Source organism: Streptomyces sp. NPDC055966 (genome assembly GCF_042269865.1).
Classification (GTDB): Bacteria; Actinomycetota; Actinomycetes; order Streptomycetales; family Streptomycetaceae; genus Streptomyces.
Window position 1 is genome coordinate 1 of record NZ_JBHJYK010000031.1, and the last position, 53127, is coordinate 53127.

At 69.0% G+C, this 53127-nt stretch carries 79 protein-coding genes (1 of these 79 only partly in view); 60 read left to right on the forward strand and 19 right to left on the reverse strand.

Annotation, left to right across the window (positions count from 1 at the left end):
- The 21 genes from ACFC8N_RS42500 to ACFC8N_RS42600 form a co-directional block, all read left to right on the forward strand.
- The coding region (locus tag ACFC8N_RS42500; RefSeq protein ID WP_376294988.1) for a hypothetical protein at positions 1-311 on the forward strand (311 nt) is incomplete at its 5' end.
- A gap of 236 nt (positions 312-547) precedes the next feature.
- Complete coding sequence (locus ACFC8N_RS42505; protein ID WP_376294990.1) at positions 548-1096, forward strand: hypothetical protein; 549 nt, start codon at positions 548-550, stop codon at positions 1094-1096.
- Positions 1097-1228: 132 nt separating this feature from the next.
- The gene (locus tag ACFC8N_RS42510) at positions 1229-1447 is read left to right on the forward strand and encodes a hypothetical protein (protein WP_376294991.1); all 219 of its coding nucleotides are present in this window, start codon (positions 1229-1231) and stop codon (positions 1445-1447) included.
- Between the two features lie 176 nt (positions 1448-1623).
- On the forward strand, positions 1624-1956 hold the full coding sequence (locus ACFC8N_RS42515) for a hypothetical protein (protein WP_376294992.1): 333 nt from the start codon (positions 1624-1626) through the stop codon (positions 1954-1956).
- A gap of 76 nt (positions 1957-2032) precedes the next feature.
- Positions 2033-2443: a hypothetical protein gene (locus tag ACFC8N_RS42520; protein WP_376294994.1), complete on the forward strand. Its 411-nt coding sequence runs from the start codon at positions 2033-2035 to the stop codon at positions 2441-2443.
- 12 nt (positions 2444-2455) lie between these two features.
- The gene (locus tag ACFC8N_RS42525; protein WP_376294995.1) at positions 2456-2974 is read left to right on the forward strand and encodes a hypothetical protein; all 519 of its coding nucleotides are present in this window, start codon (positions 2456-2458) and stop codon (positions 2972-2974) included.
- A gap of 114 nt (positions 2975-3088) precedes the next feature.
- Positions 3089-3739, forward strand: a complete 651-nt coding sequence (locus ACFC8N_RS42530) for a hypothetical protein (RefSeq protein WP_376294997.1) — start codon at positions 3089-3091, stop codon at positions 3737-3739.
- Positions 3736-4164: a hypothetical protein gene (locus tag ACFC8N_RS42535; RefSeq protein ID WP_376294998.1), complete on the forward strand. Its 429-nt coding sequence runs from the start codon at positions 3736-3738 to the stop codon at positions 4162-4164. The genes ACFC8N_RS42530 and ACFC8N_RS42535 overlap by 4 nt, the downstream gene beginning before the upstream one ends.
- Complete coding sequence (locus ACFC8N_RS42540) at positions 4157-4381, forward strand: hypothetical protein (protein WP_376295000.1); 225 nt, start codon at positions 4157-4159, stop codon at positions 4379-4381. Before ACFC8N_RS42535 ends, ACFC8N_RS42540 begins: the two co-directional genes overlap by 8 nt.
- Positions 4382-4595: 214 nt before the next feature.
- Positions 4596-5111, forward strand: a complete 516-nt coding sequence (locus ACFC8N_RS42545) for a RusA family crossover junction endodeoxyribonuclease (RefSeq protein WP_376295001.1) — start codon at positions 4596-4598, stop codon at positions 5109-5111.
- Positions 5108-5554, forward strand: a complete 447-nt coding sequence (locus tag ACFC8N_RS42550; RefSeq protein ID WP_376295002.1) for a WhiB family transcriptional regulator — start codon at positions 5108-5110, stop codon at positions 5552-5554. Before ACFC8N_RS42545 ends, ACFC8N_RS42550 begins: the two co-directional genes overlap by 4 nt.
- A complete protein-coding gene (locus tag ACFC8N_RS42555) occupies positions 5551-6363 on the forward strand; it encodes a hypothetical protein (protein WP_376295003.1) in 813 nt (270 codons plus the stop codon). Before ACFC8N_RS42550 ends, ACFC8N_RS42555 begins: the two co-directional genes overlap by 4 nt.
- Positions 6360-6854, forward strand: coding sequence for a single-stranded DNA-binding protein (gene ssb / locus ACFC8N_RS42560; RefSeq protein ID WP_376295005.1), 495 nt, complete (start codon positions 6360-6362; stop codon positions 6852-6854). Before ACFC8N_RS42555 ends, ssb begins: the two co-directional genes overlap by 4 nt.
- A 144-nt stretch (positions 6855-6998) precedes the next feature.
- Positions 6999-7568: a hypothetical protein gene (locus tag ACFC8N_RS42565; RefSeq protein ID WP_376295006.1), complete on the forward strand. Its 570-nt coding sequence runs from the start codon at positions 6999-7001 to the stop codon at positions 7566-7568.
- Between the two features lie 108 nt (positions 7569-7676).
- The gene (locus ACFC8N_RS42570; RefSeq protein ID WP_376295007.1) at positions 7677-8153 is read left to right on the forward strand and encodes a hypothetical protein; all 477 of its coding nucleotides are present in this window, start codon (positions 7677-7679) and stop codon (positions 8151-8153) included.
- Positions 8150-8689: a hypothetical protein gene (locus ACFC8N_RS42575; protein ID WP_376295008.1), complete on the forward strand. Its 540-nt coding sequence runs from the start codon at positions 8150-8152 to the stop codon at positions 8687-8689. Before ACFC8N_RS42570 ends, ACFC8N_RS42575 begins: the two co-directional genes overlap by 4 nt.
- Positions 8686-9039: a LuxR C-terminal-related transcriptional regulator gene (locus ACFC8N_RS42580; protein WP_376295010.1), complete on the forward strand. Its 354-nt coding sequence runs from the start codon at positions 8686-8688 to the stop codon at positions 9037-9039. The genes ACFC8N_RS42575 and ACFC8N_RS42580 overlap by 4 nt, the downstream gene beginning before the upstream one ends.
- A gap of 105 nt (positions 9040-9144) precedes the next feature.
- Positions 9145-9387, forward strand: a complete 243-nt coding sequence (locus ACFC8N_RS42585; protein ID WP_376295012.1) for a hypothetical protein — start codon at positions 9145-9147, stop codon at positions 9385-9387.
- A 199-nt stretch (positions 9388-9586) separates the two neighbouring features.
- On the forward strand, positions 9587-10030 hold the full coding sequence (locus ACFC8N_RS42590) for a hypothetical protein (protein ID WP_376295013.1): 444 nt from the start codon (positions 9587-9589) through the stop codon (positions 10028-10030).
- Positions 10027-10644: a nuclease-related domain-containing protein gene (locus tag ACFC8N_RS42595; protein ID WP_376295014.1), complete on the forward strand. Its 618-nt coding sequence runs from the start codon at positions 10027-10029 to the stop codon at positions 10642-10644. The genes ACFC8N_RS42590 and ACFC8N_RS42595 overlap by 4 nt, the downstream gene beginning before the upstream one ends.
- A 78-nt stretch (positions 10645-10722) precedes the next feature.
- Complete coding sequence (locus ACFC8N_RS42600; RefSeq protein WP_376295015.1) at positions 10723-11067, forward strand: DUF6233 domain-containing protein; 345 nt, start codon at positions 10723-10725, stop codon at positions 11065-11067.
- A gap of 149 nt (positions 11068-11216) precedes the next feature.
- Here the strand turns inward: ACFC8N_RS42600 and ACFC8N_RS42605 are convergent, their stop codons facing one another.
- Positions 11217-11432 carry a hypothetical protein gene (locus ACFC8N_RS42605; RefSeq protein WP_376295016.1) on the reverse strand — a complete coding sequence of 72 codons (216 nt, stop codon included), beginning with the start codon at positions 11430-11432 and terminating at the stop codon, positions 11217-11219.
- 421 nt (positions 11433-11853) lie between these two features.
- Here ACFC8N_RS42605 and ACFC8N_RS42610 point away from each other — a divergent pair, with 421 nt between their 5' ends.
- Positions 11854-12798 (forward strand): hypothetical protein, encoded by a 945-nt coding sequence (locus ACFC8N_RS42610; protein ID WP_376295017.1) that lies wholly within the window; start codon positions 11854-11856, stop codon positions 12796-12798.
- A gap of 158 nt (positions 12799-12956) precedes the next feature.
- Here the strand turns inward: ACFC8N_RS42610 and ACFC8N_RS42615 are convergent, their stop codons facing one another.
- The 12 genes from ACFC8N_RS42615 to ACFC8N_RS42670 all read right to left on the reverse strand — a co-directional run bounded on the left by ACFC8N_RS42615 (position 12957) and on the right by ACFC8N_RS42670 (position 18837).
- Positions 12957-14345: a hypothetical protein gene (locus tag ACFC8N_RS42615; RefSeq protein ID WP_376295018.1), complete on the reverse strand. Its 1389-nt coding sequence runs from the start codon at positions 14343-14345 to the stop codon at positions 12957-12959.
- Positions 14346-14425: 80 nt separating this feature from the next.
- On the reverse strand, positions 14426-14662 hold the full coding sequence (locus tag ACFC8N_RS42620) for a hypothetical protein (protein WP_376295020.1): 237 nt from the start codon (positions 14660-14662) through the stop codon (positions 14426-14428).
- Positions 14663-14734: 72 nt separating this feature from the next.
- On the reverse strand, positions 14735-15106 hold the full coding sequence (locus ACFC8N_RS42625) for a hypothetical protein (RefSeq protein ID WP_376295021.1): 372 nt from the start codon (positions 15104-15106) through the stop codon (positions 14735-14737).
- A 10-nt stretch (positions 15107-15116) separates the two neighbouring features.
- Complete coding sequence (locus ACFC8N_RS42630; protein WP_376295023.1) at positions 15117-15575, reverse strand: hypothetical protein; 459 nt, start codon at positions 15573-15575, stop codon at positions 15117-15119.
- Between the two features lie 37 nt (positions 15576-15612).
- A complete protein-coding gene (locus ACFC8N_RS42635) occupies positions 15613-15936 on the reverse strand; it encodes a hypothetical protein (RefSeq protein ID WP_376295025.1) in 324 nt (107 codons plus the stop codon).
- Positions 15937-15982: 46 nt separating this feature from the next.
- On the reverse strand, positions 15983-16204 hold the full coding sequence (locus tag ACFC8N_RS42640; RefSeq protein WP_376295026.1) for a hypothetical protein: 222 nt from the start codon (positions 16202-16204) through the stop codon (positions 15983-15985).
- Positions 16205-16220: 16 nt separating this feature from the next.
- A complete protein-coding gene (locus ACFC8N_RS42645) occupies positions 16221-16457 on the reverse strand; it encodes a hypothetical protein (RefSeq protein WP_376295028.1) in 237 nt (78 codons plus the stop codon).
- Positions 16458-16471: 14 nt separating this feature from the next.
- Positions 16472-16705, reverse strand: a complete 234-nt coding sequence (locus ACFC8N_RS42650) for a hypothetical protein (RefSeq protein ID WP_376295030.1) — start codon at positions 16703-16705, stop codon at positions 16472-16474.
- A 37-nt stretch (positions 16706-16742) separates the two neighbouring features.
- Positions 16743-17057 (reverse strand): MazG-like family protein, encoded by a 315-nt coding sequence (locus ACFC8N_RS42655; protein ID WP_376295031.1) that lies wholly within the window; start codon positions 17055-17057, stop codon positions 16743-16745.
- A gap of 2 nt (positions 17058-17059) precedes the next feature.
- A complete protein-coding gene (locus ACFC8N_RS42660) occupies positions 17060-17617 on the reverse strand; it encodes a hypothetical protein (RefSeq protein ID WP_376295033.1) in 558 nt (185 codons plus the stop codon).
- A gap of 220 nt (positions 17618-17837) precedes the next feature.
- Positions 17838-18224 (reverse strand): hypothetical protein, encoded by a 387-nt coding sequence (locus ACFC8N_RS42665; protein ID WP_376295034.1) that lies wholly within the window; start codon positions 18222-18224, stop codon positions 17838-17840.
- 61 nt (positions 18225-18285) lie between these two features.
- Positions 18286-18837: a hypothetical protein gene (locus ACFC8N_RS42670; protein ID WP_376295035.1), complete on the reverse strand. Its 552-nt coding sequence runs from the start codon at positions 18835-18837 to the stop codon at positions 18286-18288.
- A 172-nt stretch (positions 18838-19009) separates the two neighbouring features.
- On the opposite strand from ACFC8N_RS42670, the gene ACFC8N_RS42675 reads away from it, so the two are divergent.
- Complete coding sequence (locus ACFC8N_RS42675) at positions 19010-19237, forward strand: hypothetical protein (protein WP_376295036.1); 228 nt, start codon at positions 19010-19012, stop codon at positions 19235-19237.
- Positions 19238-19239: 2 nt separating this feature from the next.
- Here ACFC8N_RS42675 and ACFC8N_RS42680 read toward each other — a convergent pair whose 3' ends face one another.
- On the reverse strand, positions 19240-19533 hold the full coding sequence (locus ACFC8N_RS42680; protein ID WP_376295038.1) for a hypothetical protein: 294 nt from the start codon (positions 19531-19533) through the stop codon (positions 19240-19242).
- A gap of 141 nt (positions 19534-19674) precedes the next feature.
- Between ACFC8N_RS42680 and ACFC8N_RS42685 the strand changes: the two genes are divergently transcribed.
- Positions 19675-19845, forward strand: coding sequence for a hypothetical protein (locus tag ACFC8N_RS42685; protein ID WP_376295039.1), 171 nt, complete (start codon positions 19675-19677; stop codon positions 19843-19845).
- Between the two features lie 42 nt (positions 19846-19887).
- Here ACFC8N_RS42685 and ACFC8N_RS42690 read toward each other — a convergent pair whose 3' ends face one another.
- The 5 genes from ACFC8N_RS42690 to ACFC8N_RS42710 form a co-directional block, all read right to left on the reverse strand.
- On the reverse strand, positions 19888-20796 hold the full coding sequence (locus ACFC8N_RS42690) for a replicative DNA helicase (RefSeq protein WP_376295041.1): 909 nt from the start codon (positions 20794-20796) through the stop codon (positions 19888-19890).
- Positions 20797-20804: 8 nt separating this feature from the next.
- Entirely contained in the window at positions 20805-21941 is a 1137-nt protein-coding gene (locus tag ACFC8N_RS42695; protein WP_376295042.1) for a hypothetical protein, read from the reverse strand.
- Positions 21942-22220: 279 nt separating this feature from the next.
- On the reverse strand, positions 22221-22523 hold the full coding sequence (locus tag ACFC8N_RS42700) for a hypothetical protein (protein WP_376295044.1): 303 nt from the start codon (positions 22521-22523) through the stop codon (positions 22221-22223).
- 219 nt (positions 22524-22742) lie between these two features.
- Positions 22743-23948 (reverse strand): helix-turn-helix domain-containing protein, encoded by a 1206-nt coding sequence (locus ACFC8N_RS42705; protein ID WP_376295045.1) that lies wholly within the window; start codon positions 23946-23948, stop codon positions 22743-22745.
- A 187-nt stretch (positions 23949-24135) separates the two neighbouring features.
- Positions 24136-24405 carry a hypothetical protein gene (locus ACFC8N_RS42710; protein WP_376295046.1) on the reverse strand — a complete coding sequence of 90 codons (270 nt, stop codon included), beginning with the start codon at positions 24403-24405 and terminating at the stop codon, positions 24136-24138.
- A 184-nt stretch (positions 24406-24589) separates the two neighbouring features.
- Between ACFC8N_RS42710 and ACFC8N_RS42715 the strand changes: the two genes are divergently transcribed.
- The 36 genes from ACFC8N_RS42715 to ACFC8N_RS42890 form a co-directional block, all read left to right on the forward strand.
- On the forward strand, positions 24590-24763 hold the full coding sequence (locus ACFC8N_RS42715; protein WP_376295047.1) for a hypothetical protein: 174 nt from the start codon (positions 24590-24592) through the stop codon (positions 24761-24763).
- On the forward strand, positions 24763-25071 hold the full coding sequence (locus ACFC8N_RS42720) for a hypothetical protein (protein WP_376295048.1): 309 nt from the start codon (positions 24763-24765) through the stop codon (positions 25069-25071). Before ACFC8N_RS42715 ends, ACFC8N_RS42720 begins: the two co-directional genes overlap by 1 nt.
- Positions 25071-25469 carry a hypothetical protein gene (locus tag ACFC8N_RS42725; RefSeq protein ID WP_376295050.1) on the forward strand — a complete coding sequence of 133 codons (399 nt, stop codon included), beginning with the start codon at positions 25071-25073 and terminating at the stop codon, positions 25467-25469. The genes ACFC8N_RS42720 and ACFC8N_RS42725 overlap by 1 nt, the downstream gene beginning before the upstream one ends.
- Before the next feature lie 13 nt (positions 25470-25482).
- Complete coding sequence (locus ACFC8N_RS42730; protein WP_376295052.1) at positions 25483-25755, forward strand: hypothetical protein; 273 nt, start codon at positions 25483-25485, stop codon at positions 25753-25755.
- 78 nt (positions 25756-25833) lie between these two features.
- Positions 25834-26127 (forward strand): hypothetical protein, encoded by a 294-nt coding sequence (locus ACFC8N_RS42735; protein WP_376295053.1) that lies wholly within the window; start codon positions 25834-25836, stop codon positions 26125-26127.
- A gap of 79 nt (positions 26128-26206) precedes the next feature.
- A complete protein-coding gene (locus tag ACFC8N_RS42740) occupies positions 26207-26458 on the forward strand; it encodes a hypothetical protein (RefSeq protein WP_376295055.1) in 252 nt (83 codons plus the stop codon).
- On the forward strand, positions 26455-26733 hold the full coding sequence (locus ACFC8N_RS42745; RefSeq protein ID WP_376295057.1) for a hypothetical protein: 279 nt from the start codon (positions 26455-26457) through the stop codon (positions 26731-26733). The genes ACFC8N_RS42740 and ACFC8N_RS42745 overlap by 4 nt, the downstream gene beginning before the upstream one ends.
- A gap of 21 nt (positions 26734-26754) precedes the next feature.
- Positions 26755-27156: a hypothetical protein gene (locus ACFC8N_RS42750; protein ID WP_376295059.1), complete on the forward strand. Its 402-nt coding sequence runs from the start codon at positions 26755-26757 to the stop codon at positions 27154-27156.
- Between the two features lie 35 nt (positions 27157-27191).
- A complete protein-coding gene (locus ACFC8N_RS42755) occupies positions 27192-27557 on the forward strand; it encodes a hypothetical protein (RefSeq protein ID WP_376295060.1) in 366 nt (121 codons plus the stop codon).
- 42 nt (positions 27558-27599) lie between these two features.
- Positions 27600-29114: a DUF2637 domain-containing protein gene (locus tag ACFC8N_RS42760; protein WP_376295062.1), complete on the forward strand. Its 1515-nt coding sequence runs from the start codon at positions 27600-27602 to the stop codon at positions 29112-29114.
- Positions 29115-29369: 255 nt separating this feature from the next.
- Entirely contained in the window at positions 29370-31217 is a 1848-nt protein-coding gene (locus ACFC8N_RS42765) for a hypothetical protein (RefSeq protein ID WP_376295063.1), read from the forward strand.
- A 27-nt stretch (positions 31218-31244) separates the two neighbouring features.
- Positions 31245-33422, forward strand: coding sequence for a hypothetical protein (locus ACFC8N_RS42770; protein ID WP_376295065.1), 2178 nt, complete (start codon positions 31245-31247; stop codon positions 33420-33422).
- 196 nt (positions 33423-33618) lie between these two features.
- Positions 33619-34176 carry a hypothetical protein gene (locus ACFC8N_RS42775; RefSeq protein WP_376295067.1) on the forward strand — a complete coding sequence of 186 codons (558 nt, stop codon included), beginning with the start codon at positions 33619-33621 and terminating at the stop codon, positions 34174-34176.
- Positions 34176-34928, forward strand: coding sequence for a GIY-YIG nuclease family protein (locus ACFC8N_RS42780; protein WP_376295068.1), 753 nt, complete (start codon positions 34176-34178; stop codon positions 34926-34928). The genes ACFC8N_RS42775 and ACFC8N_RS42780 overlap by 1 nt, the downstream gene beginning before the upstream one ends.
- A 358-nt stretch (positions 34929-35286) precedes the next feature.
- The gene (locus ACFC8N_RS42785; protein WP_376295070.1) at positions 35287-35418 is read left to right on the forward strand and encodes a hypothetical protein; all 132 of its coding nucleotides are present in this window, start codon (positions 35287-35289) and stop codon (positions 35416-35418) included.
- Between the two features lie 19 nt (positions 35419-35437).
- The gene (locus tag ACFC8N_RS42790; RefSeq protein WP_376295071.1) at positions 35438-35698 is read left to right on the forward strand and encodes a hypothetical protein; all 261 of its coding nucleotides are present in this window, start codon (positions 35438-35440) and stop codon (positions 35696-35698) included.
- Entirely contained in the window at positions 35695-35982 is a 288-nt protein-coding gene (locus ACFC8N_RS42795) for a hypothetical protein (RefSeq protein ID WP_376295073.1), read from the forward strand. Before ACFC8N_RS42790 ends, ACFC8N_RS42795 begins: the two co-directional genes overlap by 4 nt.
- 27 nt (positions 35983-36009) lie before the next feature.
- Complete coding sequence (locus ACFC8N_RS42800; protein WP_376295075.1) at positions 36010-36531, forward strand: hypothetical protein; 522 nt, start codon at positions 36010-36012, stop codon at positions 36529-36531.
- The gene (locus ACFC8N_RS42805) at positions 36524-36682 is read left to right on the forward strand and encodes a hypothetical protein (protein WP_376295076.1); all 159 of its coding nucleotides are present in this window, start codon (positions 36524-36526) and stop codon (positions 36680-36682) included. The genes ACFC8N_RS42800 and ACFC8N_RS42805 overlap by 8 nt, the downstream gene beginning before the upstream one ends.
- Complete coding sequence (locus ACFC8N_RS42810; protein WP_376295077.1) at positions 36679-37683, forward strand: hypothetical protein; 1005 nt, start codon at positions 36679-36681, stop codon at positions 37681-37683. Before ACFC8N_RS42805 ends, ACFC8N_RS42810 begins: the two co-directional genes overlap by 4 nt.
- Positions 37683-38402, forward strand: coding sequence for a hypothetical protein (locus ACFC8N_RS42815; RefSeq protein ID WP_376295078.1), 720 nt, complete (start codon positions 37683-37685; stop codon positions 38400-38402). Before ACFC8N_RS42810 ends, ACFC8N_RS42815 begins: the two co-directional genes overlap by 1 nt.
- 136 nt (positions 38403-38538) lie before the next feature.
- Positions 38539-39117: a hypothetical protein gene (locus tag ACFC8N_RS42820; protein WP_376295079.1), complete on the forward strand. Its 579-nt coding sequence runs from the start codon at positions 38539-38541 to the stop codon at positions 39115-39117.
- 24 nt (positions 39118-39141) lie between these two features.
- Positions 39142-39555, forward strand: a complete 414-nt coding sequence (locus ACFC8N_RS42825; RefSeq protein ID WP_376295081.1) for a hypothetical protein — start codon at positions 39142-39144, stop codon at positions 39553-39555.
- A gap of 280 nt (positions 39556-39835) precedes the next feature.
- On the forward strand, positions 39836-40312 hold the full coding sequence (locus tag ACFC8N_RS42830; protein ID WP_376295082.1) for a DUF6221 family protein: 477 nt from the start codon (positions 39836-39838) through the stop codon (positions 40310-40312).
- A gap of 106 nt (positions 40313-40418) precedes the next feature.
- Positions 40419-40634, forward strand: coding sequence for a MerR family transcriptional regulator (locus ACFC8N_RS42835; RefSeq protein WP_376295084.1), 216 nt, complete (start codon positions 40419-40421; stop codon positions 40632-40634).
- Between the two features lie 123 nt (positions 40635-40757).
- Positions 40758-41597 (forward strand): glycoside hydrolase family 16 protein, encoded by an 840-nt coding sequence (locus ACFC8N_RS42840; RefSeq protein ID WP_376295085.1) that lies wholly within the window; start codon positions 40758-40760, stop codon positions 41595-41597.
- 48 nt (positions 41598-41645) lie between these two features.
- Positions 41646-41945, forward strand: a complete 300-nt coding sequence (locus ACFC8N_RS42845; protein WP_376295086.1) for a hypothetical protein — start codon at positions 41646-41648, stop codon at positions 41943-41945.
- A 5-nt stretch (positions 41946-41950) separates the two neighbouring features.
- Positions 41951-42103 carry a hypothetical protein gene (locus tag ACFC8N_RS42850; RefSeq protein WP_376295087.1) on the forward strand — a complete coding sequence of 51 codons (153 nt, stop codon included), beginning with the start codon at positions 41951-41953 and terminating at the stop codon, positions 42101-42103.
- An 18-nt stretch (positions 42104-42121) separates the two neighbouring features.
- Positions 42122-42496, forward strand: a complete 375-nt coding sequence (locus tag ACFC8N_RS42855) for a hypothetical protein (protein WP_376295088.1) — start codon at positions 42122-42124, stop codon at positions 42494-42496.
- A gap of 11 nt (positions 42497-42507) precedes the next feature.
- Positions 42508-45723, forward strand: a complete 3216-nt coding sequence (locus ACFC8N_RS42860) for a right-handed parallel beta-helix repeat-containing protein (protein ID WP_376295089.1) — start codon at positions 42508-42510, stop codon at positions 45721-45723.
- Positions 45724-45738: 15 nt separating this feature from the next.
- Positions 45739-46386 carry a hypothetical protein gene (locus ACFC8N_RS42865; RefSeq protein ID WP_376295090.1) on the forward strand — a complete coding sequence of 216 codons (648 nt, stop codon included), beginning with the start codon at positions 45739-45741 and terminating at the stop codon, positions 46384-46386.
- Between the two features lie 16 nt (positions 46387-46402).
- Entirely contained in the window at positions 46403-47809 is a 1407-nt protein-coding gene (locus ACFC8N_RS42870) for a DNA-packaging protein (protein ID WP_376295091.1), read from the forward strand.
- A gap of 24 nt (positions 47810-47833) precedes the next feature.
- Positions 47834-50278 (forward strand): phage portal protein, encoded by a 2445-nt coding sequence (locus ACFC8N_RS42875; RefSeq protein WP_376295093.1) that lies wholly within the window; start codon positions 47834-47836, stop codon positions 50276-50278.
- Positions 50271-50654 (forward strand): XkdF-like putative serine protease domain-containing protein, encoded by a 384-nt coding sequence (locus tag ACFC8N_RS42880; RefSeq protein ID WP_376295095.1) that lies wholly within the window; start codon positions 50271-50273, stop codon positions 50652-50654. Before ACFC8N_RS42875 ends, ACFC8N_RS42880 begins: the two co-directional genes overlap by 8 nt.
- Positions 50651-52597, forward strand: coding sequence for a hypothetical protein (locus ACFC8N_RS42885; protein ID WP_376295096.1), 1947 nt, complete (start codon positions 50651-50653; stop codon positions 52595-52597). Before ACFC8N_RS42880 ends, ACFC8N_RS42885 begins: the two co-directional genes overlap by 4 nt.
- A 75-nt stretch (positions 52598-52672) precedes the next feature.
- Positions 52673-53127, forward strand: the beginning of a protein-coding gene (locus ACFC8N_RS42890; RefSeq protein ID WP_376295097.1) for a hypothetical protein. It continues 1036 nt past the right edge of the window; the window shows 455 of its 1491 coding nt (coding positions 1-455); the start codon lies at positions 52673-52675; its stop codon lies off the right edge, out of view.

The following is a 53127-nucleotide window of genomic DNA, read 5'->3' on the forward strand; positions in this document are numbered from 1 at the left end:
AGCGCCGCCGCGGTGGCGCGCTTCAGGCGGCCCAGGGACGGTGGACGATGGCGACACCACCCGGGGCCGCCCCCGACGACGCCGGACGGACGGCGCTCGAGCGGTTCGCCGAGGACATCGAGATCTCCCTCAACGAGATCCACCAGAGCCTCACCGACGAGGACACCGCGGCCGTGTTCGTCCGGACCCTTCAGATCTGCGCGCGGGCGCTTGAGGGTTCGCGCGCGACCGGGCTGATCGACCAGGCTCAGCTAGAGGAGTTGCTGGCGGTCATACACGGTATGGAGCAGGCTCCGCGGCTGCTGGCCTGAACAAGTTGTCTGCATATGCCGGGGGTTCTTGTCGTTTGCTCGATCCAGCTCGGTCAATCTTCACACACAGACAGTTGATCGTTTCTTACAGCCCGTTCACCGGGGGCCACTTGCGTGCCATCATGGGGCGTCCGGATTCACCCGGAGTGACATCATCCGGCCTCCGGCGCGCGCCCCTGCACCATGAGTGAGGACGTCCCGCGCCCAGGGGCCGCCTAGGGGACGGGGACACGCCCATGGGCAACACGGACGACACCGACGGCGATGGCGCAGCAGCCCGCCTCCACCACCTCCAGCAGTACTACCGCGAGCACCCCGTCACAGGCCCCGCCGAAGGGCATCGGACGACCGTTCACTCGGGAGCCCCGCTCAGCCTCGCCACCCTCGACCACGTCACCGCCTCCGTCCGCGAGGTGGCCGAGCACACGTACGCCGTGAATCCCGGCGCCGGCCCGATCCCCGAGTCGGTCGCCGCGGTGTACGACTGGTGCCACGCGCATACCGAGCACGCCCCCGAGACCGTGCGGGCGCGAGGGGAGGTGATCGAGTTCCGGCAGTTTCTCGAGCACGCCATCCGGGCCGGTGACCACGCCGTCGTCCGCAAGCAGCGCTGCCCGAAGTGCCGTACGTGGGGGCTGATGTGGCAGCAGCAGATGCAGCGCGCGGTGTGCACCAACACCGACTGTGTCGACAGGGACGGCTTCTCCCGGACGTTCGACCTGGCGCGGCTGGCATACGAGCACGTGGCGGCTCGTAAAAATCTTCGTCAGGCGAGTGCAACCTGATGCGTCACGCGAGAGTCGTACATATCATCACCTACAACTGAACACACTTTCACCACAAGTGGACCACTAGTGATCCACCCCGTCTCGGCCGCCGGAGCTGCGAACGATGGCCGCCGATCTGGGAGGCCAGCGTTGGCCGCAAGTCTCATCAGCCCGATCGTTCCGTTCAACGAGATCAGTCTCGGTGACGCGTCCGCGCTCTTCGCGGAGACCGATCACCCCATCGCTGTGCGCACTCTCCAGCGCCAGTGCAAGGCGCGTGGCGTGCCCCTCACCCGGCATGGCCGCGCCGACCACGCGTCGTGGACGGATCTGCTGAAGGTCCACGCCGCCTGGGTCGACGGGCGCTGACCGCCGGCATGTAGGCCCCACCGCCTCTTAGGGAGCAGGCGGGAGGGGCCCTTTTCATGCCCGGACTCGCAGAAGCATTGCAATGCAATGTGTTCAGGGGTACGGTGGAACACAGATAAGGCAACCAGCCCCTCACCAGGGCTAGTTCCACCTCTCATCCCTTCCCGGAGCCCGCCATGGCCGTGATGACGCACGCCTACAACCAGGCCGAAGCCGACTACCGCAGCCTCAACCAGGCCGACCAAGAGCGCTTCGACCGCGTCATGGAACTCGCCGACGACAACCGGGACAACGGCGAATACCTCGCCCTGATGCTCGCCGCAGCCGCCATCGCCGGTCTGCGCATCCCCTACGGCGGCCACATCCGCAAGTGCGCCTGCTCCTGCTGGTGCCCCGTCATCTTCGACCCGGAGCACCCGGACGCCCACGTCATCGAGGAGTCCGACGGCTTCAACCTCGGCCGCCACCAGTGCCCGACCTGCGCCGACCGGCACCGCGAAACCGCCTAACCCATCACAAGCCTCCCGGGCCTCGCATGACAACCGCACTGCGTGGCCCGGGTGTTCAACCCCAGGGGAGAACTCGATGCGCAACCCCATCAGCACCCTCCAGGACGCGGCCGCCGTCATCAACACCGACGGCCTCTACCGCGGCGGCCTCTGCTGGCGAGGCGATCTCGATCACCTCACCATCGCCGCCCACATCTACGCCCGCGCCGAGTGGGGCCTGCCCGACGAGTTCTTCACCGACCCGGATGCGGCCCTGCGCCTCATCCAGTGCAGCGCCGGGACCATGGCCGCGATCCGCGCTCTCTCCGACTCCCTCTACACCACGGCGCCGGAGGTGGAGATCGTCCCGGGCCTGTACGTCGCGGACCACATCCGGCACGTCACCAAGTGGGCCGCCGACACGACCACCACCAGTGAGGTCATCGGCCGGCTCCTGTCCGCCGCCAATGCCCTCGCCATCCAGACCCCCATCGCCCCCGCCGCCTGAAAGGGCAACGCTATGAGCCTCAAGACTTACGAAGCGCCTGCGTCCAGCCCGTTCGCGAAGAACCCCTTCTACGCTCTCGGCGTCGCCGACGCCTACGACGAGCACCAGAACGGCGAGAACGTCCACAACCTGGTGCGCCGCGCCGACGAGATGCTGGACGCCGCTCCCACCGGCCTTGTCCCCGCGAACCTCTACGTCTGCGGCTACGCCAACACTGTCCACGGCATCCTCAACGGCCACATCGCGCAGATCAACGCCCAGTCCGAGGTCGCCCACCAGTGGCTCGACCACGCCCAGGGGAGGGCACCGGTAGCCGTCCCCGTTGCCGCGCCGACGCTTGATCTCACGAGGTCGGACAGCGAGACCACGCACGTCTTCTGCTGCAACCCCGACCTCGCGCTTTGCGGCTCCGACGTCAGCGACACCCCCGTCGTACCGGCCGGTGTCGGCGACGACTGCGTCGTCTGCCTCGACCTTGAGCAGCAGCCGTGCCCCCACTGCGAGTTCAACCCCGACGAGGCGACCGAGTGACCTGGCCCGACGGCATCGCCATCGCCGTCGGCGTCACCACCCTCTACCTCCTCACCCACACCCCCCACCCCACACGGAGCACCACCCAGACCCAACCCAGGACGGAGGCCGACCATGGCCACCACCCGCACCGCCAAGAAGACCACCCCGCCCCAGCGCGACGCCGCCGCCAAGAAGACGGCACCGGCACCCGGCAAGGCCCCCGCGAAGAAGACAGCGGCCCGCAAGCCGGCCGCTAAGAAGGCGCTCTCCGTCAAGCCCGAGCAGGTCAACCGGCAGACCGCCGTCGACCTTCGCAAGCCCCTCCCCGTCCGCCGGCGGGTGTTCGTAGGCCCCATGGGCGCCACCGAGCAGGCCGCCATACGCGCCGCCCTCGCCGCCGCCAAGGCCCAACTCCCGGTCCCCGTCCGCTCCTGGGAAGGGCCCATCGCCCGCCTGGCCGACGGCACCGTCCTCACCCACAGCCCGGCCCACGCCACCACCGACCAGCAACCGACCTTCCACGCCGCGATCCGCTGCCCCCACGGTGCCGTCCACGTCCGCACCATCCACACCGCCCGGGAACTGGACCACGCCCGCGCCCTCACCGCCCAGTGCAAGCAGCGCACCGACAAGGCGCCCGAACTGGCAGCCCCAAACCCGGCCGTACGCGCCCTCGGCGACGCCCTCACCCACGCCACCAGCGCGACCGACGACACCCAGCCGATCCCCGTCCTCCCCGCCCGCGCCGACGACGAAGAAGCGAAGGAGCACCCCGAGCCGTGACCACCGATCAGGCCAGCAGCCTCACTGACGTTGCAGTCGGCGCCCTCAACCAGCTCTGCCCGGCCGCCGCCATGGCGATCGCCCTCCAGGGCGACCCGGAGGAGATCCTCCAGCACGTCATCGAAGCCGTCCTTGCTGAAGCCGCCGCGCAGCAGCAGAAGAAGACAGACGCCCGCGTCGCCGAGCTGGAATCGATCGTTGGGAACGCCTACAAGCTCACCAGCGCATGGCTCCGAACTGCCGGACGACACCACTCCGTCAGCTCCCTCGAAACCGTCAAGAACGACCCGCTGAAGGCTGGCATCCAAGAGGGCTGCGCCAACCAGTACAGCGACTGTGCCAACGAACTGCGGGACGTCCTGAACGGCGAGGACCCGAACAACTTCGACCACAGCGTCGGCAGCGAGGTGGGCGTCGATGCCTGAGAACGACCAGGCCTACGTCGACACGCTCGCCGGTCAGCTGTGCACCCGGCACACCGCGCTGCTGGCCACCGCCGAGAGCGACCTCGCCGTCCTGCGAAGCCAGATCGCCCTCACGGTCGCGTTCATCCACGACCCGGCCTACGACCGTGACGCCCGCATCGCCCTCGCACAGCGCCTCGGCCTCCCCGAACCCACCCCGCCCCGCGGACAGACGTGAACAGCTACCTCCGCGCCTGCCACGGCAAAACCCGCTTCTCCACCCGATCCCTCGCACGGCGAAGAGCCCGCCAGATACGCCGTATCGGCGGGCCACGACTCCACCCCTACACCTGCGAATTCTGTGGCCTCACCCATCTCGGCCACGCACCCGGCAACGCCACCCACCTCCGACGCGGCCGCTTCGGCCCCATACCCGTCCAGGAGTACCCCGCATGAGCATCACCGCCCCCGCCGCCCTACAGGCGTATGAGTGGGAGGACGCGCCCCGGCTCACCGTCGCCGTACACGGCCTCCCGGGACCGCAGGGCAGCAAGTCCCCTGTGGGATGGGGACGCAGCCGCAAGACCGGCAAGGCCATCCCCCTCATGCGGGAATCCTCCAAGAAGGTCAAGCCGTGGCGCGACAAGGTCTCCGAGGCGATCACCGCAGCGATCCTCCGCGGCGACGCCCAGGCCCTCGCCGGCCCCGTCCGAGCCGACGTCACCTTCACCCTTCCCAAGCCCGGCAACGCCCCCAAGCGCCGCCGCACCTACCCGGCCGTCAGCCCGGACATCGACAAGCTCGAACGCTCGACCTACGACGCCATCAGCACCGCCAGGGCCTGGGAGGACGACGGCCGCGTCATCGAGTCCCACAGCCGCAAGGTCTACCCCGGCGAGCACCCCGAAGCCCTCTCCGAGCCCGGCGCGATCATCCGCCTCTACACCCTCACCGGAGCCACCTCATGACCACCGCTATCCGCCGCGCCCCGACACGGGCCGCGCACACCGAGGACTGGCGGGCGTACGCCGCGTGCGCGACCGTCGACCCCGACCTTCACTTCCCGATCCCGCACACGAACGGCTGGAAGAAGCAGACCACACAGGCCAAGGCCATCTGCGCGCGCTGCCCGTCCAGGACGGCCTGCCTGGAGTGGGCAATCGCTACCGCGGAGCCGGAGGGGATCTGGGGCGGCAAGTCCGTGGCCGAGCGCCGGAAGCTCCGCGATCAGCCGGAGTCGCAGACGGAACGCTGCATGAACCAGCAGGCGTGGATCGAGAAGCAGGTGGCGGCTGGTATGCCGCAGCGGGAGATCGCGCGCCGTCTGGGTGTGGAGCGGGCGACGTTGTGCCGTGCGCTGGCCCGGTTCGAGGCGGAGCGGGTGGCCGCGGAAGGGGTGCGGGCGTCATGAGCAATCTTACTGCACAGCAGCGCGGCGACCTTGCCGAGCAGATGCTTCCCGTGGCCGCCCATCTGGCGGTCCTCGTCCACGGTGACGGGGGCCCCGAGGACGTCGCCGACGTCCTGGCGGGCCTCGACGGCAAGCAGAAGGACGCCCTGCTGGTCGTCCTGGCCGGCCTCGTCGACCCGGAGCAGCCGGTGGGAAAAGCACTGGGCTGGCTTGACTTCAACGAGCACGGCAGCCTGACGGTGCCGTCGTGGTCCGAGCAGCGTTCGGTACGCGACCTCGCCCCCGAACCCGCCGACGGCCTGGATGACGACTACGTGGACCAGGTCGCCGTCACCAAGTTCGTCCGCGGCTTCCGCGTCGACAGCCTCACCGATGCCGAGTTCCTGGCCGCGGTACAGCAGTGCGTCGTCCAGGGGATGACGCTGTCGGATGTTGACGTGCTGAGGAAGTGGCCGCGCCGCACGGCCGAGAACTGGGTGAACCGGCTGAGGAAGCAGTACCAGCGCAGCGGCCGAGCCTTCCCGTCCCTGGCCAAGCCGACCATGAAGCAGTTCACCGAGGCCGACATCGTTGCGATCCGGGAGCGGTCGGCCGAGGGGGCTACCGACCTTGAGCTGGCGATGTCGTTCGACACGAACCGGGAGACGGTCCGGGCGATCTGCCGTGGGCAGCGGTACACGCAGTACGGGGGCCCGATCCGGGAGAAGCGCAGCGCGAAGGGCCTGCAGGCGTCCCGGGAGCACATGTGCGGTCATGCCGACAACTCGCAGGCTGGCCGACGCAATCTGACGATGGAGGAAGCGGCATGAGTCTGCCGACCTTGAACGGAACTGCCCGACTCATCGACACTCCTGAGCTGCGTTTTTCAGCGCAGGGTACTGCGGTCGTGAAGGTGCGCCTGGCGTTCAACGCCCGCAAGAAGGACGACAGTGGCCAGTGGGTCGACGGCGACTCCTTCTTCGTCGACGGCAAGGCGTTCGACAAGCACGCCGAGCGAATCGCGGAGTCGCTGGAGAAGGGGATGGAGGTGGTCGTGTCGGGCCGGCTGAAAACCGATCAATGGACGAACCGCGAGGGGGAGAAGCGGTCGGGGCCGTCGCTGCTGATCGACTCGATAGGGCCGTCGCTCCGCTTCGCTACGGCCCGGGTGGAGAAGGCCGGGGCGGGTGGTGGCCAGCAGGCGTATCAGCAGGCGCGTGCCCAGTCGTCGCGTGAGGGTCGGGAAGACCCGTGGGCGACGTCGGGCGCGGCGGCTGGCGGGCAGGCAGCAGGGGCGTGGGACTCAGAACCTCCTTTCTGACGTGCTCTGCTGCGGGGTTGAGGGGTCTGGCCTGGTGGCTGGGCCCCTTTTCTCATCCCGCCACCGCGAACGCATTGCAATGCAATGCTTTGACGGGTACGGTGAATACATCAAGCCCCACCACCTCGCTTCAGGGGGACACCCATGTTCGAACTCCGCCTCCTCGACCCCAACGGCTACAGCGTCCCCGGCGGGACCCGCATCGCGGACTACGCCGTCCAGATCCCCGGCATCAAGGCGCAGCTGCTCAACGAGGACGCCCCCCGGCACGCGGCCACGACCGGTGTCGGCTACGACCCCCGCGCTTACGAGGTGAAGGAAGGCCCCGCCCCGCAGCGCGCCGCCACCGTCGACGACATCGTCACCCGGCTCACCGGCACCAGCTACGACTGGACGGCCGTGGACGCGCTCGGTTGGGGCATGGGCCTCGCGCAGCTGAACATCGACGAGGCCGTGCAGGAAGCCGAGGAGGAGGGCCGGATCGTCTCCGAGGTCCGCCGCGGCAAGAAGATGGTCCGCCTCGCGCCGACGTACACCCTCGCCTATGACACGGAGCGAGGGTGCCAGAAGCGCACCGAGCTGCGAGCTCGCCAGGTGGAGACCATCGGCCGGGTGGTGTTCAGCCTGGCCAACCGCGGCAAGGCCTGGGACATCGCCGTCCTCGACGAGAACGGCCAGGACGTAACCGACGAGTTCACCTGCTTCCAGGACTGACCGCCAGGCCTCTTCACCCCCTTCGGGGAGGCCTCCCCGGGGCCGTGCAGCCGTCGCCCCCTTGACCGCTGCACGGCCCCACCCCATCCCGCACTGTGAGGAAGCCCCATGGCAAACCTGGCCCTGCACCCTGACGCGCTCACCGCGAAGTGTCTGACGCTGAAGCACTGGCTTGCCTGCAGTGCCGATCGGCCCGAGAAGCTGCGGAACTGGCAGACCACCCGCGGTGAGGACGGCCGGCTGTACCTGTCCGCCGAACTGCGCGGCCCGAACCCGGCCGGCGCCTTGCGGGCGTTCATGGGTCGGCAGGCGCTGTTCCTGTCCTTGCGGGTGGAGCCGTCTGTGGAGTCGTCCGCGGACGACGCGATGCCGTACCTGGACTTTTCGACGCCGGGCCGTACGGCGGGGGTGTGGCGGCTGTCCGGGGTGTGGGTGGAGGTCTGGTACCCGGAGACTCCCGACGCCGCTCCCCGGCCCGTACAGCGGCCGCCGCAGGCCGTCACCGTGCCGTCCCGGCAAGGGCTCGGCGCCCGACTCCCGCAAGGCCGACGCAACAAGACCCTGAAGGAGACCAACCCCGCATGACCATCCGTAACGTGTACCTGGACTGCGAGTTCCTGCCCGCCGACCCGACTACCGCGGGTCTCGTCTCCATCGGTCTCACCGACGACCGGGGCGTGGAGTTTTACGGCGTGAACGCCGAGATGGACATCGCCGCGGTGACCGCGGTGCCGTGGATGGTCGAGAACGTGTGGTCGTCCCTGCCGACCGTGCACGCCCCGGGCGCCTTCCAGGCGCTCAACCTCCTCCACGAGGACGTTCTCACCATCGCGGGCATCCGGGCTGGCGTGGCCCGCTACTTCGCGGACACGGACGCTGACACCACGCACCTGTGGGCCTGGTACGGCGGACAGGACATCTGCCGTCTGCACTCCCTGTGGGACAACGACTGGTCGGTCATGCCGGACCAGATCCCGCGCTGGTTCAACGAGCTGGAGACGCTGCGCTGGCAGGCCGGGAACCCGGAGATGCCGGAGCAGCCGGCCGGGCTGCACAACGCGCTGGCCGACGCCCGGCACAACCGGACCATGCACCAGTTCCTGCTGGGACGCACCGCATGACCGCCCCGGTTCAGGTGGGCCCGTCGCCTCAAGGTGGCGGGCCTGTCCCGTCCGCGCACCACATGCGTGTCTATCCGCGCACCCTGGCCGCGCCGCCGCGGACCAGCCTCACGGGCCGGCAGATACAGATCCTGCGCCTCGCTGCGAACGGCAACACCAACCGGGCCATCGGTAGGGAGTTGGGGATCAGCGAGGAGTCGGTGAAGACCCACATGCAGGGCATCCTGCGGAAGCTGCGGGTGGGGGATCGGGCGCAGGCGGTGGCTGTGGCGCTCCGTCTCGAGGTGTTGAAGCTCGAGGAGATCGCCATCCCGAGGGGTGCGAACTACGACTGCCGTCACGATGCGTAGCCGACTTCTGTGTTGGGTCTCCTCCCACAGCGGGGTGGAGACCCCTACCGGCCGGTAGAACACGTCGTCTCGTCACTCCTCGTCACATCACGCCCGGGAGGGCCAATGCTCCGCACCTACCTGTCTCTCATCGTCTCCGCTGCCCTGTACACCGTGCTCGGGGTCGGCCTCGGTCTGCTGTGGTGGGCGGTGACGGGCCGGACGGACATGCCGTTGTGGCTGCTCGTCGTCCTCGTCGGTGTCGTCACGGGGATATCCAGCGTGGCCGAGCACGTCCTGCACACCCGTCGGGTCCGGCGTCGGAGGCAGGCGGCGCTGGCCCGGCACGGGAAGCCGGCCGAGCGATGACGATCCGTATCAACTGCCCCGTATGCGACCAGCGGGTGGCGATGTCCGCCAACGGGCGTCTGTCCCGGCACGGAAGCCCACCCTGCGTGAAGTCGGGCAAGCCGGTGGGCCGGATCTGGCCCAGATGGTTCAGGGGCCGCCGGGTGCGCGTCATCGGCGGCCCCGACACCTGGAACCCCAACACCCTTGAAGGAGTGACATGAGCGAAGCCGCAGTGCCGCGTGTGGAGGCATTCACGCGCTTTTTGCTGGACTGCGTGAAGAACACGCCGAACGTGACTCGGGTGCAGACGCTGCAGGAAGCTGGCGTTGCCTGCTACCCGTACGGTCTCGCCATCCAGTTGGCGGATTCGGAGGTTCGGTGGCAGGTCACCTGGCAGCTGGCGGACGGTGAGAGGCACGGTCATCCCGCCGCCGAGGTTGATGGGGAGCCTGCTGCGTGGGAGGAGACGGATGTTCAGGATGGCGGGGAGGAGTGGCTGGCTGCGGTGATCGGCCGGTCCCGGTCGCCGCGGGTTGCGCGGGTGGATCGGTGGTCGACGCGGGATGCGGACAGGCCTGATCGGGTGGGTGTGACTGTGTTCTTCCATAACGGTGCGCGTGCGTTCGTACGGTTCCTCGGCTATTCCGGTGGTGCACGGTGAGCGCCGCGGGCGGGTCGGCGGCCCGGTGGGGTCAAGAGCAGCGTGCAGCCACGCGCAAGGGCCTGTGGCGGCGTCTCACCGCGGCCCTCGGCGTGAACCCGGCGGCGCGACGCGCGGACGCCAGGGCGGCCGACTGTGACGCCGGCGCGGTCGGCGAGCAGCGCACCGCCGCTCTGTTACGGCCCCTCGAGGAAGCGGGCTGGTTGGTGTTACATGACCGGTCGATTCCCGGTGCCCGGTCCGCGAACGCCGACCACGTCGGGGTGTCTCCCGGCGCCCAGGTCTTCCTGGTGGAGTCGAAGTTGTGGTCGGCGAAGTGGCCGGTGTACGAGCGGGGCGGGACGCTGTGGCACGGGAACGCCGACCGCAGCCAGTCGGTACGCAGCGTGCTGTACGAGACGGATCTTGTGGCCCGCGCGGTCGGGGCGCCGGTGCAGCCGGTGATCGTCATGCACAACGCCCCAGTGCCCGGGAAAGGGTTCTTCGTGCGGGGCGTGCCGGTGGTGCCGGCCGGTCGGCTGGTGGAGGTGCTGGTGGGGAACGACGGGCCGCAAGACCCGGTTTCCGCATCGGCGCTTGCTCGGAGGGCTGCCGCCGTACTCTTGCCGCATTGACCCGCGAAGGGGATGGGCCCGCTACCTGGTGCGATGCCGGGTGGCGGGCCCTTTTCTCATGCCCGTAGACTCGCAAATATGTTCGATGACCTGCCTCCCGATCTTGAGCGTCTGGAGACGCTGCGTACCTGGCATGCCATGTGGGTGGAGCGGATCGACGCGCGGATCCGGCAGGTGCGGGAGCGGGAGGAGCAGCAGACGCGGGCGGCGGCCGCCACGGAGGAGCGGGCCCCGGACTGGCTGATCGAGTACGGGCTGAACAGGGACGCCGTCCCGAACGCTGTGCACGTTGGCGGGTGCCGGATGGCGGGGAAGCGGTCGAAGCCGACGGACTCGGACACAGCACGGCGCGCGCTCGCGGGCGGGGTGCCGGCGTGCTCGTTCTGCCGGCCGGACACCGAGCTGGGTTACCTGGACGGCTGACGTGCGACCGCCCTCATCTCGACGGGGGATGCGGGACAAGGGCGGACAACGCCAGTGTGGCACGAGGCGCCGACAAGATCCCGGTGGCGTGCCGTCTGGGCTGGGCTGCTTCCCCTTGAGCCGCGACCAGACGGCACGCGGTCAGGGTGTCAGCCCCAGGCGGTGTCCGTCAGGGGCACGGAGCTGGTGATGCTGTCGACGGTGGAGGAGGCGGGGAGGCTGCCCCATCCGGTGTCGCCGGCGGGTGCGCCCCATCCGGTGTCGTCTTGTGGGGTGGCAACGATGTCCGTGGCGGTGAGGCCGGCGGTGGCGATGGCGGCGGTGAGTGTGAGGCCGGCGAGGAGCCGTCGCAGCGGCGTCTTCATGGGCGGGTCTCCCTCTGAGTTTGTTCTGAATTCGGGCATGCGTGTGGGGCGTCTCCCGATTCTCGTTACTGCGGCTCCTGCTGCGAATCCCTTGGCCCTTGCAAGTTCATGGTGCTGGCAGTTGTTGCATGGGGTGGGGGAGGAGCGTTGGTACGAGCGTCGGGGGACGCCCCGGACTCACCTTGTCGTACGCTCGTTGATGTCTCAATGGCTTGTGTCTGCGGGTGCTCGCGGTGCGGGAAACCGCAGTTGATCTAAGGGTTGTTGACGGGGGATCTGATCGTTGGCCATACATTTGACTGAGGGTGATAGCGGGGAGTGCTTGTCGGCTGCTGCAACCCGGCTGTATGGGGCAATCGCCCGCCAGGAATGGGATGTCGCCGACCAGCTTCAAGCCCAGCATCCGGCCGCGCGAGAGGAATTGACGGCATGGGGTCTGATCACCTCCGACGCGAGTGGCCGGCCGGTCGCGTGCGACCCGGACAAAGCCCTGCAGCGCAAGCTCGAAGAGGAACTGGAGACCGCCCGCCGGCGCGTTGACCGCATGTCCCGGATGCCGGGCCTCTCCCGGGACCTCGGCCGTGACTTCCACGCCGCCCAGCTCCGCATCCCGGGCGGCACGTCCGTCTACATGGACGACCCGGTCATCGTGAACGCCCGGCTCCAGGAGGTTGTAGGTGACGCGCGCAGGGAGATCCTTGCCGCGCAGCCCGGCGGCCCCCGCTCGCGGGAGATCCTGGAGACAGCCGTCACCCGGGATGCCGCCGCCCTCGACCGGGGCGTCGCACTGCGCACCATCTACCGGGACACGGTCCGGGACCACACGGTGACCGGCGAGTACGCGCGCACCATGTCCGCCCGCACGACGGGCCGGCCCGCGCAGTACCGGACGCTGGTCGGCGCGTTCGAGCGGATGATCCTGGTGGACCGCCAGTACGCGTTCGTCTCCGACCACATCGTCGCCGGATCGCCGGCCCACTCCGCGTGGCTGGTCACCGACCCGGCGGTCGTCGCGATGCTGGCCGGCGTGTACGAGGTGATGTGGCGGCGCGCCCAGCCCTGGTCGGGCGAACTGCGGCCATCGCGGGGGCGGCAGGCCCGGGAGACCGTGGCCGACGACGGCGTCCGCACCACCGTGCAGCAGCGCGAGGTGATGCGCATGCTGTGCTCCGGGGTCTCGCAGGCGGTGACCGCCCGGAAGATCGGCGTCTCGAAGCGAAAGCTGGAAGAGCAGATCGCCGCGTTGAAGGCGCTGTGGGGGGTGCGGACGCTGAACGAGCTGATCTTCCAGTACGCGTTGTCCCCGGACCGCATGGTCGACGACAGCGCCAGCACGGACACCGCAGTGCAGCACCCGGCTGCATAGCCGCTGCACGGCGCCCAGAGAAGCGCTTCAGCCCTCCAGCGACGTGGTTCGCGCTGGAGGGCTGTTCGTGTCTGTCGCGGCCGTGCAGCCGCCCTCTCGGCCCCGCCACGCCCCCGCCACGCCCCGGCCGCCCGCACGCAGCAGCCGGGGCAGACGGGTCAGGCTGACGGTGGCGCTTCGGTCGGTGTCTCCCACACCACGCGGCTGCCGTTCGGCATCACCTCGGCGAGGTGCTTGTCGGCGTGCAGCCATTCGTGGTTCGGCGGCAGCACGCACGAGTGCTGGCCGTCCGGGGACGGCATGGCGCAGCGCGGTTGGCGCTCGTGGACGCATTCGCCGTCGTGCGGGATCGGGAGAACGCAGCGGCCGTAGATGATGTCGGTGTGGGCGCAGCGGCTCGTCTCCTCGCCGTCGGCTGCCGCGGCCTGCTGCTCGGCGGCGCTGGTGCGGGCACGGCGGAGCAGCTCGTCGAGCGCGCCCCTCGTGCCCGGGTAGCCCTTGGCGATGACGAAGTTCCGCAGGTGCTCGGTCGGCATCTCGGTCTCGCAGGTGATCCCGCAGTACGTGTGGTCACCGCGGGCGTGGTCGCGTTCGGTCGCCTCGCGGTCGGCGCGTTCCTCATCGGTCTCGGCTGCCGCGGCCTGCTGCACCACAGGGGCGGGCACGTGCGGGTCATCGCTGCCAGGCGGCCTGTGCCCGGCGGGCTTGGCGCATCGACCGCCGCCCTCGAACTCCACGTCACACTGCGGGGCCCCGCTCGGGTTCCAGCCGTCCAGCGCCGCCGCGATCCGCTTGGCCACCGCACCACGGGTGATCGAGTCGTCAGGCGAGGTGAGGTCCGTCTCCTCGGCAAGCCGGTCGTGCAACTGCCGGACGCGTTCGATAGCCGCCTCGGCCTGCTCGACGCGTTCGAAGTGCTTGAGGTGGCGGACGGTGCCGAGAATGTCCACGCCACACGCCTTGCCGATCACGCGGAGGCTGGAGTGCGGGATGTACGTGCCGCGCTCGCTGACCTCCCACTGGCCGACGGCGCGGCGGTAGGCGGCGAGTTCGGACTCCAGGCGCTGCTTCTCGTAGTTGAGGCGCTGGTTCGTAGCCCGCGCGGTGGCCAGGTCGTCGGGCGCCTCGGGCTGCTGTGTCCCGGTGTCGTGCGCCTCGACGGCCAGACGGCGCAGCGAGTCGAGTGCGGCCTGATCTTCGTGGGTGAACCCGTCGTCGACCCAGATCCGTTCCTGCGCCTGGTCGAGGGCGTAGGTCAGCATCGTGCGCTCGGCTTCGGTCAGGACGGCGGCTCGGTCCGTCGGCGGGGACACCACGGCAGCCACCACGGCGGCGATGTTCCGCGGGTCGTCGACGGTGACGCTCGCGCACTCGTCGGTGCCGCAGCCCTCCCACACGGCGTGGGCGATGGCTTCCATCAGCGGGTCGCCGTCGATCCACACGGCCTGATGGACGGGCGGCCGCGGGCTGACGTCGTGGCCGAGCGCCTCGCGGATCTCCCGCATGGTCATCGCACGACCGGTGCGCTCAGGGTCGCTCTGGTTCATGGTCACTCCAGGTGTGAAAGGGTTCGGGGTGCCCGGCCGGCCTCCTGGCTCCAACAGGAGGCCGGCCGCGGCGTTGGTGGTCACGCGCGGCGGCTTAGTGCCGCGTCACGGGCGTCGTCGTGGGCGGGGTCCGAGGCGGTGCAGGCGATACGTCCGCGTCCGAGGTCGGTCCACTCGTTGTCGTCGACGGCCGCCTGGGCGTCCCGCCGGGTGCCGTAGTTCGGCGTGTACTCGATCTCGCTGTCGGTGCCGAACCGCATCGGCTGCTGGCAGACGTCGCAGACGGCGATGTAGCGGTGGATCTTCTTGATGGGCATCGGGGTCTCCTTCAGGTTGGGTTGGTGGACGGCCGATTCAGGCGGCCAGCCGTGGCGTTGGAGGTCACGGGGTCAGACAGCGGGCTCGCGGAGCGCCGCTTCGAGGTCGGCGCGGCTGATACGCCCGGGCGTGGCGAGCAGCCCGCGGATCCGCTTGTGCCGGTCGTCCATCTCGCGGATCGCTTGGAGTGGCGGCATTTGCCGAGTGCTCGCCTGCAGCTCCTCGGCTTGCCGCTGGTACTCGGCCGCGTTCCACTCGGCCAGCCGCAGGCGGCGCATCAGCTCCCGCAGGGGGACGCCTGCGTAGTTGGCCGCGTAGAACCGCAGCTCGTCGTCGCTGGCCTGAGTGAGGGACGTGTCGCCTGCGGGGAAGTCGGCGTCCTCTGGTTCGGGCCACAGGACGATCCGGGACCTGGCCGTCGGGGTGGGCTGGTCAGTTGTCACGGCTGGCTCCTCAGACGGCGGCGGACCGGGCGGCGGGGTTGAGCGCGCGCCGGACTTCGGCGACCCACTCGGGGACCGGGAGCGGGTGCTCCCAGCGGGTGGCCTGCTTCTCGGCGGCGTCGCACAGAGCTGTGACGCCGGCCATCTGCTGCCGGAGCTTGTCGACCTTGGCTGCCGGGGTGATCAGGTCGAGGGCGTTCTCCCACGGGCAGTTCATCGAGGAGTGCTCGCCGATGACCTCCTCCGGGGCGACCGCGTAGGCGAGCTTGTCGGCCATGTCGTGCAGGCGGTCGCGGTCGTCGATGGTCTCGCCGTGCCGGTGCTCTTCCTTGGCCAGTTCGGCGCGGAGGCGGCGGACTTCGGCGACGAGCGCGGCGGCGGTGCCCGGGTCGATGTCGGCGCCGATCGCGGCGGCGTTGCGGACGACGGCTTCGATGGCGTCAAGGTCGAGCTGGTCGGTGCTGGTCATGGGGTCCTCCGGTGTGGTGGCAGGGATGTGGCGGCGGTCACGCGGTGGGCTGGGTGAGGGCGCGGGCGACGGTCTCGGCGTGGTTGCTGCCACACCAGGCGCATTCGCCTCCGCTGCGTTCGGCGGGTTCGTGCATGGCGAGGCAGCCGAGCCAGTCAGCGAGAGCGAGGCCGACGGTGGGCGGGAGAACAGCGACGTAGTCGGAGCTGACGCCGCCAAAGCCGTTGACGTGGCCGTCCCGCCAGGCGCGGGCAGGCTCGTAGGGCTTCCAGTAGTCGGCGGTCTCCAGATCGTGCTGCGCGGTCTCAGCGAGGGCGCGGAGCTTCTCGGCTGCTTCAGCGAGGGCGGCGGTGTCGGTCATGTGGTGTCTCCGTGGTTAGGCGGCTGTGCGGCTGGGGGGTGGGCGCTCAGAGTCCGGCGATGACGCGGGCGGCGTCGTGGTCGGAGGCGTGGCCGTGCTCTCCGGCCCAGTCGGCGACGTCGAGGGGCCAGCGCTTGTCGTGGTAGCCGATGACGACGACCGCGCCTTCCTGGCGGACGGTGTGGACGGTGTCGCCGGGGCGGGTGGCTTCTTCGATGACGGCGGCGGCGTGGGTTTCGTCGAGGCAGACGAGTCGGGTTTCGGGCACGGGGTGCTCCTGTGGGTCAGATTGAGTCGAGCGAGGGCTGGTGGAAGAAGAGATCGAGCTCTGTCTGTCCGGGCAGTGCGTCGGCTGCGGGCGGCACCTTGGCGGGCTTGGACCGGCGGCCGACCGTGCTGCGGCGTGGCTTGCCCGGGGTGAGGCCGCGCTTGCGGGCGCAGGTCGGGCCGTACCCGGTGGGGGACGGGCGTTTCAGGGCCCGGTGGCAGCCCAGGCACTCCAGGCCTGCGGCTGGGGTCATCGGTGTCTCCGTGGTCAGGCGGCTTCGTCGTAGTCGTACGGCTCCGTGTGAGCCCATGAGGGCACGTGCCGGCGGGCGGGGGCGGTCGGTCGTCGGATGCCGCGGCGGGTGGTAGGGGCGAACAGCGGGGCTGCGGCGAGTCCGACCACGGCGACGGTGAATGCGAGGGCGAAGGCGAGCATCTCCACCCACGCGAACGCGGCGGTGATGATGCTGGTGAACGTGGTGGCGGCGTCGTGGAGGATCACGCGGGGCTCCAGATGGTGAGTTGGCCGTCCATGGGCATCAGACGTTCACCCGGTCTGCGATCTTCGCGAGCTTGGCGTCCAGGAAGGTGTCGGGCTTGTCCGTGATGGAGGTGAGGGCGACCGCTGCGGTGACGATGACGTCGACCAGTTCTTCGGCGACCTGGTCGAGGGTGTGGGTGGTGCCCTTGCGAGGGTTCTGCCCGGTGTAGCCGATCCAGGCCTGGGCGACTTCACCGTTCTCCTCACTGAGCTTGAGGAGGCGCAGGCCGATCTCCTGTTGGCTGCGGCCGTTTTGCCGGTCGAGCCAGGAGACGAGGCGGTGGATGGTGGCCCATTGGTCGTTGCTCAGCATGGTCAGGACTCCTTCGGTTGCCAGAGGGGGCAGTGCAGGACGGGGAACCGGTACTCCTCGTATTCGGGTCCGTCGGGGTGGATGCAGGATTCGTCGTCGTACGGGCCGGCGTCGTGGTGGTGGGTGCAGGTCTTGCAGCAGCGCAGGCCGGGGTTTTGCCAGCAGCGGGTCATGTGGTCGGTGACCTGGCGGGCGTCGGCGCGGGTGAAGCGGCGGCACAGCGGGCACTGGTGCCGGCTGACGATGACGGGCGCGGGCAGGTCGACCAGGGGGCGTTCGTGGTCGGCGGGCTTGCGGGTGATCCGGTAGGCCTCGTGCAGGTTGCCCGCGGCCTGCACGGTGTCGACGGGCCCGAACGGGCCGCTGGTGCTGGGTGTGGAGGCGATGCAGTCGGCGATCTGGTGCGGGTTGTTGAGGCTGTTCCCCTCCTTCGCCGTGAGGTCGAAGACGCTGAGGAGGAGCCGGGCGGTGTCGTAGTCGTTGCGGATCTCGGGTCCGACCTGCTCGGTGAGCCAGTTGGTGAGTTCGGCTTCGGTGAGAATCGCCTGCACGGCGGTCATGGGCGGTGGCCTCCCGGGTGGGTTGGGGGCGTGGGTGTTCAGACTGCCGCTGTTTTGCGGTGGTGTTCCCTCGGCCTCGGGGGCGGGGACTTCAACCCTTCCACCGTACCCGTAGAGACATTGCAATGCAATGCGTTCACGTGGTCAGGGTGCACCCGGGCATGCGAAAGGGCGGGCACCACACGGCACCCGCCCCGGCCCCAACCCCGTCAGGCGGCCACTACACCTCCGCCTCATCCTCCCCGTCCGGAAGGTAGCCGCCCAGGTGAGACAAGGAACCCGTCGCTTCCCGCAACGCCCCCTGAATAACAGTGAGGGCCTGCTGCGCGTTCAACAGGGCCCGCAACGCGGCACCGACGCGCTTCGCCACATCAGTGCCGTCGTCCGTACGGACGGCCCCCTTCTCCTCCAGCATCCGCAACCCAGCTCCGAGCTGCTTCAACGCCTGCGGGAGCCGGTCGACGATGAGCGCCACGTTGTGGGCGGTGTCAGAGATCTGCGCGGGCTGCGTCCAGTCGGCCTTGAACGGATGCGTGACGTGGCAGAGCGCCCGGACCTCCTCCGCGGCAGCGTCGGCGATCTGCGCGGGCGTGCGGTTCAGGTCCACGGTGTCCTCCCGGGTGTTGTCGGCGCCGCCCAGTCTTGCAGCAGGCACTGACAGGCGGTCGTTACTCGCCGAACTCCTGCCGCTTCTTGGTCACGTAGTCGGCGAGCAGGTCGTATGCCTCGTACATGGCCTCCGACTCCTTGATGACCTCGGTCTCGTCGAATGTGGAGGACCCGACACCCACCGAGATCTCCGAGGCTGCGGCGAACGCGTGCGCCGCCGTCCGGAGCGCGGCCGCCGCCACGGACATCTGCTGTGAAGCGTGCGGCACCTGCATGATGCCCTGCCGGGCAAACTCCGACAGATCACGCACCTGAGACGCGGTGTTCGCAAGCATCGACGGCAGGTTCCGCTCGTAACCGCCGAACCATCCCTTCTGCACGTCCGTCTGCAGAGGGCCACCGCGCAGGCCCTCCTCCATCTGCGCAACGATCGCCTTCAGCAGACCCACGTACTGAGCGGCGTAACCACGGTCGCCCATGGGGTGCTGCGCTCCGGGCGGCTTGGTGGCCTCAATGCCGACATCGAGGCTATTGATGGCTCGTTTGACCTGTCGGGCCTGAGGGAGCGGGATGGCGTGGGTTCGGGCGCCAGTGGGCTCGCTGTTGTTCATGTCCGGCACGCTACCGCTGGCCACCGACAGGCAGGGCACGAATCCACCCGATGGATGTAGGGACGCTGGTGGGGCTGTTGGCCGGTGTTGAGGCCCGGTGCCGGACGTGAGCGCCCGTGCGCCCACCACGCCCTCTCCACGACCACCGCCCCCACACCGCACCGTCGACCACGTGGGGGATACCTGGGTGCAGGAGTGTGCGGGCCGCGGCGACGGCAGCGGATGCCCGCACGGGGCCGTACTGACCATCGACGCCGGGATCCCGGTGTACCGGTGCGACGACTGCCGGGGCTACTGGGAGCTGGACGAGACGGAACCCGGCCGCCGGCAGGGCGATGATGCTGCGCTGACCCGGCCCATGGGGGACCCGAGAGAGGCCGGGCCGGGAACAGCCGCGTAGACCTACCCCAATGTGTCGTACCGGCGGCCAGGCTCCCGATCTGACGGCCACGGGGCTTTCATCTCGTCCCGCTCGAGATGCCGGCGCCCGGCATCCTGCCGCCGTGTGTGCATCAGCTGTAGCGGGTCCGGCGTGACCGGCGGCCGGCCGACCTTCTCCCGGTCAGCGTTGAAGCTGTCGCTGGCGGCCTGCTTGCGGGGCGCGTTGCAGGGTTCGCCGGGGTCGGCGCCGCAGGCGGGGCAGCGGTGAGCGAGGGCGTACACGTGCAAGGGAGGGAGCGGGCTCTTGTCGGTCATCGGGTCTCCATGGGTTGAGTCGGCCGTGGAGCGTGCCGGGCGGCAGTGTGCACCCGATCCCGGTTCTCACCAAACGGCGTGGTCGTCACCGTCGTCCGCCCCTGCTATCAAGGTGAAAGCGGACAGACTGGGGGAGGCGGCGTGGACTTCGTGTTCGTGTGCGGCTGGTGCGACACCGAATGCGTCGTGTGGGGCGAACCCATCGCCTCCTGGTGGACCCAGAAGTACAGGGTGCCGGATGACTTCGAATGCTGGTGGTGCGGTGGTATCAGCACCAGCCCGGCCCCGCCGTGGACGCCGGCCGACGACTGACGCGCCCCCAGACCCGAAGGCCCAGGGGCGCAGCGTGGTCGGTCAGGTCTGCGCCATGTCGACGAAGCGTCCGTAGTGGAGCTGGTGCGCAACCGTCACCGTGGCCGTGGGCCCGTTCCTGTGCTTGGCCAGGATGAGATCCGCCTCGCCAGCCCGCGGGGATTCCAGATCGTAGGCGTCCTCCCGGTGCAGCATGATCAGAACGTCAGCTGCGAACGTGATGGCGCCCGACTCGCGGAGGTCGTCCAACCTCGGCTTCTTGTCCCACCGCTGTTCGGGGCCGCGGTTCAGGTGGCTGGTGGCCACGATCGGCACGTTCAGCGCGCGGGCGAGGGCCTTCAGATCCCGGACGATGTCCCCCACCTCGCGCTCGCGGAGGTCGCTGCGCTTTTCCGGCCGGATGTCCTGGATGCCGTCGACCGCGACCAGGCGGACACCGTGCTCCTGGACCAGCTCGGTTACCTCGCTCTCGAGCTGCCGCATCGTCAGGCTCGCAGGCGACTTGATCCACAGAGGCGCGGCCGCGATGACGGGGGTGACCCGGGCGAGCCGGGTCCACTCCTCCTCGCGCATCGTGCCGGCGTGCAAGTGCTGCCGGGGCAGACGGCCTTCCGAGGACTTGATGCGGGTGATGAAGTGGGCGCGGCTCTCCTCAAGGGTGTAGGCAGCCGTAGGGACCTGAAGCTTGATCGCTGCGTGCCGACAGAAGTCGGTCAGCAACGTGGTCCTGCCCATTCCCGGCCGTGATGCGATGACCGTGAGCCTGCCACCGATGTGGCCGCCGGTCGCCGAGTCGAGGTCCCTGAAGCCTGTGGAGATGCCCCGAAGACTGTTCGACTGCTGCGGCTTTTCCTGGGACCCGACTGCTTCGACGTCGCCTAGGACTTCGTCGATCAGATCCCGGATCAGGCCCTCGCTGGCGGCCTGGCTGGTGCGCTCGTTGTTGCTCATGGTCCCCCTCATCGGTGTCGGTGCTGGCCGACGGTCATTGCGCGGATGGCACGGTATTCGTTGTTGGGCGGTGCCCATTCGCCCCCGGGGCCGCCAGCGGGCTGGGCGGGCACCCTAGCGGGCTTGGTGGGCGTCTGCGGCCTGGGAGTGACAGGAGACTCCGGAACAGCCTCCCGTGCGGCTTCCTGGGCGCGCTCGGCCCGCTTGTCCACGCCTCGCTGCTCGCAGGAGATGCACGGCAGGCCAGTGTCGACATTCGTCCGCTCGTCGCACCGCGGATCACTGCACTCGGCATCCCGCCGCAGCATGGCCACCAGGACGCCGACCGGCTTCTCGATCGGGCCGGCCTGCTCCAGCGAGCCGTAGTACCGATCCCACTTCGGCGTCAGCCGGTACTCGACCAGCTGTTGCACCGTGCGCCCCGCCGGGCTCTCGAGGTCCGTCGCGGTCAGCACCGCGTTCACCAGCTCCCTAGGAAGCCCCCTCGGCACCAAAGCGGCCAGCGGAGCGGGCAGCGCCTGCACGAAGGCGTCGTACTGACGACGCTGCTCTCGGGAGAAGGCTGGTTTCGTCTTGCCGGACGCGGCGGAGCCGCCACCACGCGAACCCCTACTACCGGAAGAGGCCTGACGGCCGTCCGGAGTCTTCTCCCCACCATTCTCTTCTTCTACTTCTCTCTCATCTTTTACCGCCGCACCCATGCGGCCAGGGGTAGCCGCACTGACGCGGCCAGGGGTAGCCGCATCCATGCGGCCACCCCCCTGAGCTGCCGAACCGCCCCCACGAGCCGCCCGGGCTGCCGCACGCTCAGCTGCCCGCTGGTCCCACAGATGGTGATCCAGCAGCTCGTACTCGCTGGGAAGGCTCAGCTTCGGGTTGTCGGGATCTTCCTGCCGATGAACAAGCAGCAGCCCCCGTTCCTCCAGGCGCTTCGTGGCCCGGTCCACGGTGTCCAAGGACCGCCCGATGCAGGTCGCCAGACGTTTGCGCGTCGGCACGTCCCTTGGGATCCCGTTCAGGTCCACATCAACGACCTCCGGCGACTCCCGAGTGTCCATGTCCACGAAGGACGCGATGGCTGCGTACAGGGCCTTGTCTGTCGGGTCGACGCTGCCGTCCCGGGCCAGATCGAAGTCGAACTTCACCCAGTCCAGACGGCTCCCTCGGCGCGTAGCGCGCGGGACGATCGTCACCGGAAAGCCTCCGCCGTGCGGAGGAACTCACAGGGGCCACCTGTCGGCATGCCCAGGGCTACCGGTACAGTCCTCATAGGAGAACCAATCCAATCCATGCGGATCTTCTGAAGCCAGCGGACGCCAATCCACTGGTGTGCGATACGGCCGGTAGGGGTGCTGCGACCTCTAGCCGGCCGTTTTGCGTTTCCGGGGCCGTGGCTGCGAACACGGCTGGTCGGAACGCGACCGTTACTGCTGGGCTGAGGCCTTACTCCGCCGTCCCGGTTCCTTGTCCGGACCGCGCCCCACGATCGGGTGGTCCCGGAAGAACTCCAGGAACGGTTCGGTCTCCATCACCTCGGCGTTCGCCAGCAGCCAGTACGGGTGCGGGCGGTCCGGTCCGAACGGCCAGTCCGGGTGCTTGGAGATACGGCGGACGCCTTCCCGGGTCATGTTCTTCACCAGGTTGAGGCGGACCAGGAGGTCGGCGCCGGTGGCGAAGGTGACGACGGGCGGGACGGCTTCGAGGGTTCTGGGGTCGGGCTGCTTCAACTGTCACCCCGGGTGTTGATCGAGACCGGGGGCAGCGCGAGAGATACGCCAACAAGTACCATCGCGGTGACTGCCTTCTCTGTACTGGGTCGGTTGGTCACGGCCGCATACGACTTCGCAGGTCAGCGGCCAAACAGGGAGGTCGGGGGTTGTGGTGACCGCCGGCCTCCCGCCTTTCTGTCTACGGCGGGCTATGCATCATCCGTCGCCTTCCTTCCGTTATGCCGCCAAGGCATTGATCGCCTCGACGGTCTCCACAGCCGTGCTGCTACCGGCGTACCGAGGCGCGGAGAGCATCCCCGCCACCCGGTCCATCCGCTTCACGATCCACGAAATCTGGTCCTCCACCGGCAACGACAGAACCGGCTGGAGGGCATCGGCCGCACCCTCGACGTCGTCGAGCTGCACCCGGGCCGTGGCCAGGTAGATGTGGGCCAACCGCTCATCGTCCAGCGACCGTTCCTCGACCGGCCCGGACTGCCACAAGCCGATCGCCTCGAGGGCCTCCCGCTGCGCGCGTTCCGCATCGTGACCGCCCTCCAACCAGATCAGCGAGGACCCGGCGTAGTACGACTGCTTGGCCCGTGAGAACCCGAACAGGCCCTCGAGCGAGTCGGGCCGGCGGATCCGCTCCCGAGCCTGCTCCGCGGAGTCCAGCGCGGCATTCGCCGCCCGGCTGTCACCGAGGTTCGCCAGGCACTGGGCCTCGCCACAGCGCAACCGGGCCTCCCCGGTCCCCTGACCGTGACCCACCCACTGGTAGCCGTCCCGGACGTACTCCAGCGCACGCCCGTAATCACCCTGGAACCGGGCGATCAGCGACTTCGTCCCGGCCACCCATGCGGCCAGCTCGGCGTCACCCGCGAACTCAGCGCACCGGCCCGCCGCCGTGGCGTGCTCCAGCGCCTCCTCCGCATCACCCATGTCCAACAGCGCGTACGACAGCACCCCAGACAACCGGCCCGCGGCCACGTACAGGTCCGAACGGTCCTGCGGCCGGTGATGCCCCGAACGCAACCGCTCGAAGGCCTCGCCGCGCAGCAGATGCGCACGGTCCATCATCGGACCCGGGGGAGACGCCAGATAGTCGACCGCGGTAGCCGACACCCCGTCCTGCAACTCGCTGATGTCCAGGTCCGCCAGAGCAGTCAGATCCCGCGACATCGCGAGCGCGGCGGCACGAGTCCGGTGTACGGCCGCAGCCTCCCGGCGTGCTCTGTCCTCCCGCTGCCACTGCTCCACCAGCGCACCATTCGCGCCCGTCGCCTCATCCGCGGCCTCCGCCACGGACAGAGGAGTCGGCCGGCGGCCGGTCTCAAAGTTGTGCAGCGAAGTCCGGTCGTAGCGGACGCGCTGCGCCAGGTCCGCCAGGGACATGTGGGCAGCCAGGCGCCACTCACGGAGCAGTTCCGGGAAGGTCGTCATGACGCTGAGTCTTCCTCCTCTCACCTCTCGTCGGGAGGGCTAGCCGCCCTGTTCGCCGTCTTTGTCTGTTGGCAATTCACGATCTCGTCGATTGCCAACAGCAGCTTCAACTCCGGTGCAGTCGAGCGGTGCTGGCATGGAGTCAGCAGTGATCGCCGACTCCGGAGAAGCCCATGCAGACGACTCGTCAGTCCTTGTCGCCAGCGTCGGGCTTCTCCTGTCTGCGCCTCGCCTCCAGGTCGGTCCGCCGGCCCGGTCGAACGATCCGGTTGGCGAAGAACTCCGCCACCTTGTCGGCCGGGTACTTCGCCCGCGTGCTCCCTGGCGCGATCACGGGGGAGGGGAACTCCGGGTCCGACTTGGCGATCCGGTGGACCAGCTGGCGACTGATGCCACGGTCCGCAGCGATCTCCGGGATGGTCATCAAGCGGGGCTCCTCCTTTTCCTCGTCGGTCAACGCGTCTCCTCCATCATGCCGCACCTTGTTGACAAAGTCCATGAGGTGCGGGACTCTCGTATCAGCACAACGAAACGACCCCGGCCAGCAAGAGCCGGACCGGGGTCGCGTGTCCAAAGCAGCGCTCGCAACGCCGCCAAGGACTGTGAACCGTCCTACCTGCCACAACAGGAGGTCGATCCTCATGCAGCAGGATCGCACAGCACGTAGTGCATTGGCACCGCACCCCAGCGACAACGTCACACAGGTCGCCCCCTCCGCCCAGTACGACACCGAGCCCCTGGCCGCCGCCGCTGCCGATGCTGTGGCGCGTCTGGAGCGGGCGTTCGCGCCCCGCACCGAGAAGGCGGTGGCGTGATGGAGAGCTTCGAGAACACGCCCGAGGAGATGGCCGCGCTGGAGCTGTACCACCAGCTGTGCAACCTCAGCCCCGAAGGCGAGCGCGCCATCCACATCACCCTGCGGATGCCGAACTGCCGCTACGTCGGCGACGTCTGGCTCGGCCTGGAGGACATGAAGCGTCTCGCGGACTCCTGCATGGGCCTGGGGTTGGTCCGGGAGACCGCCGAGGCCGCCGCCCCGCTCCCCGTGGACGACAAGACGGTCACGGAGAAGGACGTCACGGACGTCATCGCCGGCTTCGAGAACCTCCTCGGCGGCGAGTGATGAACGGCCCGAACCACGTCCACACCGCCGCGAACGCTGTGCCCCCGCTCGACGACGAACTCGCCGGCCGCCTGGAGGACCTGGACGGCATTCACGCCGGGATCGATCTGATCCGCGACGGGATCCGGCTCCTCGCCCTGGACCGGCACACGATCGACCGCACGCAGACCGTCATCGCCGGACTCGCCGGTGGAGCCGACGGCACCAACCTCGTCGCCACCATCGGCTACCTGATCGCCCGCCTCGCCAATTCCGACAGCAACCCGGCCCTCCGCACCCTCCCGCTCGACCAGCAGAAGGACGTCCAGCAGGCCGGAGAAGACGCCTGCCGGATGCTCACCGACCCGTACGTCCACCAGCCCGCCGCCGAAGTCTGCGGCGCCATCGACGGCATCTGAGGAAGGCCAGCCCATGTCGCTCCTCGCCTGGCTGAAGAGCCGCCGCGCCCCCCAGCCCAGCAACCGGCACACCGACATGTGGAAGGGCAAGCCCCTCCCCGAGCGGAACCGCGCCTTCACCCAACTCCACTACCGGCTCTACGACCGCCGCACCGGCAACCTGCTCGGCTACGGCTCGACGAACTCCCTCACCAACATCGGCGCCGACATCCTGCGCACCCAGCAGAACCACCCCAACGCCCAGGTCTACGCCGTCGAGTACGACGGCCCCGCCTACACCGACTGACCACCACCCACCGGGGGCCGGCCGCCGAAGCCTCCTACCGCATCGACCCGACCACCTGACCCGGAAGGAACCCCGACCGTGACCATCGCCCCGAGCATCCTCGCCACGTACACCGACAACATCGCCTTCGTCGCCGAGACCAGCCCGGCACAGACCCCCGACGAGTTCGTCAACCAGCTAGAGACGGCAGCCCGCAACCTCACCGCAGCCCGCATCAACGGCGCCGAGGACCTCGAAACCGCCGCCACCTACCTGATCGACGCCATCCACGCCAAGGGCACCGAACGCCAGGTCCTCACCAAGCAGGCCGTCAGCTACCTCGCCAACACCCGCGACATGGTCGACGAGTACCGGGCCATGGTCGGCGACTGACCACCCACCCCGCGGGGGCCGGCCGCCGAGCCGACACGACGACCGGCCCCCACCCCGACCAGACCGAAAGGAGCCCGCCGTGGCCCGCAACAAGCTCAAGGCCAACGCCGTGTACGCGTTCGCCGAAACCCTCCTCATCGCCGCCACCCTCGCCGGCGGCATCGTCGCCTACGAGCTGCTGGCCAACATCCCCACCCTCCTGGCCGTCATCGGCGCGATCGCCGCCGCGTTCGTCACCGACGTCTTCGTCGCCCCGATGATCGGCGACGTTTTCAACCCGGCCATCGACCGCCTCCGCGGCCTCGAGCCCGAGGGAGCCGACCAGTCATGACCGCCACCACCCAGGACCTTCAGCGCGCCGCCCGCGAGTACCGCGAGATCGCCGACCGGCACGAAGCCAACGGCCGCCACAACCTCGCCCGCAACTTCCGCGCCCACGCCGCCGACTGCGACCAGCGCGCCGAGGAGATCCGCCCGAAGACCGGCGCCGAGTTCGCCGCCGCCCACGGCGACTCCAGCACCTGGACTGCCGCCGACTTCGACAGCGAGTTCGTCTACGCCGAGAACGACGCCCACCGCGCCGCCAACCACGGCCTCGCCGCCTAACCCCGAAAGGACCCAGCCGTCGTGAGCACCACCACCGAACTGATCAGCCGCGCGATCCGACTCCTCGACTCCAACGAGCCCCAGGACCGCGACGTGAACAAGGCCAACGCCGCCGCCCGCGTCGCGACCGCCCGAGCACTCTCCGACCTCGCCGAAGCCGCCCGCACCGACACCAACCGGCCCGCCTTCCCCACCCAGAACGCGTGGCCGGCAGGAGTCACCGCCCGGATCCTCACCCGCGCCGGCATCCTCCTTCGCAACCCGAACGCGACCGTCGACATCCACGACAACCACCGCTCCACCGCGATCTGCCAGACCTGCGGCCGCAGCAAGAACCACGGCATCGAATACCGCGACGAGGTCCTCGACTGGGCCCACGACCACGCCTCCACCTGCACCGCCCTCCCCAACCCCGCCGCCTGACACTCCGACTCCGAACCGAGAGGACACCGATCCCCGTGCTCGCCTTCCTCACCCGCCGCGCCCGGCAGGAGACCCCGACTCCCGAGCCGGTCACCGCTGCCGAGACCGACGTCCCGCAGGACGACGACAACGTCCTCATGCGGTTCATCACCCAGGGCGGCGCCACCGTCGAACTCCACCCCACGCGCTTCACCGCCAAGTTCGACTACCGAGGCGCCCCCTACGCCGTGAGCGAGCCCTACAAGGTCGACGGATTCAACTGGCGCTGCACCGGATGCGCCGCGTTCGGACGCGAAGACGAGACCTACTACGAACTCGGCTTCCGCACGCGCGGCGAGGCCCGCGACGAGGCAAACGAGCACGCCACCGCCTGCCGCTCCATGCCCAAAAACGCCGCCTGACCCCTGCCCCTGCACGCCCGCCCAGGAAGGAAACCGATCCCCGTGAACACCACCCCGGCCGGCAACGAGCCGCACCGCCCCGGCGGACCCCTCGCGCCCACCGCGCCGGGGAACACCCCCACGGCCACCCTCCAGCCCCTCACCCGCGCCCAGAAGACCATCGCCGCCTTCGTCGGCACCGGCACCGCATTCATCGCCGCCCTCGGCTTCGCCGGCTCCTACTCCTCCGTCACCGTCAAAGCCCACGCCCTCGGCTTCGGCTGGTTCGCCAACTGGATCACCATCGGCGTCGACGCCGGCATCGGCATCTTCCTCGCCCTCGACCTCCTCCTCACCTGGCTGCGGATGCCCTACCCGCTCCTCCGCCACATCGCCTGGCTCCTCACCGCAGCCACCATCACCTTCAACGCCTCCGCCTCCTGGCCCAACCCCCTCGGCGTCGGCATGCACGCCGTCATCCCCGTCCTCTTCATCGCCGCCACCGAAGCCGCCCGCCACGCCATCGGCCGCATCGCCGACATCACCGCCGACAAGCACATGGAAGGACCGCCCCCGTCCCGCTGGTTCCTCAACCCGGCCAGCACGTTCATCCTGTGGCGCCGCCAGCGGCTGTGGGGCATCCGCCTGTGGGACACCGTCCTCGAGCTGGAGCGGGAGCGCCGCATCTACATCGGCCAGCTCCGCCGCGAACACGGCCGCGGATGGCGGCGCGCTGCGAACGCCGACCAGCTCCTCGTCCTCCGGCTCGCCAAGGACGGCATGAGCATCCAGGACGCCATCGACCTCCCCAAGCGCGAGGCGGGCAAGCTCGCCGCGGCCGCAGCGAAGCGAGCAGCCGAAGCCCGCACCAAGGCCGAAGCCGAAGCCGAAGCGAAGCACCAGGCCGAACTTCGAAGCGCCGAAGCCGAAGCGAAGAGGCGAGCCGAAATCGCCGAAGCCGAAGCAGCCGAAGCGCGCGCCCGAGCCGAAGCCGAAGCGGCGGCCGAAGCAGCCCGACTCGAAGTCGAAGCGAAGCGCGTAGCCGAAACCGAAGCAGCCCGACTCCTCGTAGCCGAAACCGAAGCGAAGCTCGCTCGGCTCGCCCGCCAGGAGAGGGACGCCGAAGCCGAAGCCGAACTGAACCGGCAGCGTCGAGTCGCTGAGCAGGACCGACTTCGGGTCGAAGCCGCACGTCGTGCCCGCGAGGAGGAAGCCGCTGAGGCTCAGCGGCGCAGGGAACAGGAGCTTCGGGAACGCGCCCAGCGCATCGTTGCCCAGGCATCCACTGCTTCGGCTTCGACTTCGGGAAGTACTTCGGGTTCCGCCTCGAAGCCGGCCTCCACTTCGGCTTCGACTTCGGGTTCGGTCTCCGCTCTCGGTGGCCGCGGCGCCAAGAAGCAAGCCGAAGTCGAAGCGGTCCTCGCCCGCATGGTCGAAGCGAACGACCCCGAAGCGGTCTCCCTGAAGTGGATCCAGGAGCACTTCGACCTGAAGCAGACCACCGCCTGGGACCGGCTCGTCACCGCCCAGCAGCTGTACGCCGAAGCCCAGAACCCGAAGTCCGAGAAGACCGCCTGAAAGGAGGTGTAGAAGGTGAGCGCAGAGACCATCCCGACGTTCCAGCTTGACCCTTCGACGACGTCCCCGGACGTTACGGGGAGTGACATCGGTGGCGGCGGGGCGGGGCGGGGCGGGGTCGGAAACGGCTCAGGAAGCCCTCTCGTGGTCGTTCAGCAGCCTCGCGCCGCTGCCCCGCCCCGCCCCGCCCCGAGGCGTTCTCGGGACGACAGCGACAATTCCCTTCGAAACGGGTACGCCGCGATCTCACACAGCGTGAGCGGCCAGACGGCGGCGGTCGGCCTCGGATTCCTCGTCGGCGGCCCGGTCGGCGCCGTCATCGGCGGCGTCGCAGCGCCGGTTGCCCTTGCGGCCGTGATGTGGCGCAGCCGGAGGGCCGAGCACGACGAGGCCGCCAACCAGAACGGTGCGGGCACCGGGAACACCAGCCGAGACTCGTCAGGTTCCGGACGCGGAAACGGCAGTGGGAACGGCGGCGGCCGGAACAACGGCGGAGCCGGCCGCCACGACAGTCCGGGCGGCGGCCGCCACCGGTCCCCGAACGGCCACGGGAACGGGAACGGGAACGGCGGGACCGGGAACCACCGGAACCAGAAGCCGAAGGTGAAGGACCCGGTCGCGGACAAGCTCACCCGGCTCGGCAAGGACCTCGCCGACAAGTTCAAGAACCGGGACAGGGCGGACAAGGCCCCGAAGAACGGCAAGCACGACGGCACCGGCCCGAACGGCAACAAGGTCAAGGACCCGAAGGCCCCGAAGGACAGCGCCGGCAAGGGCCGCAAGTGGCTGAAGGACCGCGGCCCGCAGCCGGACAGCACGAAGCCGTGGGCAGACCGCGGCGAGAAGCCGAAGAAGGACAAGAAGGCCAAGGACAAGACCGGCAAGGACAACGGCCGAGGCCGCGACGCTGGCGACGTCACCGCCGAGAGCGCCCCCGACGGCCTGCCGCCCGGCCCCCACGAGGACCGCATCGCCCTCGTCCGAGGCAAGCGCGAGAAGGAAGCCCGACGGAAGGCGATCACCGCCGCGCGCAAGGCAGCCGAACAGGCGGCCCGCGCCGGCAACCTCGGCGACCCGCACGAGGTGAGGCTCGAAGTCATCCGCGAGACCAACCGCCGCATCGACCTGGAACTTCAGTACGAGAACCAGTTGCTGGCCCTCACGGCGGCAGCCGAGACACCGAGGAGCACCCCCGTGAACTACCCCGCGATCCAGGCCGCCCCGGTCGGCACCCACACTGCCGGCACCGCCATCGCCCGGCAGGTCGACTTCCGCGGTTCAGAGGCGTTCGCGATCCTCCGCGCGATGGCTGACCAGCTCGCGCACGGCCTGTACAGCGACGATGACGCCGACATGGCCGACCACATCGTCGAGTTGTCCGGCATCCCGAGCATGTGCAAGAACCTGTCGATCGCCGTGCAGGAAGCCGCCCGCGCCCTGGCCCGGACCGCACCCCTGCACCCCTCGGTCATCAAGCACCTCAACAACGCGGCCGTCGCCGCCCGCAGTGCCGGCGTCATGGCCGACAACATCATGATCGTGTTCGTGCAGGCCCACCGCGAGGACATCATCCGCGTCCTCGACCCCCGCATCGGCGAGGAACGCTGGAACCTGCGCAACAGCCCCGGCACCCTCGACGCCGCTAAACTCCGCGCCGCCATCGCCACAGCACACTCCGCGCGCCTCGCCCTCCCCGCCGGCAGCTCACCCGCCGGCGGCACCAGCAGCGGCGGCAGCAAGCTCGTGCCGGCTTCCGACGGCAGCACCAAGAAGCTCATCAACCTCATGAAGGACTTCACCCGCGGCCACATGGTCAACGTCCTCTCCGAAGTCGCAGGCTCGGCCGCCGGCGTCGAAGTCGTCGCCGACTCGGTCACCAAGCTGTACCGCCGCATGGCCAGGACCTGGCCGACCGAGGGAGTCGTCGACGAAACGGTCCGCGCGACCGCCGCGAAGGTACACGCGATCTCGGACGAGCTGAAGAAGGCGATCAAGGCGGCGCAGCGTGCGCACCAGCGCGAGCTCCGCCTGAACGAAAAGCCCCGCAAGAACGCCCGGGCGGAGTCCAAGTGGGATGTCGCCGGCCGCCGTCCGTCCAGCTGACCGAGCCGATCCGAAGGGAGACCAGCCATGACCACCACAGAACTGCCAGTGACGATCACCGACAAGCCGAAGAAGTGGGACTTCAGCAGGGACGCCGTCACCCACGGCCGGCTCGTCGCATGGGGCGCCGAACTCGGCGTCGCCACCGCCCTGATCGCTCCGCTCGCCGACATTCCGTGGGAAGCCGGCGCCGGCGCCGGCGTCATCTGCACCGGCGCAGCCGTCCTCTACGAGCACGCCCGCGGATCCTGGCGACGCGTCATGATCGCTAGGGCCGCCGCATGGCTCACCACCACCGGATGGCTCTCCTACACCCTCGCCGAAGGCCCCACCCTCCTCAAGATGACGTTCGGCGGCGCTATCTGGGCCACCGGAGCCGCCGTCAACATCGGCATGGACAAGTGGGGCGAGGAAACCCGCGAAGCAGAGAAGGAGCTCGACCGCCGCCTCGAAACCGGCGAGACCATCAAGGCCGCCCAGGACGGCTGGTCACGCCTCCTCGAGAACATCTGCGGCATCGAAGGCGCCACCGCTGACCCCGTCGTCGACCGCTGGCGCAGCGGCGCCGGCTACACCGTGAAGATCACCCTCCCCGCCCACATGAACGTCGACGCCCTCCGCGGCTACGAAGCCGCCCTCGCCGGCGCCCTCCACCTCCCCAAGGGCGGCGGCGTCAGCTTCAACGCGGGCGGCCCCGACACCCCCCGCAACGTCGTCTTCATCGCCGTCACCGAGCGGAACATGATGAGCGGCGCCATCCCGTACCCGAAGCTGACCCCGACCACGATCAACAAGCCGATCGGTTTCGGCGTGGTCGGCAACGGCGACGAAGCCGGCCTCAACTTGAAAGACGAGGGGTTCATCGCCATCGGCGCCCAGGGCTCCGGCAAGACGGCCCTGATGAAGACGCTCGGCCTGGGCCTCGTCCGCTGCATCGACGCGATCATCATCGACCTCGACACCTCAGCGAAGATGTCCGCCGTCTTCGTGAACCCGTGGCTCCGGTACGGCATCGGCCGGCCGCTCGTCGACTGGCCGTGCACCACCGACGACGAATGCCTCCTCGCCGTCCGCGCAGCCCGGGACGCGATCGCCGCACGGAAAACGGAGTACGCCGACCTCCTCGAGGACGAAGACCTCGACAACCTCCCGGCGCGCCCCGACCTGCCGGCGATCCACATCCGGGTCGACGAGACAAAGTCCATGTCCGACGAAGTCCTTCAGGGCATCGACTTCATTATCGAAGAAGGCCGCAGCGTCAACGTCCGCGTGAGCAACACCGGCCTGCGCGCAACCCGCGACTACATCACCGCCGCTATGGATGAGCTCACCCCCGGCCGCATCGGACTGCGAACGAACAACTCCAGCGAACTCGACATGCTGTACCCCGGACACGGCGCCCCCGACATGGCGATCTTCACCGACCCGGGAACCGTCGTATACATGTCCGCCACGAAGGGCCCGTACCAGCCCGTACCGGCAAAGGCGTACGCCACCATGGCCGAAGCCTTCACCGAGGGCAGCGACGACCACGCCCGCATGTCGACACTGTTCATGGACGCGGCACGACAGCTCTCCGACATCCGACCCGACATGGACCCGATCACCGCAAAGGCCATGGGCCTCGCCTGGTCGCAGCGCTGGGCCCGCTGCATCCCGAACCTCCGCGGCGACTCACACGGCAACGTCACCCCGGACCGCATGCACGAGTCGGTATGGGAGCTGTACCAGTCATGGGGCCAGCCCGCCTCATACGACCTGCTCCTCGGCCGGCTCACCGACGACGACGGATACACCCGCACCGCACCCTCCACCGGGGCCGCCGCCGAAATCCCCCGCCTCACCGAAACCATCCTCGACGACGCCGAACTCGACCGGCTCGCCGCACAAGAAGCCGCCATCGAACTCGCCAAGACCTCCCCCAAACCGAAGTCCAACGACGACCTCGCCGTCGAGCTGTTCGCCTCCAAAGGCCAGCCCGTCAAACCGTCCGAGATCTACCCACTCATGGTCCGCGCCGGATACACCCTGTCCGAGCGCACCTTCCGCGACCTCGTCGCAAAACTCGGCCTACAAGACAAGCTGGTCAAGGGCCATGATGGAACCTACGCGGCAGCAGCACACGAATGCGGTGAGGTTCCCAATGGACGAGTTCGCGGAGTTGAAGATGACCCCCATGGAGGAGGCGATGCTCCACATGGCTGAGCTGATCTCCGCCCTGAAGAAGGCCGGCCTCAGCGAACACAGCGCCGTCCGCTTCGCAGCGATCTACTTCAACGAACAGTCGAGCAACATCGACGACACCGACGACGACTGATCACACCACACGACCAGGAAAGCCCCCGGGTCGTACCCGGGGGCTTTCTGTATCCACACCCACCGACAAAGGAAACCCATCCCCGTGAACCTCCTGCCCGACCCCACCGCGCGGCAGCCCCACGCCACCCAGGCCGGGCAGCCCACCCCCACCACCGACCAGACCAACCAGATCTGGAACGACTACGACCGCGCCATCCTCGAAGGACGCCCCTACAACATCCCGACCTCCTACAAGGACTCCACCCCCGTCCCCGCCTACGGCCTCAACCCGCCCGTGCCCCAGCCCGGCCGGCCCCCCATGAGCCAGCGAGCCGTCGACCTCAACACCACGATCCTCACCAGCAGCGTCCTCACCGTCGCCCTCGGAGGCACCGCCACCGGCATCATCTGGGCCTCCGGCCACGCCAACCCCACCGTCGTCGGCCTCATCATCGCCGCCCCCGCAGCCCTCGCCGTCCCGATCCTCGCCCTGTCCCGCCTCGTCAAGCGTGCCAAGGAAGTCGTGGAAGCCGCGCCGACCACGCACCACCACCACTACAACGGCAACGTCATCCAGGACCACCGCACCGTGAACAGCAACACCCGCGGGATCTGGGCCAGCACCCGCAACCACCTTCCAGCCGGGACGGAGGAGATCTGATGAACCCGAGAGCGTGCATCGTGCCCGACTGCGAGGAACAGTCCTTCATCACGAACCCGATCCCCCTATGCAGCGAGCACGCCCTCACTATCTCGCTCAACGTCACAGACCTCCTCCACGCCAACGCCCGAACCGCTCTGGCCACCGACAGAGCAGACGTAGAACGAACCCGGGTCGCCCCCAACAGCGTGTGGCAGCAGGCCTCCCACCCATCGGTGGTCTACTTCCTCACCAACGGCGACAGAGTGAAGATCGGCACCAGCACCAACATCACCGCACGAGTAGGCGCACTAGCTCTCCGTAAGGCCAATGCAGCTCTCCTCCTGCAAGGTGGAAGCAACCTCGAGAACGCTCTGCACGACCACTTCGCAGACGACCGCATCGGCAACACCGAGTGGTTCATCCTCTCCCCACGCGTTCAGGAGTACATCGCCCGCCGGAAGGAAGCAGACAGTGCTCTACGGCAGCCTCTTCTGCCACCCGATGAAGCCGAGCCAGTCACCATCCCCGCACCACGCATGCACGTCGAACGGCCACCTATTGCGGTGGAGAAGATCCTCGAAATCTTGAAGGCGTTTCAGGACTCGGAACAACCCGTTTACCTGCACAAGGACGACATCTGCCGACTCGCCGACTTGAAGGAAACCACCCTCAACGGCGCCCTCACCCGCCTCAAGAAGACCGGGCAGATCCACTCCGGCCCGGACCGCGGCACCTACGGACTCGGCCCCGGCACCGAACCGGGGGAGTAGCCAGGGGGGAAGCACCTCGGACAAACCCCCGCCCATACGCCAGCATCAAAACGACCGCCCGGGGACCCGGCCCGTCCCACCCGACCCCAGGCACCACGGCCCCCGCCGCCCAACTCCCCCCGGGCAGCGGGGGCCGACCCACACCCGGAGGAACCATGGCCCCCACCCCACTCCGCTGGATCCCCGACCCCCAATCCGCCAACATCCTCGCCGCCTACCGACGCACCCGCGAACCCCTCCGCAGCGTCCTCCGCCGAGCCCTCCACCACCTCGCCACAGCCGACGGCATCCTCGACCCCAGCGGCCGCATCCGAACCACCCCCCGACCCGGCAACCAACCCACCCCAGGACCACGCCCATGACCGCCATCTGCTGGGCCCTCGCCGCCCTCTTCGCCTACCTCGTCCTCGCACCAGCCCCGCAATACGACCTCCAGCAGACCCCGACCGCCCACCCCATGAGCCCTCACCACGCCCCGACAACCCCATGAACCAGCGAGGATGGACCCCATGAGCGCACGCGACAGACTGCTCGCCTACCTGCAACAGACCGGACTGAGCACACCGCGAGCCGAAGCCAACCTCGACGCCTTCGCAAATGAGCTGGCGGAGAAGCTCCGTGCGTGGGGCCAGGACGGCGAAAAGCGCCTCGCTGGAGAACCCTCGCCGTTCTACATGTGGGAAGACGCCGACCGCGCCGCCGACCTCATCGCCCCGCGCCCGACGAACAGCGCGGGCCCGGCCCGCCCGGACGAGGAGCCCACCCCATGAGCGCATACGACGACCTCGTCAACGACATCCGGTTCTGGGACCAGATCCAAGGCGACGCCAAACGCACCGTCATCTGCGAACCTCACCGCGCCGCCGAAGTCCGCGCACTCATCGACCAACGCGGCTACGACCACGTCACCGTGCTCGCCAGCCTTGCCTGCCCGGAAGGCCAGTTCCTCGTCATCGACGAACAAGCACTGGAAGCCGCCAACCGGCAGATGATGCAGCAGGCCACACGAGACTTCCGCCTGCAGACCCCGCCGCATGACGACGGCCCTGCGTGAGGGGAAGCGTTTCTGACAGGTCGGATCATGCGCGGCAGCATCACCGTGGACACACCCTCACGTCCCGGAAGGCCCGCCGTGCCCGACACCCACAACTTTCAGGACCAAGGCGACCCCGCCCGACGTGCCGCCGGAATCGACGGCACAGCAGGAGACGCCCAAGACATCCGCCACCGCTTTGTTCGGGATGATGTAACCGGCGCCTGCCTGCTCTGCGGACTCGCCGAGACCTACCGCAAGCACATCGACCGACTACTCGACTGCGGCCTCTGCTACGAGGAGCAAGGCGAGGAAGTTCACCCCCACCCCGAATGCACGGTCGGGAGGAATGGCGTACTGCGCCAGAACCCTGACGGAACCTGGGGTCCCGTCAAGCCTCTGCCGCTGACCGGCGACTTCGACGTCGAGGTGTACGGCACCGGCCCGTGGCGCTGGGAGGCATGGGCCGGCCTCGATCGCGTAGCCACCGGAAACGCCCGCACCCGGTTCGGGCTGAAGATCGCGATCCTGCGTGCCCGGCGCCAGCATTCAAGGAGGAGCCGTGGCTGACACCCCGCAGGACCCCATCACCGCACTCGCCGAAGGCGCCACCCAACTCCACGAACTGTTCGTAGCCCACATGGAAGCCGGCTTCACTGAGGCCCAGGCCCTCCAGATCATCATCGCCATCATCACCGTCGGCGCCCGGGGCAACGGATGACCAGCCCCATCGTCCAAGGCCGCTGCCCCGCCTGCGGCACCACATCCCTGCTCGTCGGCGACGGCGGGCACGTCACCTGTTCCCTCGACGTCTGCCCCAACCCATCCGCCGTTGACGAGCTGCTCCACGGCGATATCGCCACCAGAAGCACGAACACGCTCCTCGACCGCCGCATGGTGGCGTCCGCAGCCCTGTACAACAGCACCCTGGTACGGGCACTCAACGCCGAGGGCGCCGTCGACAGCGTCCGCGAGTACGCGGCCACAAGCGACGACGACGGCCGCCGCACCCGGGAGGCCATCCTCCGCATCGTCGGCAACTGGCCCGGACCCGGAACTTCGCCCGCCCGGGTGCCAGCGACCCAAGCGACCGAAGCCGACGATCTGATCCGCGAGCGCTGCCCGCACTGCCCCGAGACACTGCCCCGCAACCGGGTCGACGACCACGTGACCACCGCCCACGCCGACCTCTCGCCGTGCACTGCCAGCATTCACGTCCGGACCAACGACACCACCTACCGGTGTGCGTTCCGCGTCGGCCACAACGGCGAGTACGGAGCCCTCCACGCCAGTGCCTACGCCAAACGCGGCGGCCGGTACGTGTGGGACGACGAACACGACGGCGCGATACCCCACCGCGACGCCGGGCCCGCCGCACCGGGCTGGTCACGGAAGGCCGACGGCACCTGGACGCTGCTCGTCGACGGCGGCACCGTCACGGTGCCCGCGCACTTCACCCCGCTCGACTCGGACCGCGCCGACACCGGCTGGAAGCAAAACAGCCAGCCCGCCCCCTGCGCGGACTGCATCGCTGGCGCGCACGACCCGAACTACCACCGCAGGCGCAGAGGCCTGCCACCACCTCCCCCTTCCACCGAGGAACAGATCGTGGGCGCCCTGCACGAACTCGCCAGCTCCGTTCGCGACCTTGTCTCGGCGCTCCGCCTGGAAACCGCAGACCGCTCCAACTGCGCGACCGCCCACGACATCAAGGGGGACTAGTGACCGCCGCGCCTACCTGCTGCCCGGGTCCGTGCAACAACGCCTGGCGTCTCGCCGAAGCCCAGCTCGCCACCGACGGCACCGAGCACGACATCCCCGTCACCTGGGGCCAGCCCGTCCACTGCCCCCGCTGCACCAGCCGCACCCACGCCCAACTCGCCGAACTGCCTGAGCTGATCGTGGCGATAGGGCTGGAGGCGCTGCACGGCACCGCACCCAAGACGACCGGCACCATCGGCCGGGCCGCCGTCGCATCCTGGCCCGGACAAGCCTCCCGGCTCCTGACGGACCACATCGTCGGTGGGCTCCTGGAGCTGGAGGACGACATCCGCGAACTCCGCCACCTCCGGCACCGGCCCAGCCGCGGCACCGAAGCCCGCAACGCCGCCGGCGCCGTCACCTTCCTGGGAGCCCACCTCGACTGGGCCCTCGCCCAACACCCCGCCGCCCACGAAATCCACGACCGGCTGTCCGCCAACCCGGCCGCCCAGATCCACGGCTGGCACCGCACCGCCCAACGCTTTACCCGCCGCGACTCGCGCCTCGAGCACCACCGCATTCCCTGCCCGCGGTGCGAGCTGCTCACCCTGTACCGGGCCGACGGCGATGACTACATCGAATGCCGCAACATCAACTGCCAACTCCTCCTCACGCCGGGGGAGTACCACGAGCACACCCGCCGACTCGCCGACCAAACCCGCATGGCCCGAGCCGCCTGACGGTGACGGTCGCGGCCCCATCGCGTCCAATCCATGCCGTTCTTCCCAGTCGTGTCACGAATCTCCCGCATCGCCTTTACGCCGTCCTCACACCCACTACATTCACCCATCACGGAATTCAGCACAGGGGGGCCACGTGAGCCAGCACCAGCCCGGATGGGCAAACCAGCCGCAACAACCGTCGCAGTCGCAGTGGAACGCACAGACCCAACCCATGTGGGGCGCACCCCCGCCGCCGACGCCGAAGAAGCGCCGCGCAGGGAAAGTCGTGGGCCTCGGCTGCCTCGGCATCGTCGGCCTGTTCATCATCATGGGGATCGTCGCCGGCGCAGTCAGCAGCGGCAGCAAGAACGACAGCACGACCAGCAACTCGCACAGCACCAGCAAGGGAGCCGCACCCGCGAAGGCTGGGACCCCAGCGCAAACCGGCAGCCCCGCGCAAATGCTCGCCGACCTCGACGGCGACAAACGAGACCCCAGCAGCTACCAGACCGCCCTCGACGCACTCACACCGAAGTGCAAGCAGACACCGAAGGAGATAGCGGCCATCGCGAACGCCATGGTCGAACTCCTCCGGAAGAACGGCGTAGACGACGAGACGGACTACAGCGCGCTTGTCCACCTCAACCAGTCCATCCCGGCCGGGTCCCCCAAAATGGACTGCCAGGACATTGCCGGCGTCTACGTAACGATGCGAGAAGGCGGAACGTCGTAGCGGCACCGGCCACATACTGGCGGGATGAACGACGAGTTCCCCGCCAGCAACGGTGACGCGGTTTTGGCGGAAGCCGACCAGTACTTCCTTGCGGACCCGGGCGCGCCCGTCGAGCCCCGGCCAGTCGCCGCGGGCTACCTGACGCGCGAGACGCTGGAGGCAGCATTCGCCCGGCTCGAACACCACGAACTGCGGGCCGATCCGATGCAGGTACATTCCCCCGCCAGCCAGACCTTGACGTCCGCCGATCCCGAGCCGCCAGTGGGCACCATCGTGCGCACGGCGGCTGGCACCCTGTGGAGCAGGTACGAGGACAGGCCGGTGGCGTGGGAGCCCGCCGACAGCGACATGCGGGAGTGGGCCGACGCCGAGTCGTGGACGAAGGTCGCCGGGAACTACGGGCCCGTCACCGTGATCGAGTGGGGTGAGGAACGGTGACACTGGCACCCCTGGAAGACCCGACTTACCAGCCGAAGAACCCACCGGTTGACGGCCGCGTCCCCGACGTAGTGGCCAAGTGGGGGCCACGATCCCAGGTGCGCTGGTTCAGGCGGTTCCGTGACCAGCTCACCGTCCACTGGAACTCCGACGACTACTACTCAGAGACCGAGCACCACCGTGGCAGCCACTGCGACTCCTGCACGCAGGACGCCGCAGCGGGCTATCAGGACCTACCCCACGTCTGCTGCTGCGTTGCCTTGCACGAAGAGGAGCAGCGGTGACGGACACGGACCAGATGGTGACGTGGCTACGTGCGGCCATGGACGAAGCCGAACGGATCTCCAAGGCGGCGGCCACGCCAGGCCCGTGGACCGCGCACAAATACACGTGGGGCGACGACTTCGAAGCCTCCATCGGCACGTACGACGAAACCAACGTGGTCGGCCACGGCTACGAGGGCGGAGGCGTCGTCTGGTGGACCGACGCGGTGTTCATCGCCGCGAACAACCCGGCCGCCGTGCTGCGCCGGATCGCCGTCGACCGGCAGCTGCTCGACGACCTCCTCACCGAGCAGCACAACGTCGTCGAAGACCCCGCCTACACCTGCCCCGCCGCCACTGCCGAACGAGACGGCGGTCGGAACTACCATCCCGGCGCCTGCAATTGCGGCCGAGACGAACGCGTCCAGCGGCGAGTCCGTCTGTTCGCCGAGGGCTACGGCTGGACCGAGGAAATGACGAGTTCGGGGCATTGACTTGACAATGATCAAGTCGGCATGTCAGATTTGCGACGGATACCTATGCCTCCGAAAGGGCCCCGGACACGTTCCGGGGCCCTTTCGCGTTCCCGAAGGAGGCGGCATGTACCTCGAAGGAAGCCTCGACCACACCCTCTGGACAACCGCCGAAGCAGCCGAGGCTGCAGGCGTCACCCCGAGCGTGATCTACCAGTGGAAGAAGCGCGGCAAGCTCAAGCCCGTCAACCGCACCGGCTGGCCCCGCTACCGCGCCCTCGACGTCCTCCGCGTCGAGCAGGCCACCCGGCAGCGCGCGGGCCGCACCCACGCAGCCGCCTGACCCACCCCAGCCGTCCGCCGCCGCCCCTGTGCTGAGGGTCGCAGCCGGCGGCGGACTCCCCGTCCCGCCGCCCGTTGGGCCCCCGCCACGAGCGGCGGGACTTCAACCCTTGGGGAGGTGTCCATGCTGCGTCGCCTCGCCCTCGTCTCCGCCGCAGCCCTCGCGCTCCTCGGCGTCAACGCCGCCCCAGCCCGAGCGGCCGCGCCCGGCTTCCGCTACCTGTGGTCCGACTCGTTCAACCAGCGCGTCTTCCTCGGCGGATTCAGCGAATGCAACCACAACACGGACACCGCACAGGCCTACTGCGGTGGCCTCACCGGGACGACACGGGCGAACTGGTGGGCGTACCCCAACGACTGGCCGGACACCGCGAAGAGCGGCCAGCTCGGCGTCTACAAGGTCGGCGGTACCTACCACCCCGAGGACACCGTCTGGGTAGCGCCCAGCGCCTGGGGTGACGGGCAGATGCATATCCGCATGTACCGGCCGAATACCGGTGGCGACGTGCACTCCGCCACCGTCGTACCGAAGCACGCGATGGGCCTCCGCTACGGCCGGTACCTGATCCGTGAGCGCGTCTCCCACGTCGGGCGCGGCTTCAAGAGCGCACAGTTGCTGTGGCCCGTCGACAACAACGCAGGCGGATGCAGCGAGATCGACTTCCCGGAGAACAGCCACGACGTAGCCCCATCCGCGTACGACCACCCCGCGAACTGCGGGGGACAGGACGCATACGGCTCCCGGGCGTCGTGGAGCAACTGGCACACCTACACGACGTCCTGGACGCCGACGTCCGTGACCTTCGCGATCGACGGCCACACGGTCGGCGTCAGCCGGCACAGCCCGAGCGTGGCCATGGACTGGGACGTGCAGAACGAATCGTCGCTGGACGGCGAGCAGGCCGCCCCCGGCACCTGGGACCAGATCGACATCACCTACGTCGAGGTCGACACCTGGTCCTGATCTCCACTGCATTCCGCACCACCACAACCCTCAACAAGGAGAACCGTCATGTCCGTACTCACCGGCCGTTTCCACGACCTCGTCACCCAGCTCCAGAACGAGGGACACCACCTCGCCGACGAAGCCCGCAGCCTCCTCAACCACTACGAGAAGGTGGAGGCGGCCCTCGTCGAAGGCGTGAAGCCCGTCCTGGCCGACCTCCGCACCGGCATCACGGCCGACTTCAAGGACGCTGCGACCCGTGTCGAGACCGCCGTCACCACGGACCTCAAGGACGGCGTCGCCCGCATCGAAGCAGCGGTCGCGAAGGTCGAGGCCCTCGTCAAGCAGCCGCCCGCCGCGAGCTGATTCCGATGCTCGAGGTCTTCTGCTACACGATCGCGTTCGTGCTCTTCGGCTTTGCCGCCGTCGTCCCCGCGGCAGTGCCGTACCGGGACCGCATGGTCTACGCGGGCCTCGGCCTCTGGCTCCTGCCCGCCACCGTCCACGTACTGCAGGCCCACTGACTGGTCGGGGGTGACGCGGTGCCAGTCCTCCCCAACCAGGTCCAGGCGAATGCATCGGCCGGTGGTCAGTGGGTGGAGACGTACACGCTGCAGAACGACGACGGCACCTTGATGAACATCAACGGCAAGTCGTTCGAGTTCGTCGTACGGCCCTCGGTCACCGACACAACCGAGCCCGCCAAGGTCGCCGTCACCTCCACCGCGGCGAACGCGCAGGGCTACATCACGGTGACAGCCAACACGAGCACGGTGCAGGTCGTCCTCTCACCGACCGCCACCGCCCTCCTCGGCAAGTCGGCCTACCCGTACGCGCTGTGGATGGACCCGGGCCTGCCCGACGCAACACCGGTCGTCGCCGGCACCTTCTTCACCAGCCTCGTCGCCGCAGCCTGAGAGGAGCCCCGGTGAACGTCATCGTCCAGTCCGGCGGCACCTCCGGCCCCCGCGGCAACTCGGTCCTCAACGGAACCGGCGCGCCCACCTCGACGGTCGGGATCGACGGCGACTGGTACATCGACACCGCCGCCAACAAGCTCTACGGGCCCCGCGCCGCCGGCGTCTGGCCGTCCACCGGCCTACCCATGACTGCACAGGCGGCCGGCGCTCTCCTCGCAGCGAACAACCTCTCCGACCTGAACAACGCTGGCACCGCCCGCACCAACCTTGGCCTCGGTGGCGCCGCGACCTTGAGCGTCGGCACGACCGCAGGCACGGTGGCCGCGGGTAACGACTCCCGCATCACTGGTGCGATCCAGAGCGGCGCTGCGGCGGGCGGCGACCTGTCCGGCACGCTGCCGAACCCCACGGTCGCAAAGCTCCAGGGCACGCCGATCGCAGTCTCACCGGCGACGACGACCCAGTACCTGCGGGCGGACGGAACCTGGGTCAACCCCGGCGCCCCGGTCATCAACGTCCGGGACTACGGTGCCAAGGGCGACGGCGTCAGCAACGACACCACGGCGATCAACAACGCCCTCACCGCCCTGGGAACGGCTGGCGGCGGAACGCTGTACGTTCCGCCCGGCACCTATGTGACGACGGGCCTCGTCGTACAGAACCTGTCTGGCTGGACGATCCGCGGCGAACGCGGGTCGATCCTCACCCTCGCCGGGAACACCGTGGCCGCCCCGAACCAGGGCTCGGCGAACGTGCTTACGGTGGCGGACTGCACCGACTTCGCGATCGAAGGCCTGTCGATCGACGGCCGCAGGGACAGCCTGTTCCCCCTCACCCCGCTCGCCGCGAACGCTGCGACCGCGCAGAACACCGTGCAAGTCGCCCACGGCGCGAGCGCAGCCTACGTTGTGGGCCAGCGCCTCAACCTGCTCGGCGGGCTCACCGCCAACTCGGGCAACGAGGCGAACCAGCAGGACAAAGACCTCGTCATCGCGTCGATCACGCCCGGGTCTGGGGCAGCCAACGACATCATCACCTTCACGGCGAACCTGGCCAACGGCTACACCTCCGGCGCCGGAACGCTCAGCGACGGGTACGGCCCGTATGCGGCGCCGGGCGCTTACCTCACCCCGTGGCAGACCGTGCCGCTCGGCGCCGGCAACACCGTGGCTGGCCGCGTCCTGTCGGAGGAGGACCAGCAGAACGGCATCCACCTCCTCAACTGCAAGCGATTCCGGATCTCCGGCTGCAACATCCACGGCGTATGGGAGTCACCTATCCGCTGCGGCAGCCACATCCTGACCGGCGGCGCGCAGACAGACGGCTGCTCGTACGGCACGATCCAGGGCAACGTCATCTGGCACGGCTACGACCAGGGCATCGGCCTGTGGTGCTCCAGCAACATCACTGTCACCGGCAACACGATCACCGCCGCCGGATGGGCCGGTGTCTGCCTGACCCTCTCCGACGACTGCACGGTCACCGGCAACGTCAGCAGCGACAACGTCCAGCGCATCCCGAACGACATCAAAGCCGGGTACGGGATCGCGGTAGAGGGTGGCGCTCGGGACACGATCTCGGCGAACAAGTGCAACGCCAACTACGGCTCCGCCGTCTACCTCACCGCTGGCGGCACGCTCCCCTTCGGCGGCCCCGCCCAGGTGGCCACTACGGTTGCCTCCGGGTCCAACGCGGTGCCGCTGCCCGTCGCCACGGTGAACGTGGGCTCCACCGCGGGGTTCGCGACGGCCGGCCAGTTCACGGTGCTCTCCAGCGCTGGGGCGCAGCAGATCACCTACACCGGGATCACCGGCACATCGTTCACGGGCTGCACGGGCGGCGTCGGCACCCTCTACACCGGGCAGAAGCTCACCCAGTACCCGGTCTTCACCAACAACGGCGCCGCGCTGGCCATCGCTTCCACCACGACCACGGTCACCGACGGCACGAAATTCCAGGTCGGCGGCCGATACACACTGGTCGACGGGCCGAAGACCGAGCGGATCGACGTCACCGCCATCAACGGCAACGTCATCACCCTGGCCAAGGCGACCGCGTTCCAGCACGCCGACAGGGTGCAGGTCTCGCAGGCGGTGTGTGAGGACAACACCATCGTCGGCAACTCGCTGTCCGGCGGTACCGACATCGGGATCCGGCTGCTCGGCGCGGTCCGCACCACCATCTACGGCAACGTCATCAACCGGGCGGGCCTGCGCGGCATCGACCTGATCGCCTGGAGTTTCGGTGGCCTCCAGCCGCCCTACGGAACCGTCGTCGCAGGTAACACCATCACCGCGCCGGACAACACCGGCGACGGCTCCTCCTACCAGGCCATCGCCGCAGGCCAATGCAGCGACCTCCAGATCGTGAACAACCGGTGCTCCGGCGCCCCCTCCACTCAGGGCTACTTCACCGCCCTGTTCCTCCAGGCGGTCACCGACAGCGTCGTCTCCGGCAACGTCATCGCCGACGCCTACGCGATCGGCATGCGCCTCGACGTCGTCAACGAGGCCGTCTGCAAGCGGGTCCTCCTCTCCAACAACGAGGTACTCCGCTGCTACGGCGAAGGCGTCATCCTCTGGGGTGGCGACAGCCTGAACGTCAAGAACAACATCATCGTCGGCTGCGCCAGCAACAACGGGCCCGGCGGCTTCGGCGGCGCGTTGGACATCCGCGGCGTCACCAACAGCCAGATCAGCGACAACACCGTGGTCAACAACGGCCATGGCGGCATCGGGCTGGACTCGGCGACGATCCAGGGCAACACCGTCAACTGCGTCGGCAACATCCTCGCCGGGAACATCGCCCGGGACGACGGCCAGAACTACGACGCATTCTCCGGCGCCCACACCCAGCAGGGATCGGGCATCAAGGAACTGTCCGGCGGGCAGGGCCCCAACACCTACCTCAACAACCTGGTCAGCGGCAACATCACCAACTGGGGAATCAGCAGCAGCGGAAACGTCCTGCGCGGAAACCAGAACTACAACCCCGTCGGACGCTTCACCGCCCAGCCCCCGGTCCCAGCCAGCGGCACCCCGTACGCCAACACGCTGAACGCGGACGCCATGGTCACCATCGTCGGCGGCACCGTCAGCGCCATAGCTGTCGGCGGGCAGCCCACCGGCCTCACCACCACCCCGGCCACCGTCCGCGTCCCCGCCGGGCAGACCATCACCCTCACCTACACAGTCGCCCCCACCTGGACCTGGTTCGGCGACTGACCCTCGGAGACCCTCATGCCCGACACTCCCGACCTTGAGGAGCACACCCCAGACGGCAAGAACCGCCGCTGCCAACGCCGCTCCAAAAACCGCGACGGCGCCCAGTGCGGCGGTATCGCCATGCGTGGCCAGGACGTCTGCCACTTCCACGGCGGATCTTCCCCCCAAGCCAAGGCCAAGGCCAAGGAACGCCTCGTCGAGGAGAAGGCGAGGAAGGCCGTGGCGACATACGGCGGCAAGATCGAAACCACCGCGACCGAAGCCCTCCTCGACGAGGTCCAGTGGACAGCCGGGCACGTCGCCTGGCTCCGTGAACGCGTCCAGGAGATCGAGGACACAGCCACCGGAACGGACGGCCAGCACCCGCTCGTGTGGGGCAAGACCCGGGAGAAGACCGGCGGCCAGGACTGGGGCCAGACCGAGGAAGCCACCCCCAACATCTGGCTGCGCCTCTACCAAGAAGAACGCGACCACCTCGTCAAGGTCTCCACCGCCGCCATCAAGGCCGGCATCGAGGAACGCCGCGTCCGCCTGGCCGAGCAGCAGGGCCAGTTGGTCGCTCAGGCCATCCGGGCGATCCTCGACGACCTCGGCTTGACCGTCGAGCAGCAGGCCAAGGTGCCGGAGATCGTCCCCCGTCACCTGCGAGCCCTCGCGTCCTGACCCGGGGAGGCGGCCGATGACCACCGCACCCGACTGGCTCGAGCACGCGGCCGCCGCGTTCGATAAGCCTTTCCACCCGAAGTGGCGGGACATCGCCCGGCCCGAGCAACTCCCACCCGCCGGCGCGTGGCTCACCTGGGCGTTCGTCGCCGGCCGCGGCGCCGGGAAAACCCGCTCCGCAGCCGAATGGGTTCAGGAGCGGGCCATGGCCGAACCCGGCTGCCGGATCGCCCTCGTCGGCCGCACCCCTGCGGACGTCCGCGACGTCATGATCGAAGGCGAGTCCGGGATCCTCGCTGTCGCCCACGAAGACGCCCCCCTCTACCAGTCCACCAAACGGCGCCTCACATGGTCCAACGGGTCCATGGCGCAGACGTACTCAGCTGAGGTGCCCTCCCAGCTTCGTGGCCCGCAGCACCACTACGCGTGGGCGGACGAGGCCGCAGCCTGGACCGACGCCCCCAAAGGCGACGTGCTCGACACGGCGTGGAACAACCTGATGCTCGGCCTCCGCCTCGGCGACGCCCCCCGCTGCGTCGTCACGACCACGCCGAAGCCGAACGCTCTCACCCGCATCATCCTCGAACGGCCTTCCACGGTCGTCACCCGCGGCTCCACGTACGACAACCTCGGCAACCTCGCAGCCTCGTTCCGCGAGCAGGTCCTTGCCGCCTACGAAGGCACCCGCATCGGCCGGCAGGAACTCCTCGGCGAACTCCTCGACGACGTCGAAGGCGCACTGTGGACCATCGGCCTCCTGGACGAGACCCGCGTCGAGCATGCCCCTGAGCTACGGCGCGTCATCGTCGCCGTGGACCCGTCCGGCGGGACAGGGCCGAACGCCGACGAGCAGGGCATCGTCGTCGCCGGGCAGGGCATTGACGGCGACCTGTACGTCCTCGCCGACCGCTCGTGCTCCCTGTCTCCGCACGGCTGGGCATCCCGGGCAGTGGCCGCCTGGCGGGAGTTCGGCGCCGACCGGATCGTCGCCGAACGCAACTACGGCGGCGACATGGTGGAGTCCACGATCCGCCAGGTCCAAACCGACATCCCGATCAAGGTCATCACCGCGTCCCGGGGCAAACTCCAGCGCGCCGAACCCGTCGCCGCCCTGTACGAGCAGCACCGCGTCCACCACGTCGGACCGCTGGCGCAGCTCGAAGACCAGATGACCACGTGGACCCCGCAGTCCGGGACCAGCCCGGACCGGATGGACGCCCTCGTGTGGGCGCTCACCGAACTCGCCGACGGGTTCTCAGCCCAGTCCTGGATCGACTACATGCGCCGCAAGTCCGAGGCCGGACAGACGCCGTCCGGGTCCGAGGAACCCGCTGTGCCGACGCCTGCACCCGACGTCGTGGACCCGGTGGAAGCGCGCCGCCGCGCACGCAACGCCGCCTTCCAGCACCAGTACCGCACGTAGCCGAGCCGAGAGGGGGCCGCATCCATGGGCGTCCGTGACCGCCTCGCACTCCTCCGCAAGGCCTTCGGCACGCAGGCGGCACCCGCCCAGATGCAGGAAGCCGGCGAAGCGGTCGGCCTGGGCCCCACCAAGCCGTTCGCCCCGGGCGAGCCGATCGGCCCCTACGACGGCTACTCCCGCACCCCCCGCAGCCGCGACTTCACCACCGGCTACAACATCGCGACGCGGCCGCGCACCCACGAACGGGTCGCGTTCGACACGCTCAAGGGCCTGATCGAGTCCTACGACATCGCCAGCATGTGCATCTGGCACCGGATCGACTCCATCCGCGCCCTGGAATGGAGCCTCGTCCCGGCCCGCGGATTCAGTGGCGACGCGGACGCGGCCATCGAAGCCGGCCTGCAAGTCCTGGAGAAGCCGGACGGCCAGACACCGTTCGCCGCATGGTTGGCGAAGTACCTGTACGACATCCTGGCTTACGATGCGGGATGCCTGTATCGGCTGCGGAACCGGCGCGGTGACTGCATCGGCCTGTCCGTCGTCGACGGCACGACCATCGCGCCGCTGCTCGACTACTGGGGCCGCACCCCCCAGGCCCCGGCCGAGGGATTCGTGCAGTATGCCCAGGGTTTGCCTTGGAACTGGCTGACCACGAACGACCTGATCTACGAGCCGTTCAGGCCGCGCCCCAACAGCCCTTACGGGACCGCGCCGCTCGAAACGATCCTCCTCAACGCCAACACCGACCTCAGGTTCCAGGCGTACTTCCTGCAGCGATTCACCGAGGGAAACATCCCGCACGCCTTGGCCTCCGCACCGGAGACGTGGACGCCGCAGCAGATCGAGAACTTCCAGGAAACCTGGGACGCCATGATGCTCGGCGACCAGGCCGTCAAGAACCAGATCCGATGGCTCCCCGGCGGCAGCAAGGTCGAATGGTCGAACGAGAAGGACTTCACCGACGCCTTCAGCCTCTTCCTGATGAGGAAGACTGCCGCCGCGTTCCACGTCGTGCCCGCTGATCTCGGGTTCACCGAGAACGTCAACAAGAGCAGCGGCGAATCCCAAGGCGACGTGCAGCACCGGGTAGGCGACCTGCCGCTCGTCGCCCACATCGCGGGAATCCTCACGCACTTCCTCCGCGACGACCTCCATCTTCCGATCGAATTCTCCTTCGACACCGGCCAGGAGAAGGACGACCGCCTGCAGGAAGCGCAGGCCTGGAAGATCTACATCGAGTCCGGCATGGCCAGCGCCGACGAAGGCCGCGAGAAGCTCCTCGGCCTGCCCGGCGACCCGCGCCGACCGACGCCGCGGTTCTTCTCCACGACCCGGCTGGGCCCGGTGCCGCTCCTGTCCATCGAGGGCGTCGCCGGCAAGGTCGACCCGGAGACCTTCGGGCCGGCAGAGGACCAGCAGGTCCTGGACCAGCCGTTTGTCCCGCCGCCCGGTGTGGTCCCGGAGGCGGGCACCACCGACGCCAAGCAGTCACTGGCCGCGCTGGACGCCTACCAGGTGTACAGCCGCCACGAACTCGAGTCCTCGGACGCGGCGCAGTCTGTCGCCAAGGACGGCGAGGCCGGCGGCGCCACAGCCGGTATCACGGCCGAGACCGGGATCACCTCCTACGACCTCGTCGGCCACCACGGTGACGAGGACGACGAAGGGCCGGACGAGGACCAGGAGCAGCTCGTCAAGAGCGAGCTGGCCGCGTTCCGATCCTTCCGCAAGGCTCGCCGGCGGGACGGACGTTGGCGGGACTTCGCGTTCCGGCACGTCGACCCGGTCCAGGCCCACCGGCTCAACGACGGCGGCCGGCTCGCCATCCGCAAGGCCGCGGGCGAAGTGGCGGTTGCCGGGCTCGCAGTCCGTGCCGCGGACACCGGCCGGGTCCTCATGCTCCAGCGCGCGCTGGACGACGAAGACCCGGCAGCCGGCTTCTGGGAATTCCCCGGCGGCCATCTTGAAGGGGACGAGACCCCGCTCCAGGGCGCCTGGCGGGAGTGGGCTGAGGAGACCGGCTGCATCCCCCCACCTGGGGAGAAGACCGGCACCTGGACCAGCCCGAACGGCATCTACCAGGGCATCGTCTGGACCGTCCCGGACGAAAGCTGCGTGCTCACGAACGGCTGCCGCGACACCGTCAGCAACCCTGACGACCCCGACGGCGACCAGGTCGAATCGATCGCCTGGTGGGATCCGGCCCAGCTCCCCGGCAACCCGGCGGTACGGCCCGAACTCCTCGAGGCCATCGAGGACGTGATGACCGCACTCGGCTGCCAGCCGGTAGAGAAGGCCACCGAGCGGCACCGGTGGGTTCCCGACGACAGTGCGTGCGACGTGTGCGACGCCAACGCCGCAGCCGGCTACATCCCCGTCACCAAGGCCTTCCCCAGCGGGCACGACGCCCCGCCGGCCCATCCGAACTGCGGCTGCCGCCTCACGGTCGAAGGAGGGTCGCATGGCTGATGAGCAGCGGTACGTCCTTGGCATCGCGTATCAGGCGGGCCCGGACCCGCGGATCAAGCGCGGTGCCGATGGCGGACGCGACTACTTCACCGAGGCCGAGCTGGAGAAAGCCGCCTGGGGATTCCTCCAGAAGGGCGCCCAGGTCGGCCTGTTCCACGGCCCCGACCAGACTGTCGGGGCCGCCACGGTTGTGGAGTCGTACATCTGGCGCGGCGACGACTGGGACCTCGGCAACGGCACGGTCGTCCGCAAAGGCGACTGGCTCATCGGCGCGATCCTCGACGAGCGCTCCTGGCAGCTCTACAAGTCCGGCCGGATCACCGGCTTCTCGCCGCAGGGACAAGCGCGGCGCATCACCCGACGGAGCAGCGAATGACCTCCCCTGCAGAGGACGAGTTCACCGAGCTCGTCGACGCCGACATCCCGCGCGTGGACCTTGTCGACAAGGCCGCGAACGGCACCACTTTCCTTATCGCCAAGCAGGCCGCCGACGGACAGGCTGGCCTGCTGGAACCCTCCTTCGTCCGCGACCTGATCGGCAAGCCCGAGCCCGTCGAGAAGGCCGAGGAGACGGTGACCATGACCGGCAGTCCCGGCGCCATCGCCCGGATGATCCATGAGGCCGCCGTCCGCAAGACATCCGTCGAAGACACGGTCGTGCGGACAAGCCCGTGGCTCCCGACCGGTGTCCAGGTGCGGTACTTCGATGAGCCGGTCGAGAAGGCGAAGCACGACACCGCCGACCGCAAGCGCATGGCCTCCTCGGGCGCGGCGATGAGCGACGGCTCATACCCGATCGCCGACCGGGCCGACCTCGAGAACGCCATCCACGCCGTGGGTCGCGGGGGAGCCGACCACGACGCCATCCGAAGGCACATCGTCGCCCGAGCCAAGGCCCTGGGCGCGACCAGCATGATCCCCGACAACTGGGCGGCCAACGGCAGCCTGAAGAAGGAGCGCGCCGTGGCCGACGAGGACATGGACCCGATGACCATCATGGCCGACCCCGAGGACGGCGCCCCGGGCAACCCGACCACGCCCGGTTCGCCTGCGTGGGAGGCGATCGACGCGGCCACCGCCCGGAAGTGGACCGGCATCCTCGCCCGAGCGCGGGCGGCGATCGATGTCCTCTCGGACCGGGAGATGATGGAAGCCGCGTCCGGCGCCGACCCCGACGACGAGTACCAGGCGTACGACCTCCAGGACGCCTGCTGCGCCATCGACTACGCCATCAGCGTCCTCGCCCCGTTCGCGGTCGCCGAGCAGGCCGAAGCGGACTGCGGCGAAGAGATGGCCGCCGTCGGTAAGGCCCTCGCCGACTTCGACCCGACCGAGCTCGACACCATCGAGGCCTTCGGCGCGGTCGCCAAGGCCGGGCGCGTGCTGTCCTCCGCGAACGAGGCCGCCATCCGCGGCGCCGTCGACTCCCTCCAGAAGGTCCTCGCGTCCCTGCCCACCGCACCCACCACCGACGAGGAGAGCGGCCGGCCGGTCGCCAAGACCGCCCACGAGGAGGCCGACATGCCCCAGCCGACCCCGTCCGAAGACGTGACCCGCCAGTCCGGAGAGGAGCCCGCCATGGGCGCCCAGCAGGACGAGCCGAAGCCGGTCGCCGGACTGCCCGTCACCGACATGGCCAAGGCGGACGGCGAGAAGGAGATGGTCGCCGTCTACGACCAGAAGGGCCGCCTCGTCGGCATCGTCGACCCGGAGAAGATCACCCGCATCGCCGGTGCCGAATCCGACGACGACGGTGACGACAGCGACGGCGAGGACGCCCCGACGGACGACGACACCGACGGCGCCGACGACGGCGCCCCCGAGACTTCCGACATGGATCCCGCACCCGCGGACCAGGTCGGGACCCCCGCCGACGCCGCACCCAGCGACGACGACGTCACCAAGACCGAACCCACCGAGAAGACCGACAACGCCACCTCGGACGACGTACTCAAGAGCAGCATCACGGATCTGGTCAAGGCGGCACTCGACGCCCACAGCGCCACCCAGACGGAACAGGTCACCAAGGTTGGTGACGCCGTTCTGGAGTTGGCGGAACTCGTCGAGACGCTGAAGGGCCGCATCGGGACGCTGGAAGAGCAGCCCGCCGAGCCGAAGGTGTTCACCAACGGAGCCGTCCCGCCGCGTGACCAACTGCGTGGCCAGGACCGAGGCGCGAACGCGAACGTCGACGTGACCAAGGCAGCCGAGCTGCGCAAGCAGCTGTACGGCGGCACCGCCGCCGAGCAGAACCAGGCCGCCACGGAGATGAACAGCCGCGCCATCGAAGCGCTCCAGGCGATCCACCAGCGGCGATAGCCGCCCTCTCTCTTCCAGACCCAAGCCCCCGAGACGCTGATGCGCCGGGGGCTTTCGCATGCCCAGGAGGCATCCGTGAGTAACCCGCTCGAAAACGTCACCAAGGACACCCTGTCCGCCATCGCCAAGGCGCAGACCAGCGGCATCCTCGAGACGACTGGCATCTACAGTTACGACCTCTCCGAGCTCGTCACCCTCATTCCGGTCGTCACCCCCTTCCGTGACATCGTCGCCCGCAAGGCGTCCCCCGACGGCAACCCCTACGCCGTGTGGCGCGCCATCCTCGACATCACCAAGTCCCAGCCCGACCCGGCCGTCGCGTTCGACTACGCCGCGAACGAAGTGTCGTTCAACGAGCAGGACTTCCAGGCCCGCTACAAGCCCCTCGCCTACGCCGGCCTCGTCACCCAGGACGCCTACGACCTGGCCAAGGGCTACGCCGACCCCTACGCCGTCGCCACGTTCAACGTGCTGAACCAGCTGCTGATCGCCGAGGACCGCAAGCTCCTCGGCGCCCAGAGCTTCGCGCT

Coding starts and splice junctions, on each gene's coding strand:
- ACFC8N_RS42880 (WP_376295095.1), top strand. CDS start 50,271: ATGGCTGATGAGCAGCGGTACGTCCTTGGCATCGCGTATCAGGCGGGC.
- ACFC8N_RS42540 (WP_376295000.1), top strand. CDS start 4,157: ATGCCTGAGAACGACCAGGCCTACGTCGACACGCTCGCCGGTCAGCTG.
- ACFC8N_RS42875 (WP_376295093.1), top strand. CDS start 47,834: ATGGGCGTCCGTGACCGCCTCGCACTCCTCCGCAAGGCCTTCGGCACG.
- ACFC8N_RS42795 (WP_376295073.1), top strand. CDS start 35,695: ATGAGCGCATACGACGACCTCGTCAACGACATCCGGTTCTGGGACCAG.
- ACFC8N_RS42565 (WP_376295006.1), top strand. CDS start 6,999: ATGTTCGAACTCCGCCTCCTCGACCCCAACGGCTACAGCGTCCCCGGC.
- ACFC8N_RS42635 (WP_376295025.1), bottom strand. CDS start 15,936: ATGACCGACACCGCCGCCCTCGCTGAAGCAGCCGAGAAGCTCCGCGCC.
- ACFC8N_RS42590 (WP_376295013.1), top strand. CDS start 9,587: ATGAGCGAAGCCGCAGTGCCGCGTGTGGAGGCATTCACGCGCTTTTTG.
- ACFC8N_RS42690 (WP_376295041.1), bottom strand. CDS start 20,796: ATGAGCAACAACGAGCGCACCAGCCAGGCCGCCAGCGAGGGCCTGATC.
- ACFC8N_RS42550 (WP_376295002.1), top strand. CDS start 5,108: ATGACCACCGCTATCCGCCGCGCCCCGACACGGGCCGCGCACACCGAG.
- ACFC8N_RS42525 (WP_376294995.1), top strand. CDS start 2,456: ATGAGCCTCAAGACTTACGAAGCGCCTGCGTCCAGCCCGTTCGCGAAG.
- ACFC8N_RS42520 (WP_376294994.1), top strand. CDS start 2,033: ATGCGCAACCCCATCAGCACCCTCCAGGACGCGGCCGCCGTCATCAAC.
- ACFC8N_RS42835 (WP_376295084.1), top strand. CDS start 40,419: ATGTACCTCGAAGGAAGCCTCGACCACACCCTCTGGACAACCGCCGAA.
- ACFC8N_RS42840 (WP_376295085.1), top strand. CDS start 40,758: ATGCTGCGTCGCCTCGCCCTCGTCTCCGCCGCAGCCCTCGCGCTCCTC.
- ACFC8N_RS42655 (WP_376295031.1), bottom strand. CDS start 17,057: ATGCTGAGCAACGACCAATGGGCCACCATCCACCGCCTCGTCTCCTGG.
- ACFC8N_RS42555 (WP_376295003.1), top strand. CDS start 5,551: ATGAGCAATCTTACTGCACAGCAGCGCGGCGACCTTGCCGAGCAGATG.
- ACFC8N_RS42530 (WP_376294997.1), top strand. CDS start 3,089: ATGGCCACCACCCGCACCGCCAAGAAGACCACCCCGCCCCAGCGCGAC.
- ACFC8N_RS42850 (WP_376295087.1), top strand. CDS start 41,951: ATGCTCGAGGTCTTCTGCTACACGATCGCGTTCGTGCTCTTCGGCTTT.
- ACFC8N_RS42770 (WP_376295065.1), top strand. CDS start 31,245: ATGACCACCACAGAACTGCCAGTGACGATCACCGACAAGCCGAAGAAG.
- ACFC8N_RS42575 (WP_376295008.1), top strand. CDS start 8,150: ATGACCATCCGTAACGTGTACCTGGACTGCGAGTTCCTGCCCGCCGAC.
- ACFC8N_RS42715 (WP_376295047.1), top strand. CDS start 24,590: ATGCAGCAGGATCGCACAGCACGTAGTGCATTGGCACCGCACCCCAGC.
- ACFC8N_RS42645 (WP_376295028.1), bottom strand. CDS start 16,457: ATGACCCCAGCCGCAGGCCTGGAGTGCCTGGGCTGCCACCGGGCCCTG.
- ACFC8N_RS42630 (WP_376295023.1), bottom strand. CDS start 15,575: ATGACCAGCACCGACCAGCTCGACCTTGACGCCATCGAAGCCGTCGTC.
- ACFC8N_RS42810 (WP_376295077.1), top strand. CDS start 36,679: ATGACCAGCCCCATCGTCCAAGGCCGCTGCCCCGCCTGCGGCACCACA.
- ACFC8N_RS42845 (WP_376295086.1), top strand. CDS start 41,646: ATGTCCGTACTCACCGGCCGTTTCCACGACCTCGTCACCCAGCTCCAG.
- ACFC8N_RS42660 (WP_376295033.1), bottom strand. CDS start 17,617: ATGACCGCCGTGCAGGCGATTCTCACCGAAGCCGAACTCACCAACTGG.
- ACFC8N_RS42515 (WP_376294992.1), top strand. CDS start 1,624: ATGGCCGTGATGACGCACGCCTACAACCAGGCCGAAGCCGACTACCGC.
- ACFC8N_RS42585 (WP_376295012.1), top strand. CDS start 9,145: ATGCTCCGCACCTACCTGTCTCTCATCGTCTCCGCTGCCCTGTACACC.
- ACFC8N_RS42800 (WP_376295075.1), top strand. CDS start 36,010: ATGCGCGGCAGCATCACCGTGGACACACCCTCACGTCCCGGAAGGCCC.
- ACFC8N_RS42620 (WP_376295020.1), bottom strand. CDS start 14,662: ATGCCCATCAAGAAGATCCACCGCTACATCGCCGTCTGCGACGTCTGC.
- ACFC8N_RS42790 (WP_376295071.1), top strand. CDS start 35,438: ATGAGCGCACGCGACAGACTGCTCGCCTACCTGCAACAGACCGGACTG.
- ACFC8N_RS42615 (WP_376295018.1), bottom strand. CDS start 14,345: ATGAACCAGAGCGACCCTGAGCGCACCGGTCGTGCGATGACCATGCGG.
- ACFC8N_RS42505 (WP_376294990.1), top strand. CDS start 548: ATGGGCAACACGGACGACACCGACGGCGATGGCGCAGCAGCCCGCCTC.
- ACFC8N_RS42720 (WP_376295048.1), top strand. CDS start 24,763: ATGGAGAGCTTCGAGAACACGCCCGAGGAGATGGCCGCGCTGGAGCTG.
- ACFC8N_RS42785 (WP_376295070.1), top strand. CDS start 35,287: ATGACCGCCATCTGCTGGGCCCTCGCCGCCCTCTTCGCCTACCTCGTC.
- ACFC8N_RS42545 (WP_376295001.1), top strand. CDS start 4,596: ATGAGCATCACCGCCCCCGCCGCCCTACAGGCGTATGAGTGGGAGGAC.
- ACFC8N_RS42780 (WP_376295068.1), top strand. CDS start 34,176: ATGAACCCGAGAGCGTGCATCGTGCCCGACTGCGAGGAACAGTCCTTC.
- ACFC8N_RS42825 (WP_376295081.1), top strand. CDS start 39,142: ATGAACGACGAGTTCCCCGCCAGCAACGGTGACGCGGTTTTGGCGGAA.
- ACFC8N_RS42600 (WP_376295015.1), top strand. CDS start 10,723: ATGTTCGATGACCTGCCTCCCGATCTTGAGCGTCTGGAGACGCTGCGT.
- ACFC8N_RS42570 (WP_376295007.1), top strand. CDS start 7,677: ATGGCAAACCTGGCCCTGCACCCTGACGCGCTCACCGCGAAGTGTCTG.
- ACFC8N_RS42725 (WP_376295050.1), top strand. CDS start 25,071: ATGAACGGCCCGAACCACGTCCACACCGCCGCGAACGCTGTGCCCCCG.
- ACFC8N_RS42885 (WP_376295096.1), top strand. CDS start 50,651: ATGACCTCCCCTGCAGAGGACGAGTTCACCGAGCTCGTCGACGCCGAC.
- ACFC8N_RS42670 (WP_376295035.1), bottom strand. CDS start 18,837: ATGAACAACAGCGAGCCCACTGGCGCCCGAACCCACGCCATCCCGCTC.
- ACFC8N_RS42865 (WP_376295090.1), top strand. CDS start 45,739: ATGCCCGACACTCCCGACCTTGAGGAGCACACCCCAGACGGCAAGAAC.
- ssb (WP_376295005.1), top strand. CDS start 6,360: ATGAGTCTGCCGACCTTGAACGGAACTGCCCGACTCATCGACACTCCT.
- ACFC8N_RS42680 (WP_376295038.1), bottom strand. CDS start 19,533: ATGACCGACAAGAGCCCGCTCCCTCCCTTGCACGTGTACGCCCTCGCT.
- ACFC8N_RS42870 (WP_376295091.1), top strand. CDS start 46,403: ATGACCACCGCACCCGACTGGCTCGAGCACGCGGCCGCCGCGTTCGAT.
- ACFC8N_RS42745 (WP_376295057.1), top strand. CDS start 26,455: ATGACCGCCACCACCCAGGACCTTCAGCGCGCCGCCCGCGAGTACCGC.
- ACFC8N_RS42605 (WP_376295016.1), bottom strand. CDS start 11,432: ATGAAGACGCCGCTGCGACGGCTCCTCGCCGGCCTCACACTCACCGCC.
- ACFC8N_RS42705 (WP_376295045.1), bottom strand. CDS start 23,948: ATGACGACCTTCCCGGAACTGCTCCGTGAGTGGCGCCTGGCTGCCCAC.
- ACFC8N_RS42730 (WP_376295052.1), top strand. CDS start 25,483: ATGTCGCTCCTCGCCTGGCTGAAGAGCCGCCGCGCCCCCCAGCCCAGC.
- ACFC8N_RS42580 (WP_376295010.1), top strand. CDS start 8,686: ATGACCGCCCCGGTTCAGGTGGGCCCGTCGCCTCAAGGTGGCGGGCCT.